The organism is Streptomyces sp. SID13666 (assembly GCF_010548325.1).
Taxonomy (GTDB): domain Bacteria; phylum Actinomycetota; class Actinomycetes; order Streptomycetales; family Streptomycetaceae; genus Actinacidiphila; species Actinacidiphila fildesensis.
The window spans coordinates 57,672-98,246 of record NZ_JAAGLX010000034.1 but is presented as its reverse complement, the minus strand read 5'-3'; the positions used below and the strand labels follow the sequence as shown (position 1 = coordinate 98,246).

Here is a 40,575-nt window from a genome sequence, read left to right as displayed (position 1 = left end):
CCGGTCTCCTGGCGTCCTGCGACCGCTGCGAGCCCGGTCCGGCCGCTCCCGGCGCCCCGGCCTTCCGCGGCCCGCCGGGGCCCGGCAGCCGCCCGCGCTGCGGGCGCCTCGGCTCACTCATGCGCACCGTCCCCCGGAGCGGTGCGCAGGATGCGGGGACTGGTCACGAGGTCACCTGCCGGTGGTCTGGGACGTCTGGGAGCCGTGGGGGGTCGGCGATTGCGCGCCGCCGGACGGCTTCGTGGCGGGGGTGCCGTTCGTGGCGGGGGCGTTCGTGGTGGGGGCCGTGCTGGGCGGCGCCTGGGTGCGGACGGGTGCCGCGGTCGGCGCGGCCTCGGCCTCGGTGGGGTCGCCGCGCACGGTGCCGTCCGGGTTCAGGAAGGCGGGGTTGCCGCCGGGCACCATGCCCAGCTCGCGGGCGCGGCGGTCGAGCGCGTCGGGCGCCTTGTACCGGTCCACGTCCTGCTGGAGCGCCTGCTCCTCGTCGGTGTACGTGGTGGTGTCCTTCTGCAGCCGGTTGAGCTCGAAGGAGTCCTGGTTGACGGCCCCGTTCAGCAGGAGCAGCGAGATGAGGCCGCCGGCCAGCAGCGCCACCACCAGCAGGACGAAGGGCGCGCGGGCCGCCGTGGCCGACCGGGCCGCCCTCACAGCGCCTCCTCGCGGATCCGTTCCGCGCCCCGCAGCCGGGCCGGGGTGGCGCGCTTGTTCTCCGCGATCTCCTCCTCGGTCGGCAGTTCCGCGCCGCGGGTGAGCAGCTTCAGCCGGGGCTGGTACTGCTCGGGCACCACGGGCAGGCCGGGCGGGGCGGTGTTGGCCGCGCCCGCCGCGAACGCCTGCTTGACGATGCGGTCCTCCAGCGACTGGTACGACAGCACGGCGATCCGGCCGCCGACCGCGAGGGCGCCGATCGCCGCGGGGATCGCGCCCTCGACCGCGGCGAGCTCGGCGTTGACCTCGATGCGCAGCGCCTGGAAGGTGCGCTTGGCGGGGTTGCCGCCGGTGCGCTTGGCCGCCTGCGGGAGCACCTCGCGGATGAGGTCGACCAGCCGCGCGCTGTTGGTGAACGGTTCCTTCACACGCTGTTTGACGACCGCGTCGACGATCTTGCGGGCGTACTTCTCCTCGCCGTAGGTGCGCAGGATCCGCACCAGGTCGCCCGGCGGGTAGGTGTTGAGCACCTCGGCGGCGCTGATGCCGGTCGTCTGGTCCATCCGCATGTCGAGCGGGGCGTCCTGCGCGTAGGCGAAGCCGCGGTCCGCCTCGTCCAGCTGCATGGAGGAGACGCCGAGATCGAACAGCACGCCCTGGACCTTGGGGATGCCGAGCCGGGCGAGGACGTCCGCCAGCTCGTCGTAGACCGCGTGCACCAGCGTGGCCCGGTCGCCGAACGGCGCCAGCCGCTCGGCGGAGAGCTTGAGCGCGGCGGGGTCGCGGTCGATGGCGACCAGCCGGGCCGACGGGAACGTGGTCAGCAGCGCCTCGCTGTGGCCGCCGAGCCCCAGCGTCGCGTCCACGACCACGGCGCCCGGTGCGGCCAGCGCGGGAGCCAGCAGGTCCAGGCAGCGGCGCAGCATCACGGGCACATGCTTCGCGGGGGTGGCCTCGGCGGACTCGCCGGACCCGGTGGGCTCGGTGGTGGCGGGGTCCGCGGGGGCGCCATGCGGCTCGGACTGCGGGGCGGGGACGGCGCTCATGGGGCCCTTCTCGGTTCTTCGACTTCTTCGACTGCTTCGACATATGGCCTGGTCCCCGCCCGCTCGGGAGGGAAGTGGCCCTCTGGCGCCGGGGAAGTAGTGCCAGTGGAGCCGGAGAGCGGGAGGAGGCCGAGCCATACGTACACCGTGGTGACGCTGCGAGTAGGGGCCGGGGTCACAGTAATCCGGTCGGAACCTCCTCGGACAGGGCCGAAAAGGTGTCTTCCTGCGCCGCCAGGTAGCGGTCCCAGGCCTGGGCGGACCACACCTCGACCCGGGTGTTGGCGCCGATGACCGCACAGTCGCGGTCCAGCCCGGCGTACTCCCGCAGCGGCTGCGGGACGGTGATCCGGCCCTGCTTGTCGGGCACCTCGTCGGTGGCTCCGGCGAACAGCACCCGCATGTAGTCCCTTGCGGGCTTGGACGTCAGGGGCGCCCGGCGCAGTTCCTCGGTGACGGCCTGGAATCCGCGCAGCGGCCATACGTACAGGCAGCGCTCCTGACCCTTGGTGATCACCAGGCCCTGGGCGAGCTGCTCCCGGAATTTCGCGGGCAGGACGAGGCGGCTCTTGTCGTCGAGTCGCGGCGCGTACGTTCCGAGGAACACCCACACCTCCCGCAGCCGGGCCCGCCGGGGCCCTGTCGGTAACCGGACGGGATCCCCGTCGGGAGACCGGGACCCCTGTCGAGAACGGGAGCTGCCCCTACCTGCGGCGGGGAGACCCCATTTCGCGCCACTTTACTCCACTAAGCCCCACGGTCAACGCAATCAACGGCCCGCGCGCCTCACCCCCAGGGGTGAGGGGCACGACGCCTGTGGGTTACCTCACACAGCGGCCAATTGACCGACTTTTTCCCGCCCCTGCAGCAGGTGGGACGGGTCCGCGCCCTCTAACGTCAGTCACATGTCGATATCCGCAGCGCAGCCATCCGGACCCGGCTCCGAGCCCGCCTCCGAATCCGCCTCCGTCATCGACCGGCTCGTGGGCGCCAACGAGCGCTACGCCGTCGCCTTCCACGACCCCGGCATGGATGCCCGGCCGGTCCTGGGCGTCGCCGTCGTCGCGTGCATGGACGCCCGCCTCGACCTGCACGCCGCACTGGGCCTCGACCTGGGCGACTGCCACACCATCCGCAACGCGGGCGGTGTCGTCACCGACGACACCATCCGCTCGCTGACCATCAGCCAGCGGGCTCTCGGCACCCGTTCGGTGGTCCTCATCCACCACACGGGCTGCGGCCTGCAGAGCATCACCGAGGACTTCAGGACCGAGCTGGAGCACGAGGTCGGCCAGCGTCCGACCTGGTCGGTCGAGGCGTTCACCGACATCGACCAGGACGTACGCCAGTCGATGGCGCGGGTGCGTACGTCCCCGTTCCTGGCGCACACGGACGATGTACGCGGTTTTGTGTTCGACGTCCACACCGGTCTGATGCGGGAAATCACGGCCAAGTAACGGCAGGCGAGTGACGCGGGGCGCTGTTCAAGGGAACAATGCAACGTGCGGCACCCCCTCGCCCGTCAGGGCGCGTGGTGCACCGCATTCGGGGAGGGGCCGGTCCGTGGTTGGCCGCGCCCCAATGAACAGGCCGAGGAGAACCGGGTGACGACCTATGACGCGCGAGCCAGCCTCAGCGATCTGACCACGACGGCGGAGCGGGTGCGCCGGTCCGTGGAGAACGTGATCGAGGGCAAGCCCGAGGTCGTACGGCTTTCGCTGACCGTGATGCTGGCAGAGGGGCACCTCCTGATCGAGGATGTGCCGGGGGTCGGGAAGACGATGCTGGCCAAGGCGCTCGCGCGGTCCATCGACTGCTCGGTGCGGCGTATCCAGTTCACGCCCGACCTGCTGCCCTCCGACATCACCGGAGTGAGCGTCTTCGACCAGCAGCGGCGGGACTTCGAGTTCAAGCCGGGGGCGATCTTCGCGCAGATCGTGGTCGGGGACGAGATCAACCGGGCCTCGCCGAAGACCCAGTCGGCGCTGCTGGAGTCGATGGAGGAGCGGCAGGTCACCGTCGACGGCACCACGTACGAGCTGCCCAACCCGTTCATGGTCATCGCCACCCAGAACCCGGTGGAGATGGAGGGCACCTATCCGCTGCCCGAGGCGCAGCGCGACCGCTTCATGGCCCGGGTGTCGATCGGCTACCCGAGCCCGGAGGCCGAACTGCAGATGCTCGACGTGCACGGCGGTACGCCGCCGCTGGACGATCTGCAGCCGGTGGCGCACGCCCACGAGATCGTGAAGCTGATCGAAGCGGTGCGCACGGTGCATGTGTCGGACCCCGTGCGGCGCTACGCCGTCGCCCTGGTCGGTGCCACCCGGCACCACCCGGACCTGCGGCTCGGCGCCTCGCCGCGCGCGACCCTGCACCTGGTGCGGGCGGCCCGCGCCTCGGCGGCGCTGGACGGCCGGGACTTCGTCCTGCCGGACGACGTGCAGACGCTCGCCCCCGCGGTACTGGCGCACCGGTTGCTGCCGACCGCGCAGGCGCAGCTGAACCGGCGGACGCCCGAGCAGGTCGTCGCGGAGATCCTGCAGCGCACACCGGTCCCCGACCCGTCCGCCTCCCCGGCCACGGCGGCGTCCGCAGCGCAATGGCGGCAGGCGCAGAGCGCCCAGCCGCCCGGCGTCCGGGGCTTGTGATGTCCACCGACCCGCAGGCCGCGGGAGGTTTCCGTACGGCGTTGTCGGGGCTGACCACGCGCGGACGGTCCTTCTTCGCGGCCGGGGTCGCGGCGGCCATCTGCGCCTACGTGCTGGGGCAGCCGGACCTGCTGCGGGTCGGGCTGCTGCTGGCGGTGCTGCCGCTGGTCTGCGTCGCGGTCCTGTACCGCACGCGCTACCGGGTGGCGGGCAGCCGGCGGCTCGCGCCGTCGCGGGTGCCCGCGATGTCCGAGGCGCGGGTGCACCTGCGGGTCGACAACGTCTCGCGCATCCCCACCGGACTGCTGATGCTGCAGGACCGGGTGCCGTACGTGCTCGGGCCGCGGCCGCGCTTCGTGCTGGACCGGGTGGAGCCGGGCGGCCACCGCGAGGTGTCCTACCGGGTCCGCTCCGATCTGCGCGGGCGCTATCCGCTGGGGCCGCTGCAGCTGCGGCTGACGGACCCCTTCGGCATGTGCGAGCTGACCCGGTCGTTCAGCGCCTTCGACACCCTGACCGTGGTGCCCCGGGTGGAGCCGCTGCCCGCGGTCCGGCTCGCGGGCGAGGCGTCCGGCTACGGCGACAGCCGCACCCGCTCGCTGTCGCTGGCCGGCGAGGACGACGCTATCCCGCGCGGCTACCGGCACGGCGACGACCTGCGGCGGGTGCACTGGCGCTCCACCGCGAAGTACGGCGAGCTGATGGTGCGCCGCGAGGAGCAGCCGCACAAGGCCCGCTGCACCGTGCTGGTGGACACCCGGCGGCTCGCCTTCTACGGCGCCGGACCCGACTCCGCCTTCGAATGGGCGGTGTCCGGAGCGGCCTCGGTCTCGACGCACATGCTGGAGCGCGGCTACTCGGTGCGGCTGCTGACCGACACCGGCAGCAGCGTCCCGGGCCCCGAGGGCGGTTTCGGCGGCGACTCCTCCGACACCGCAGGAGTGCTGCTCGACACCCTCGCGGTGGTCGAGCACTCGGACGGCGGCGGATTCTCCCGGGCGCACGACGTGCTGCGGGTCGGCAGCGAGGGGCTGCTGGTGGCCTTCCTGGGGGACCTGGACGAGGAGCAGGCGACGATCGTCGGACGGATGCGCCAGCGGGCCGGCGGCGCGGTGGCGTTCGTCCTGGACAGTTCCGCATGGGCGTCACGCGACGCCGTGGACCCGTACCCCGAAGTACCGGCGGCCGGCGGCGGCCCCGCGGCCTCCGGCTCCCCCGGTGGCTCCGGCGTGAACGGCGGCGACGGTCCGGGCACGGCCGCGGACACCGGTGCCCGGCGGGCCGTGCGGATGCTGCGCGAGGCCGGCTGGACGGTACTGCCGGTGCCACCGGGCGAGGGACTGCCCTCGCTGTGGCAGCTGGCGGACCGGTACCGCTCGCGTGAAGAGGCGGGAGCGAGCTCATGAGCGGACGCGCACGGCTGACGGTCTGCGCCGCGGCGGCGTCGATCATGGCGGCCTGCTCCCTGCTGCCGCTGGCCACCCCGACCGGCTGGATCCTGCAGGCGGCCTTCCTCGTCACGCTCCAGTCCTGCGTCGGCGCGCTGGCCCGGCGAGTACCACTGGCCAGGCCGCTGACCGTGCTGGCGCAGGCCCTGGTCAGCCTGCTGATACTGACCATGATGTTCGTCTCGAAGCAGGCGGTCGGCGGCATCCTGCCCGGCCCCAAGGCGTTCGTGGGGCTCGGCGACCGGCTCGGTGACGGACTGCGGGACGTCAGCCAATTCGCCATCCCCGCCCCGGTGACCCCGGGCATCCGGCTGCTACTGGTCGCCGGTGTGCTGGTGATCGCGCTGGCCGTGGACGCGATGGCGGTGACGTACGGCAGCGCCGCCCCGGCCGGGCTGCCGCTGCTCGCGCTGTACTCCGTCGCCTCCGGTCTGGCCGGCAGCGGCAGCCGCTGGCTGTGGTTCCTGATCGCGGCGGCCGGCTATCTGCTGCTGCTCCTCGCCGAGGGCCGGGACCGGCTGTCGCGCTGGGGCCGGGTCTTCGGCGGCGGTCCGCCGTCCACCGGCTGGGCCGGCGCTTCGGGGACCCGGTCCGAGGGCTCGGTCGTGGCACCGGTCCGCACCGGCCGCCGGATCGGGGCGATGGCGCTGGGCATCGCGCTGATCGCCCCCGCCGTGCTGCCCTCGCTGGGCAGCGGGCTGCTCGACCCGTCGGGCACCGGCACGGGACCCGGCTTCGGCGGTGCCAACTCCTCGTCGGTCAACCCGGTGGTGGCGCTGCAGGACAGCCTCAACCAGCCGACCAACCGCGAGGTCCTGTCGTATCGCACGAACGCGCCCAGCACGACGGACATGTATCTGCGCATCGTCGCGCTCGACAAGTTCGACGGCACGCAGTGGCGTTCCTCCGAGCGCCCGGTGACCGAGATCCCCGAGGTGTTCCCGGTCCCGGCCGGGCTGGGCCCCGAGGTGAAGACGACCGAGGTCGTCACCTCGCTCGCCGCCGACGGGAACTACGCGCAGAGCTGGCTGCCGCTCCCCTACCCCGTCGAAAAGCTGAAGGTCGACGGCCGCTGGCGGTTCGACAAGGAGGGGCGCACGGTCGTCGGTGACCGCAAGCAGACGACCAAGGGCGTGAAGTACAAGGTCACCAGCCTGCTGGTGCAGCCGACGGCGGCGCAGCTCGCCACGGCACCCGATCCGGCGGCCACCTTCAAGCAGGAGTACACCCAGGTCCCGGACACCCTGCCGGAGGTGGTCAGCAGGACCGCGCTGGAGGTGACGCGCGGTGCGGCGAACCCTTACGAGCAGGCCGTGGCCCTGCAGAAGTACTTCCACTCCGGGGACTTCCGGTACAGCACGCAGGTCCGCTCGGGCACCGGGGTCGACGCGATCGCCAACTTCCTCCGGGACAAGCAGGGGTTCTGCGTCCACTTCGCCTTCACCATGGCGGCGATGGCCCGCACCCTGCACATCCCGGCCCGCGTCGCGGTCGGCTTCGCGCCGGGCAACGGGCCCCGGTCCGACGGCAGCGTCTCGGTGGGACTCCAGGACGCGCACGCCTGGCCCGAGCTGTACTTCGAGGGCGTCGGCTGGACCCGCTTCGAGCCCACCCCGTCCCGCGGCACCGCCCCCAGCTACACGGTGGACCAGCCGTCGAACCCCGGCGGCGGCCCAGTCGTCCCGGAGCCCGGCAAATCGGCGGCACCGAGCGTCGGCGCCTCGGCCTCGGCGAGCTGCTCGGTCAAGGACAAGGCGCTGGGCGACTGCACCCCGGTCGGCCAGGACACGGGCAGCGGACCGACCGACACCGGGATCAGCGCCGGCCGGCTGGCGGGCATCGCCCTGCTGGCGCTGGTGGTGGTCGGTGCGCCCCTGCTGCCGCTGCTGTGGCGCCGCCGTGAGCGGTCCCGGCGGCTCGGCGTCGGCCACGGCCAGGCGGACGGTGCCAGGACGCTCGCGGCCTGGCGGGAGCTCGTCGACACCGCGTGGGACTACGGGATCCTGCCCGACGACTCCGAGACACCGCGCCGGGCCACCGCCCGGCTGGTGCGGGAGGGCGAGCTCGACGAGGCGGCGGCGCTGGCCGCCGGACAGGTCGCGGCCGCCGTGGAGCAGGTGCTGTACTCGCCCAGGCCGCGGCCGGTGGCCGGGCTGGCGGCGGATGTGCACCAGGTACGGGCCGGGCTGCACCGGACGGCCGGGCGGCGCGGACGGCTGCGCGCGGTTCTCCTGCCACGTTCGGCCGCACGGGTGATCTGGCGGCTGTCGGAGCAGTGGTCGGTGGCGACGCGGCGCTGGTCGGCGGCCGTCCGGCGGGCCGCGGACGCGGTCCGGCGGCCGTCACGGCAGGCGTCCTAGGCGCGGCAGCGCGGCGTACCGGGCGTCCGGGCCTACCGGGGCCGGACATGACGAGGGGCGCGGAACCGGTTTCCGGTTCCGCGCCCCTCGTCGTCATTCTGAGAACTGTTGAGAACCCTCTGCCTGGGCGGCGGCCGGGTGGGCCTAGCTTTCCTGCCCGTCCCTGCGGCGCTGCCAGCGTTCCTCGATCCGGTCCATGACCTTCCCCCTGCGACGGGGGTGGCCTCGGCCGGTGGTTGCGGCGGGCTGCTGCTCACCGGGTTTGCCGGCCTTCCGCCAGCCCGTGACCGCGAGCACGGCACAAGCCAGCATGACGAGGAAACCGACCACACTGATCCAGGGCTGCTGCTTGATCATTCCAGCCATCAGCAGCGCGATACCCACCAGGAAGCCCGCTACGGCTTGGTAGACGCGCCGCCGGGTATAGGTGCGCAGCCCGCTTCCCTCAAGCGCCGACGCGAACTTGGGATCTTCGGCGTACAGCGCTCGCTCCATCTGCTCGAGCATGCGCTGCTCGTGCTCCGAGAGCGGCACGGAGTCCTCCTACTCGTCGGTCGCGGGGGCGACCGGTCCGACCCTTATTCAAGGATAGGCAGGGATTCGCCCCCGTGAAACCCGCCCCACTACGCCAATCCGACGGGGGCTTCATTCCCCGTCCGCCGTTACGTCATGCCAGCATACGGTCCTGAACGGCTGACCGGGCGGCCTGTGACCGACTACTCCTGGCGCTGTGGCCGGTGGCCGGGTCAGCCGCGGTCCGCGAGGACGTGCAGTTGAGTGGCGATCGAGTGGAACGCGGGCTGCTCCGCGGCGGCCAGTTCCAGCTTGAGCAGCGCTTCCAGGGCGCCCGGCTCGGTGTCCACCAGCACGCCCGGGACCAGGTCGGCGAAGACCCGGACGCCGTGCACCGCGCCGACCCGCAGGCCGGCGTCGGAGACCAGGCGGGTCAGCTGCTCGGCGGTGAAGCGGCGCGGGAGCGAGTCCCCGTCGCCCCATCGGCCGTCCGGATCCCCTATGGCGTGCTGGGCCTCGGTGAAGTGGCCGGCGATGGCCCGGGCCAGCACGGCGCCGCCGCGGCCGGCGGCCAGCAGGCTGAGCGCCCCGGCCGGGCGGAGCGCGCCGACGGCGTTGCGGATGCCCTCGCCCGGGTCGTCGACGTACTCCAGGACACCGTGGCACAGCACGACGTCGTAGCTGCCGGGCTCGACGACGTCGAGCAGGCCGTGGGTGTCGCCCTGGACGCCGCGGACCCGGTCGGTCACCCCGGCTTCGGCGGCCCGGCGCTCCAGCGCGAAGAGCGCGTCCGGGCTCGGGTCGACGACGGTGACCCGGTGGCCGAGGCGCGCCACGGGCACCGCGAAGTTTCCGGTGCCGCCCCCGGTGTCGAGCACGTCCAGCGGCTCTTCGGCGTCGCGGCCGCCGGTCTTGGCCTGCCGCTCCAGTGCGTCGCGCAGGACCTCCCAGACCACGGCGGTACGGAGGGACGCTCGGGGGCGGATCGGATCCACCACTCCTTCACGGGACATGGCGGGCGGCTCCTCGCGGACGACTGGCTGGAACGAGCGACTTCACTCTATCCGTGCGGTACCCCATGGCCGATCAATTGGCCTTCTGCTGCGGCAGGGCGGGCGGCAGGCCGTCGCGCAGTTCAGCGGGCAGGGTGGGCTGGAGCACCAGCATCCGTTCCACCAGGCGCAGGAACATGCCGGCGGCGCGCAGCAGATCGTCCGCGTCCCGCCAGGTGGCGGCGCCCTCGATGCCGGCTTCGGCGCGCGCCCGGCGGCGGGCGCCGTACTCGAACATGGCGCTCCATTCGCTGAGCTCCGGCGCGACTTCGGGCAGCACCTCCCAGGCGCTGCGTATCCGCTGTCGCCGCCTGGGGCCCGGCTCGGGCCGGCCCCGCACGGCCAGCACCGCGGCGGCGGTCCGCAGTGCGGCGAGGTGGGCGGTGGCGTAGCGCTCGTTGGGGGTTTCCAGGACGGCCGCCTCGTCGAGTCCGAGGTGGGCCTGGGTGAGCAGGTCGAGCGCGGCGGGCGGAGCCGCCGCACGGCGCAGCACGGGATGGATGTCGCTTACGTGAGCAGCCATGACGAGCCTCCTGTCTTCGTACGACACATAGTGGGGCACACCACTGACAATCGGCCCTGACCTGCGGAAATGCCCTTAGCACAGGTGTTCGCCCACCCCTGCGGCGGGCCCCTCCCCGCGATGCTGCATACTTGTCTTTTGTACTGACCAGTCAGTTCAAAAGAGGAGAGTGACTCGTGATCACCGCGGAGGGGTACGGGCTGCGCGGCCCGCGTGGGCGGGTGTTCGGGGAGGTGTCGTTCAGCGCGCCCGCCGGCACGCTGATCGCCGTCGAGGGCCCGTCGGGCACCGGTCGCACCTGCCTGATGCTGGCGCTCACCGGCCGCATGAAGGCCACCGAGGGACAGGCGGAGGTCCACGGACACCCCCTCCCCCGGCGCATGCCCGCTGTACGCCGGATCAGTGCTCTCGGTCCCGTCGACGGCATCTCCGCCCTCGAACCGGCCCTCACCGTCGCCGAGCATCTGCGCGAGAGGGTGCTGCTGCAGCGCAGGTTCGCCTCCCGCGCCGCGCGCGACCGCGCCGATGTGGCGGCGGCCCTCAAGGCCGCGGGGCTCGACCTGGACTCGCTGGTGAAGGGCGAGCGGACGGCCGTACGCGATCTGGAACGGCTGGAGGCACTGCGGCTGGGCGTCGCCCTCGCACTGCTGCCACGCCCGCAGGTGCTCGGGATCGACGACGTCGACCACAAGCTCGGCGACACCGACCGCGAGCTGGCCTGGTCGATGCTGCGCTCGGTCGCCGACGCGGGCACCACCGTCCTCGGCGTCTGCACCAGGGCGCCCGGGGACGCGCTCGTGGTCCCCACCCGGGCCACCGGGACCGCACAGGGCACCACCGCCGACCTGACCACCGACCGGACCGCCGACGCGACCGAAGAGACCGAAGAGGAGGCCGTCGATGCGTGCACCGAAGCTCGCCGCGCTTGAGCTGAAGAAGTTCGGCCGGGGCCGGCTGCCGAGGGCGGCCATGGCCGCCCTCCTGCTGCTGCCGCTGCTCTACGGCGCCCTGTACCTGTGGTCCTTCTGGGATCCGTACGGGCGGCTCGACAAGATCCCCGTCGCCCTGGTGAACGCCGACCGCGGCGCGACCGCCGGCGGCAAGAAGATCGCGGCGGGCGACGAACTCGCCGCCAAGCTGCACGACACGGCCACCTTCGACTGGCAGGAGACGGACTCCGCCGACGCCACGAAGGGCCTGGAGAACGGCTCGTACTACCTGACGCTCACCATCCCCGCCGACTTCAGCGAGCGGATCGCGTCCAGCTCGGGCAACCACCCGGAGACCGGCGCCCTGCAGGTGCGCACCAACGACTCCAACAACTACATCGTCGGACAGATCTCCCGCAGTGTGTTCTCGCAGGTCAGGGCGGCCACCTCGGCCGGCGCCTCGCGCGGCTTCTACGACCGGATCTTCGTGTCGTTCGCCGATCTGCACGACAAGACGCAGCAGGCCGCGAAGGGCGCGTCCGACGTGGCCGGCGGCGCGGGCAGCGCCGAGCAGGGCTCGAAGGAGCTCGGCTCCGGCATCCGCAAGGCCGAGCAGGGCGCGGGCCGGCTCGCCGCGGGCCTCAAGGACGCCAGGAAGGGCAGCGGCGACCTGGCCACCGGTCTCACCACGCTCGACTCCGGCGCGGGCCAGGTCGCGTCCGGCACCCAGCGGCTCGTGGACGCGGTGAACGGCGCCTCCGACAAGATCGCGTTCGTGAAGGCCCACACCCGGGAGATCGGCGAGGTCTCCCGGGTCGTCGCCGACGGATCGCAGGCGATCAAGGACCATCTGGACACGATCGCCGCGCTGGCACCGGACGCCGCCAAGGCGTCCAGGACCGCTGCCGACCTCGTACGGCAGCAGTACACGAAGCAGTGCGCCGCAACCCCCGCCACCGGAGACTGCGTCGCGCTGAAGCGCGCCGCGGACAAGGCGGCCGAGGCCGCGACACTGGCCGAGCGGCTCAACGCGCAGGTCAGCGGCCCGGCGTCGTTCGACCAGCTCGCCACCGACCTGGGCAAGCTGCACGACTACGCCCAGGAACTGGCCGCCGCCGCGCCGCACCTGTCCTCGGACATCAACGGCGCCGTGAAGGACATCAACCGGCTCAACACCGGGGCCCACCAGGTCGCCTCGGGCGCCCACACGGCGGCCGGCGGCGCCCGCACCCTCGACAAGGGCATCGGCACCCTCTCCCAGGGCGCCGACACCCTCAGCGGCGGCATGTACCAGCTCGCCACCGGCAGCAACCGCCTCACCACCGGTCTGACGCAGCTCTCCACCGGCAGCGGGCAGCTCGCCACCGGTCTGCACGAGGGCGTCGACAAGATCCCGGACTACGACGCCCAGGAGCGCGACGCGCGCACCGCGGTGATGGCCGACCCCGTACAGCTCGCCTCGCAGTCCCTGCACCAGGCGTCCAACTACGGCGAGGGGCTCGCCCCGTACTTCATCCCGCTCTCCCTGTGGGTCGGCGCGATGGTCGGCTACATGCTCTTCCAGCCGATGAACCGCCGGGCGCTCGCCGCCGGGGCCGCGTCCTGGCGGATAGCGCTGGCCGGCTGGCTGCCGGTGGCCGCGGTCGGGGTGGCGCAGGTGCTGGCGCTGATGTCGGTGCTGCACTGGGTGGTCGGGCTGCAGATGGCCCGCGCCGCCGGCACGATCGGCTTCCTGCTGCTGGCCGCGGGCTGCTTCGCCGCCATCATCCAGTTCCTGGGCGCCCGGTTCGGCCCGGCCGGACGGGTGCTCACCCTGGCGATGCTGATGCTGCAGCTGACCTCGGCGGGCGGCACCTATCCGGTGCAGACCAGCCCCGGCTTCTTCGGTGCCATCCACCCGTTCCTGCCCATGAGCTACGTCGTCGAGGGGCTCCGCCACCTGATCACCGGCGGCGACCTCTGGCCGGTCTGGCGGGCCTGCCTGGTGCTCCTCGCCTTCACCGGCGCCGCACTGGCGCTCACCACCCTGACCGCCCGCGCCAAGCAGGTGTGGACCGTGGACCGGCTGCACCCGGAGCTGACCCTGTGAGCCGGGGCCGTCCCGGGCAGGGACAATCGACGCCATGACCACCGCACGTCGTCAGGCCACGCGGCAGAAGCTCTACGAGGCCGCCGTCACACTCATCGCCGAGCAGGGCTTCTCCGCCACCACGGTGGAGGAGATCGCCGAGCGGGCCGGCGTCGCCAAGGGCACCGTCTACTACAACTTCGCCAGCAAGAACGAATTGTTCGAGCAGCTGCTCCAGCACGGCGTCGGGCTGCTCACCGTCTCGCTGCGGGACGCCGCCGACGAGGTGGCGGCGCGCGGCGGCACCCGGGTCGACGCGCTGGACGCGCAGATCCGGGCCGGGCTGGCGTTCATCGCCCGCTACCCGTCCTTCACCCAGCTGTACGTCGCCGAGCTGTGGCGGACCAACCGCGCCTGGCAGGACACGCTGATGCTGGTCCGCCAGGAGGCGGTCGCGGTGGTGGAGAAGGTGCTGCGCGAGGCGGTGGACAACGGGGAGCTCAGCGACGAGATCGACGTACCGCTCACCGCGTCAGCGCTCTTCGGGATGGTGCTGGTCGCCGCCCTGGACTGGCAGGCGTTCCAGTCGCACCGCAGTATCGACGACGTGCACTCCGCCCTGTCCCGGCTGCTGCAGGGCCGGGTCAGCGGCGACTCACGGCGGACCTGACGGAACGAGATGGCTGAGCGGACATGAGTGAGCGCTGTTCTGGCACGTCCCGATCCCCCTTCGGACCGTGCCAGAACAGCGCTACCCGTGCACCCCCGTTGCGTCCGGGCCGCCCCTGCTCCGCCGCCCCGTGTCGGCGGTACCGGCACCGCGCCCGTCCGTGCCCCTACCTTCTCCCGAACGGGGGCCGCGGCTCATCCGCGCTCCTACTCAAGTCTTCGTCTAGGTACCAGTACTCATAACTGCGTGGTTTCGCCTCCGCGCCCTGTGGACGGTTCGCTACGATCCGGATCATGTCGGTACTTCCGCTCGTGTTCACCAGCGGCTGGGCGAGCGGGATCAACGCCTACGCCGTGGTGTTCCTGCTCGGCCTGATGGGCGCGACCGGGGTCACCGACGAGGTACCCGCGTCCCTGGAGCGGCCCGATGTGCTGATCGTGGCCGGGGTGCTGTTCCTGTGCGAGGCCGTCGCCGACAAGATCCCGTTCGTGGACTCGGCGTGGGACGTGGTGCACACCGTCATCCGCCCGGTCGCCGGAGCGGTGGTCGCGGCGCTGCTCGCCGGGCAGAACGGTTCGCTGCCGGAGCTGGCCGCCGCCGCGATCGGCGGCTCGACGGCGCTCGCCAGCCACCTCGTCAAGGCCGGTACGCGGATAGCGGTCAACACCTCGCCCGAACCGGCCAGCAACATCGTCCTCAGCCTCGCCGAGGACCTCGGTGTCTCCGCGATCATCGTCTTCGCGCTCTTCCATCCGCTCGCCGCCGCGATCATCGCGGGCACGATACTGGTGCTCGGCATCATCACGGTCGTCTTCCTGTTCTCCCGGATCCGCCGCTTCCTGCGCCGCTGGAAGGCCCGGCGCGCGGAGAAGCGGCTGGTCGCGCCGACCTGAGACGACCTGCCGGACGGCGCTGTCGGTGCCGCCCGATACAGTCCCTGACATGGCACGGATCGCGGTAATCGGCGCGGGTATGGGCGCAATGGCGACGGCGGCCCGGCTGGCCGTCGGCGGCCACCGGGTGGCGGTCTACGAGCGCTCGGCGACGTACGGCGGAGCCGTCGGAAGGTTCGCCCGGGACGGCTTCACCTTCGACACCGGTCCCGGTCTGCTCCAACTGCCCGCCGTCTACCGCGATCTGTTCGTCAAGACCGGCAAGGAACCGCTGGAGAGCCGCGTCGGCCTGGCGCAGGTCGATCCGGCGAGCCGGCATCTCTTCCCGGACGGCACGGCCGTGTCGCTGCCGAACGCCACCCGCGCGGGCGTCATCAGCGCGCTGGACGGCGCGTTCGGCGCGGGCGCCGGCGAGCGCTGGAGCGAGGTGACCGGCCGGGCCCGCGAGGTCTGGGAGGCCACCCGCCGCCCGCTCCTGGAGGACGCCCTGGCGGCCGACACCACCCCGCTGGGCCGCGACCCCTACCCCGCCGTGCGGCGCGGGCTGTTCCGCCGCGGCGCCCCGTCCCTCGCCTCCGTCGCCGAACGCGAGCTGGCCGACCCCAGGGCAGCCGCCCTGCTGACGAGTTACGCCCTCGCGTACGGCTTCGACCCGCGCACCGTCCCGGCGAGCGCCACCGTGCTGCCGTACATGGAGCAGACCTTCGGCGCCTGGTACGTGAGCGGCGGTATGCGGGCCCTCGCCGACGCGGTGTACGAGCGGTGCCTGGCGCGCAAGGTCGAGTTCCACTTCGGCGCAGAGGTCCTCGGGGTCAGGACCGCGGAGGACGGCCGGGCCTGCGGTCTCGACCTCGCCGACGGGCGGCGGATCGACGCGGACACGGTGGTCGCGGGAGCCCCGCTGCCCGCTCCCGGGGAGCCCCAGGCCGCAGGAGGCATGCCCGGCAGGTTCGTGGTGTGCCTGGCGCTGCGGGGTCCCCGACCGGCGGGCACCGCACACCGCACCGTGGTGCACGCGGCGGACGGCCGCGCGGAGTGGGAGTCCGTCTTCTCCGGCGCCGGGCCCTGCGACTCCCCGACCGTGACGGTGCTGCGCCCCGACGACCCGTCGACGGTCCCCGACGCGTCGCACGAGGCGGTGACCCTCCAGGTCACCGTGGCGACGACGGCCGGCGGGGCGGACTGGGCGGCGCCCGGCGCCGCCGCGGACTTCGCCGAGCGGGTCGTGAAGGCCGCAGAGGCGGCCGTTCCGGGTCTGCGCGAGCGGGAGTTGTGGCGTGAGGTGCGCACCCCCGCCGACACCGAACGGGAGACCGGCGCCCCGGGCGGCGCGGTGCCCGGCCCCGCCCTGGCGGGCGCGGGCGGTCTGCATCTCCACCCGGCCAACCGCTCCGCCGTCCCCGGGCTGTACTCCGTGGGCGGCTGGTCGCACCCCGGCGGCGGCCTGGCGCACGCCGGCATGTCGGGCGCGATCGTCGCGGACCTGATCGCGGGCGGCCCGGGCGGCAGCCGCTAGGGCCATCCGCCCAGGACCGGTCAGGACCGAGCAGCGGTCCCAGGGCGTGTTGCGAAAGTCCCGCCTGGCCCACGACGCCTGGCACGCGCCCTCGCTGCGTTGTCGGGCTCGTCCACGTACGTCCAGTACGAGGACGACCCTCCGCCTTGCGAGCGCACCCACCGGACGCCGTGGACCACGCCCTCCGGGCGAACGGCGCTCCTTTCGCAACACGCCCTAGTAGCGGTAGGGGTCGTACGGATCCGCGTACTGCGACTGCTCGTACTGCGGTTGCTGGGGCTGCTGCGGGATGTACGCCTGCTGCTGCGGGTCGTTGAACTGCGGCTCGTTGAACTGCGGCTCGGTGGACTGCTGCTGCGGGACCCAGACACCGCCGGGCGGCGTGTCGTAGCCGAACTCGTGGTCGTACTGCGGGGTGTACTGCTGCTGGCCCGGGTCCTGGTACGGAGCCGCGTAGGCGGGGTCGTAGTCCTGCTGACCGCCCCAGGCGTACGCGTCCGCCGCCGCGGGCTGCGGCTGCTGCTCGCCGCCACCGCCCCAGCCCTCGTAGCCCTGGGCGCCGTAGCCCTCGTAGCCACCGCTGGTGTACGGGTCGGGGGTGTAGGACGACTGGCCGTCGTAGATCCCGTACTCGCCGGTGTCGTCGAGCACCGGCATCGCCTGGTAGACCGTCGCCAGTTCGGGTCCCTCGGACACCTCCTCGATGGGGCTGACCTCGAGGACGGGCTCGCCCGCCCCGGCGCCCGCACCGCGGGTGCCCTTGCGGCGGCGGCTGGAGCCGGGGCTGCCGCCGAGCGCCCAGCCGGTGGAGAAGCCCTGCCGGTAGGACATCGTCACGAACGTCTGGCCGGTGCCGAACGCGATGGCGCCGACCGCGATGACGATGGCGTTGCGGAGCGAGACACCCCCGACGACTCCCAGGAATCCCGCGAAGGCGAGCAGCCGCCAGCGCAGCCGCGCCTTGTACTGCAGCAGCACCTCACCGAGCAGCCACAGCGCGACCACGCCGAACGCGATGTAGAGCAGCGTGTAGCCCATGTCCGCACTTCCTCACCTTACGAGCGGTCACGACCTCTGGTGCAGACCGAGATTCTCGTAGATTTCCAGCGACGCCGTGGAGTGGTTAAGAGTAATGAAGTGGAGTCCGGGGATGTCCTCGGCCATCAGGCGCCGGCACATCTCGGTCGTGAACTCGATGCCGATCGCCCGCACCGCCGCCGGATCGTCCTTCACCGCGAGGATACGGTCCGCCAGCTCCGGCGGGAAAGGCGCGTTGCCGAGCTGAGCGAAGCGCTCGATCTGTCGCACGTTGGTGACCGGCATGACCTCGGGAATGATCGGGGTCGTGCAGCCGGCGGCGGCCACCCGGTCACGCAGCCGGAAGTAGTCGTCCGCGTCGAAGAACATCTGGGTGATCGCGAAGTCGGCCCCGGCGCGGCACTTGTCGACGAAGTTCCGGGTGTCGGACTCCCAGTCGCTGGAGCGCGGGTGCATCTCGGTGAATGCCGCGACGCCGACGCAGAAGTCGCCGGACTCCTTGATCAGCCGGACCAGGTCGGCGGCGTACAGCAGGCCCTGGGGGTGCTTGACCCACTCGCCGAGCGGGTCGCCGGGCGGGTCGCCGCGCACCGCGAGGATGTTCCGGATCCCGGCGTCGGCGTACTGCCCGATGATGTTGCGCAGCTCGGCGATCGAGTGGTTGACCGCCGTCAGGTGCGCGACCGGGGTCAGGGTGGTGTCGGAGACGATCCGGTCGGTGGCGCGGACGGTGCCCTCACGGGACGATCCGCCGGCTCCGTAGGTCACGGACACGAAGGTCGGCCCTACCGCCTCGATGCGGCGGATGGCGTTCCAGAGCGTCCGCTCGCCCTTCTCGGTCTTCGGCGCGGCGAACTCGAACGAATACGACCGCTCGCCGGACGCGAGAAGTTCACGAATGGTGACCGCGTGATCGGTCCGGGTGGAAGCTGTCCCAAGGGCCATACCCGAAGGGTATCCGCGCCTCGCGACCGCCCGTAACCAGGACGGGCGATTTATCCGCTTGCGCCCCACCCTCGTCCATCCTTTGGACACGCGCTGGTGACGCGCGGGGTACGGAGTGGACGCCGGTCGGACACCCGGTGGCCGATCACGATCGGTCAGAGCGTGACCGGGCCGTGGCGGGGCGCATCAGGGGGAGCGGTCAGCCGTCGTACGAGGTGACGATCTTCGCCAGTGCGGCCGCCGCGGCGGCCGGGTCGTCGGCCTCGGTGATCGCCCGGACGACGACGATCCGCCGGGCCCCGGCCTCCAGCACCTGCTCGACGTTGGCCAGGTCGATCCCGCCGATCGCGAACCAGGGCCGGTCGGTCTCCAGCGAGGCCGCGTACCGCACCAGGTCCAGGCCCGGCGCGTGCCGGCCGGGCTTGGTCGGGGTGGGCCAGACCGGTCCGGTGCAGAAGTAGTCCGCGCCGGGCTCCGCGGCGGCCGCCGCGGCCTCGGACTCCGCGTGGCAGGACCGTCCGATGACCACGTCCTCGCCCAGGATCGCGCGAGCGGCGGGTACCGGCAGGTCGCCCTGCCCCAGGTGCAGCACGTCCGCGCCCGACGCGTGCGCGACATCCGCCCGGTCGTTCACCGCGAGCAGTTTTCCGTGCCGGCGGCACGCGTCGGCCAGGACCGCGAGCGCGTCCAGCTCGTCGCGGGCCTCGATCCCCTTGGCGCGCAGCTGGATGACGTCGACGTCCGAGCCGAGCACCGCGTCCGCGAACTCGGCCAGGTCGCCCCGGCCGGTCCTGGCGTCGGTGCACAGGTACAGCCGGGCGTCGGCGAACCGCTCACGGACGGTGTTCGGCGTGGTCATGGTGCGCTCCCCCTCGGTGCTGCGGGTCCTGGCTGCGTTACGGGCCTGCGGGCAGGCGGCTGAGGGGATCTAGAAGGCGAGCGCCTGGGCGCGGCGCTTCACCTCGGTCCCGCGGTTCTCCTTCAGTGCCTGGATGGGCGTGCCGGGCAGCGTCGGGTCCGCGGTGAACAGCCACTCCAGCACCTCTTCGTCGCTGAAGCCGTTGTCCTTGAGGACCGTCAGCAGGCCGGGCAGCCCCTTGACGATGCTTCCCTCGCCGATGAAGTCGGCGGGGACCATCAGGACCCGGTTCTCACCGCGGCGGATCGCCAGGAACAGCTTCTCCTTGATCATCGGGCGGACCCGGGTGATGGGCACACCCAGTCGCTCGGCGACCTCCGGGAGGTTCAGCCAGGAAGGTACGAGGGCATCAATCGTTGCGTCGATCTCGGTCACGGGACAAGCGTGCCATCCCTGACGGGCACCCGCGTACCGGTTCGCCGCCGCCGGGCCTGACGGTTTGACCACAATTGACGCGCAGGCCCGGTTTTGGCCTCAGACGCCCGCGGGGCTGTTGCCGGGGGTGGCCTGTACCGCGGTCTTGAGCGGGACCGCGGGGTCGGTGACGAGGCCCGGGTCGAGATGGGCGCCGCGTTCGATGAGCTTGCGGCCCTGGGCCAGGTCGCGCGGGCGGCCGACGGCGAGCAGCGCCGCGAGCACGCCGTCCCGCAGCCAGCAGACGGACCAGGCGGGCCCGGTCAGGTCGCCGCGCAGCAGCATCGTGTCGGTGGCGGAGTGGTGCCCCGCGTACTGCACGAAACGGCCGAACTGCTCGGACCAGAAATACGGGACCGGGTCGTAGACCTCGTCGCCGCCCAGCACATTGGCGGCGGCGGCGCGCGGCCCCTGGACCGCGTTGTCCCAGTGGTGGACGAGCAGCCGCTCACCGAAGCGCGCGGACGGGAAGGACGCGCAGTCCCCCACCGCGAAGACATCGGCGACGGAGGTCCGCAGCCGGTCGTCGGCCAGCACGGAGCGGTCCGGTCCCAGCTCGACGCCGGAGCCCGCCAGCCAGCCGGTGGCCGGCCGGGCGCCGATGCCGACGACGACGGCCCCGGCCCGCAGCCGCCTCCCGTCGGCGAGCAGCACCGCGCCGGGCTCGACGGCCGCTACCGCGGTCCCGGTGATCAGTTCGGCGCCCGCCTCCGCGTACCAGCCGCGCATGTGGTCGGTGACGGAGCCCGGCAGGACTCCGGCCAGCGGCCGGTCGGCCGCCTCGACGACGGTCACCGCGCAGCCCGCCTGGCGGGCCGCCGTGGCGAACTCCGCGCCGATCCAGCCCGCCCCGACCACGACGACGTCGCGCTTCTCGTCGAGCACCGGCCGCAGCTCGGCGGCGTCGTCCAGGGTGCGCAGCATGAAGACGCCCGGGATGCCCTCGCTGCCGGGCAGTGCCACCGGGTGGGCGCCGGTGGCGAGCACCAGCCGGTCGTACCGGACCAGGCCCTCTTCGGTGACCACGTGCCGTTCCGTGGCGCTCAGCGCGCTCACGTGCCGGCCGAGCAGCAACTCGACGCCGAGGCCGTTGAAGTCCACGTCGAAGGGCGAGCCCTCGGCCGTGCCGAGGAGTACGGACTTGGACAGCGGCGGGCGGTCGTACGGTGCGTGCGGTTCGGCGCCGATCAGCGTGATGTCGCCGCGCCACCCCTGTTCCCGCAACGACACAGCGGTCTGCACTCCGGCCATTCCGGCCCCGACGATCACTGCGCGCTCGGCGCTTGGCTGGCTCACACGATCACCGTAACGCCCCATTGATTACCGGCAGGCCACCAGTGCGAAATCCGATCCCCCTGTCTCCGCACTCCCCTCCCGCCCGAACGGTGCTCCCTTACCGCCGTTCGGGCCCGCGTACTAGGGTGGCGGGGCTAACGCACTCGCGGGAGCCCGGACGTACCGGGCTGAGAGGGCGGCTGACCGGCCGCCGACCGTACGAACCTGATCCGGGTCATGCCGGCGAAGGGAGGAGCGGGACACTCATGCATCCATCTCGCCACCGCTACGACGTACTGGTCGTGGGCGGCGGAATCATCGGGCTCGTCACGGCCTGGCGCGCCGCGCAGCGCGGGCTGCGCACCGCGGTCGCCGACCCGGCGCCGGGCGGCGGTGCCGCGCATGTCGCGGCCGGCATGCTGGCCGCCGTCACCGAGCTGCAGTACGGCGAGCAGACGCTGCTCGACCTCAACCTCGCGTCGGCCCGCCGCTATCCGTCCTTCGCCGCCGAGCTGGAGGACGCCACCGGGCTGGGCCTCGGCTACCGGCGGTGCGGCACGCTCGCCGTCGCCCTGGACGCCGACGACCGCGCCGACCTGCGCGAACTGCACGCCTTCCAGACGTCGCTGGGCCTGCGGTCCGAGTGGCTGTCCGGCCGGGAGTGCCGCCGGCTGGAGCCGATGCTGGCGCCCGGTGTGCGAGGCGGACTGCGTGTCGACGGCGACCACCAGGTCGATCCGCGCCGGCTGGCCGCCGCGCTGCTGCGCGCGGCCGAACTCGCGGGCGTGGCACTGCACCGGAGTTCGGTGGCCCGGATCGAGACCGTCCGGGACCACGCCACCGGCGCGGTGCTGGACGACGGCACCGTGCTCGCCGCCGAGCAGACCGTGCTCGCGGCGGGCAGCCGCAGCGGCGGTCTGCCGGGCATCCCCGAGCACGCCCTGCCGCCGGTCCGCCCGGTCAAGGGGCAGATCCTGCGGCTGCGCATCCCACCGGGCTACGCGCCGTTCCTCTCCCGCACGGTGCGGGCCGTGGTGCGCGGCGGCCAGGTGTATCTCGTGCCGCGCGAGAACGGCGAGCTCGTCGTGGGCGCGACCAGCGAGGAACTCGGCTGGGACACCACGGTCACCGCGGGCGGCGTCTACGAACTGCTGCGCGACGCCCACGAGCTGGTGCCGGGGCTCACCGAACTGCCGCTGGTCGAGACCCTCGCGGGCCTGCGCCCCGGCTCCCCCGACAACGCCCCGCTGCTCGGCCGCAGCGCGCTGCCCGGTCTGCTGCTGGCCACCGGCCACCACCGCAACGGTGTGCTGCTGACCCCGGTGACCGGCGACATCATGGCCGAGCTGCTCACCACGGGCTCGGTGCCGGAGTCGGCCCGGCCCTTCTCCCCCGCACGCTTCACGCTTCAGGAGCAGCCCGCATGACCGTCTCCGTCAACGGTGAGGCCCGCGAGATCACCGAGGGCCTGACCCTCGACCGGCTCGTCGCCTCCCTGACCGCCGCCCCCTCGGGCGTCGCCGCCGCTCTCAACGAGACCGTCGTCCCCCGCAGCCGCTGGACCACCACCGCACTCGCCGACGGCGACCGCGTCGAGGTCCTCACCGCCGTCCAGGGAGGCTGATCCCGTGCCGCACCCCCCGCACACGGCCGGTGCCGCCGACGACACCCTGCGCATCGCCGGCGTCCCCTTCACCTCCCGGCTGATCATGGGCACCGGTGGTGCGCCCAGCCTGGAGATCCTCGAACAGGCGCTGCTCGCCTCCGGTACCGAACTCACCACGGTGGCGATGCGCCGCCTCGACCCGGCGACGAAGGGCTCCGTGCTCTCCGTGCTGGGCCGGCACGGCATCCGGGTCCTGCCGAACACAGCCGGCTGCTTCACCGCCGGCGAGGCCGTCCTCACCGCGCGGCTGGCCCGCGAGGCGCTGGGCACCGACTGGGTCAAGCTCGAGGTCATCGCCGACGAGCGCACCCTGCTGCCCGACACCGTCGAGCTGCTGGACGCCGCCGAGACGCTGGTCGACGACGGATTCACCGTCCTGCCCTACACCAACGACGATCCGGTGCTCGCCCGCAAGCTGGAGGACGTCGGCTGCGCGGCGATCATGCCGCTGGGGTCGCCGATCGGCTCCGGGCTCGGGATCCGCAATCCGCACAACTTCCAGCTGATCACCGAGCGGGCGGGCGTCCCGGTCATCCTCGACGCCGGGGCCGGCACCGCGTCAGACGCGGCGTTCGCCATGGAGCTGGGGTGCGCCGCCGTCATGCTGGCGTCGGCCGTGACCCGCGCCCAGCAGCCGGTTCTCATGGCGGAGGCCATGCGGCACGGGGTGGCGGCGGGGCGGCTCGCGTTCCGGGCCGGACGCATCCCCCGCCGGCAGTACGCCGCCGCGTCGTCCCCCGTCGAGGGCGTCGCCGCGTTCGATCCGGAGCGGCCCGCCTTCAGCGGGACCTGATCCACGACCCGCTCCGGGCGGCGGATCCGGGCCCCGGTCCGGGATCCGATCCGCCGCCTGGAGCGCTCCCACCGGGGCGGACGGTCACGGTTGCGTCCCGGATCGCTACGGGCGGGACACAGTACGGCCGCGTTCGGCGAGACGGGTCGGCGGCGGCTCGTAGACTTCCGTGTCGTGGATACGACCCTGCAGGATCCCCTCGTCGGGCAGACGCTCGATGGCCGCTACCGGGTCGAGGCGCGCATCGCCGTCGGCGGTATGGCCACGGTCTACCGGGCTGTGGACACCCGCCTCGACCGGGTGCTCGCGCTGAAGGTGATGCACCCCGGGCTGGCGGCCGACGCCGGTTTCGTCGACCGCTTCATCCGCGAGGCGAAGGCGGTGGCCCGGCTCGCGCACCCGAATGTCGTCGGCGTGTACGACCAGGGCACGGACGGCACGTTCGTGTACCTGGCCATGGAGTACATCGCGGGCTGCACGCTGCGCGACGTGCTGCGCGAGCGCGGCGCCCTGCAGCCACGGGCCGCGCTGGACATCCTGGAGCCGGTGCTGGCCGCGCTCGGCGCCGCGCACCGGGCCGGGCTCATCCACCGGGACGTGAAGCCGGAGAACGTCCTGATCGGCGACGACGGCCGGGTGAAGGTCGTGGACTTCGGCCTGGTCCGGGCGGTCGACACCAACACCAGCGTGACGACCGGCTCGGTGCTGGGCACGGTCTCGTACCTCGCCCCGGAGCAGATCGAGCACGGCACCATAGACCAGCGCACGGACGTGTACGCCTGCGGCGTGCTGCTGTACGAGATGCTGACCGGCGGGAAGCCGCACACCGGCGGTACGCCGATGCAGGTGATCTTCCATGTGCTGAACGAGGACATCGTCGCGCCGTCCGAGGCCGTCCCCGGGCTGGCGCCCGTGCTGGACGCGCTGGTCGGCCGGGCCGCCGCGCGTGACCCGCAGCTGCGCCCCGCCGACGCCGTGGAGCTGCTCGCACAGCTGCACACCACCCGTCAGGCGCTGAGCCAGGAGCAGCTGGACCTGGTGCCACCGCGGGCGGTGCCGGACGCTCAGGAGCCGCAGGACGCCGTTCCGGGCACCGGCTGGCTGAAGGACTCCCAGGGCGCGCCGGGCGACGAGGAGCAGACCAGCGTCATCTCCCGGCCGGTCCTGCCGGCCGAGGAGGAGCTCAACCGCACGAGCGTTCTCCAGCTTCCGCCGCCGCTGCCGCCGGTTCCGGCCGGCCCGCCGGGACCGTCGGGGCCCGCGGGGCACCGTACCGCCCGGCGCGGCCCGCGGCGCGGTGTGCTCGCGGTGATCGTGGCGGCGCTGCTGATCCTCGGGGTCGGCGCCGGCGTCTGGTACATCAGCGACGGCCAGTTCACCAAGGTCCCGGCCGTCCTGGCGCTGTCGCAGGCGGACGCGCAGCAGAAGCTCGACCACGCGGGGCTGCACACCAAGGTCACCACCGGCTTCAGCCTCACCGTTCCCCGCGGCCAGGTGATCTCCACCGATCCCGGACCGGGCCGGCGCGTCCGCAGCAACGCCGAGGTCACGCTGACCGTCTCCAAGGGGCCGCAGGAGGTCCACGTACCCGATGTCACGGGCAAGACGCTGGCCGTGGCGCAGGAGCAGATCAAGGGCGCGGCGCTGACGCCGGGCACGGTGACGCAGGAGTTCACGGAGGACGTACCCAAGGGCGCCGTGATCTCCACGGACCCGCCGGCCGGTACGAAGCGCTCGCCGGACGCCGTCGTGTCGATCGTCGTCAGCAAGGGCGCCCCGGTGGACGTCCCCGACGTGGTCGGGGATTCGGTCGCCGACGCCCAGCAGGCGCTGCAGGACGCCGGGCTGACCGTCGTGCTCGCCCCGGACAAGGTCTTCTCGGACGTGGCCGACAAGGACAAGGTGGCTCTCCAGACCCCGGGCAAGGGCACCCAGGCCGGCGCGGGCGACACCGTCACGATCACGATCTCCAAGGGACAGCAGCTCTTCGACGTGCCGGATGTGAAGGGCAGGAGCGCGGGCGACGCGAAGCAGATCCTCAAGAGCGCCGGCTTCGACATCCGGTTGATGCACGCGTTCTTCGGCGACACCGTGTTCAGCCAGTCGCCGGAGGGGGGCCAGCAGGCGCCCAGGGGCGCCACGATCACCGTGTGGGTCCGGTGAACCGCAATCCCGTCGGCGGCCATGTGCAGGTGGCCGGCGGCCTCGCGACCGTCGGGCTGGCCAACGCCGAGCGGCTGACGGCCGAGGCCGTCCAGGTCTTCGTGGCCAACCCGCGCGGCTGGGCCACCCCGCCCGGCGATCCGCGGCAGGACGAGCTGTTCCGCGCGGGCCGCGCCGCCGGGTCGGTGCCCGCGTACGTCCACGCCCCGTATCTGATCAACTTCGGCTCGGACACCCCGGCGACGGTCGAGAAGTCGGTGGAGTCACTGCGCCACTCGCTGCGCCGGGGCCGGGAGATCGGCGCGCTGGGCGTGGTGGTGCACACCGGGTCCGCGACGGGCGGGCGGCCCCGCTCGACCGCCCTGGCACAGGTGCGGGAGCACATGCTGCCGCTGCTCGACGAGCTCACCCACGACGACGACCCATGGCTGCTGCTGGAGCCGACCGCGGGCCAGGGCGCTTCGCTCTGCTCGCTGATCGAGGACCTGGGCCCGTACGCCGACGCCCTCGACCGGCATCCGAAGCTCGGGGTCTGCCTGGACACCTGCCACGCCTTCGCGGCCGGGCACGACATGGCGGCGCCCGGCGGGATGAAGCTGCTGCTCGACGAGCTGGTGGACACCGTCGGTGAGGGCCGGCTGAAGTTGATCCACGCCAATGACTCCAAGGACGTGAGCGGCGCCCACAAGGACCGGCACGAGAACATCGGGGCCGGCCACATCGGCGCCGAGCCGTTCCGCGAGCTGTTCCGCCACCCGGCCACCGCCGGGGTTCCGCTGATCATCGAGACACCGGGCGGGCCCGAGGGCCATGCCGCGGACGTGGCGCTCCTGAAGGCGCTGAGGGACGGTCCGCAGGGCGCATAACCCCTTACGGGAATACCCCCTGGGGGTATACGGTTGGCTACAGAGCGACCAACCGGCGATTCCTGATGGGGGTGGAACGTCATGCAGCACGACCACACGACGCACCAAGAACACACGCACCACGAGCCACAGACCGGCCACGAAGGGCATGCCGCCCACGGCTCCGCGTCCTGGCGCATGGCGGCGACGGCGACCCTGCACTGCCTCACCGGCTGCGCCATCGGCGAGGTCCTCGGCATGCTGATCGGCACCGCGCTCGGCTGGCACAACGTTCCGACGCTGATCCTGGCCATCGTGCTGGCCTTCGCCTTCGGCTACGCGCTCACCATGCGCGGGGTCCTGCGCGCCGGACTCGACCTGCGCGCCGCGTTCCGGGTCGCGCTCGCCGCCGACACCGTCTCCATCATCTTCATGGAGCTCGCCGACAACGGGACGATCATCGTCTTTCCCGGCGCCATGGACGCGACCCTGTCGGACGCACTCTTCTGGGTGAGCCTGGCGCTGTCGTTCGTCGTCGCGTTCCTCGTGACCACACCGGTCAACAAGTGGCTGATAGGCCGCGGCAAGGGCCACGCGGTCGTCCACCAGTACCACTGATCAGGCGGTCAGAGCTCCGGGCCGTCCCCGGGCTCCTCCTGGTAGGAGTAGCGCTGCTCCGACCAGGGGCTGCCGACGTTGTGATAGCCGCGCTCCTCCCAGAAGCCGCGGCGGTCGGCGGTCATGTACTCCACGCCCCTGACCCATTTGGGCCCCTTCCAGGCGTAGAGGTGCGGGACCACCAGCCGGGCCGGGAAACCGTGCTCCGCGGTCAGCGGTTCGCCGCCCTTGTGGGTGGCGAATATCGACTTGTCGTCGGAGAAGTCCTCGATCCGGAGATTCGAGCTGAAGCCGTACTCCGCCCACACCATCACGTGCGTGACGCCGGGGGCCGGGGGCGCGAGCCGCAGTACCGTCGCGGCGGAGACCCCGCCCCACTCCATGCCGACCATGCTGAACTTCGTCACGCAGTGGAAGTCGGCCTTCACGATCGAGTACGGCAGCGCCGAGAACTCCTCGTGGTTCCAGCAGTGTTTGTCCCCGTCGGCCGTGTTCCCGAAGACCCGGAACTCCCACCGGTCCGGCTTGAAGCGCGGCACGGGACCGTAGTGGGTGACCGGCCAGCCCCGCTGTAGCCGCTGCCCCGGGGGAAGCTCACCCGCACGGCTTTCGGACTGACCCATGACTCCATGGTGACAGACCGGACCCAGTGCTTCTGACCGGGCTGGGCCCGATTCGGGACCGCCGGTCCCCACCGGATGTAAGCGTGCACTTACTGGATCAGCCGTGCCCGCAGTGCAAAGATGCGGCCATCTTGTCGATTCCCTTTGGAAGGACGGCGTTGCCATGCAGGGCGACCCCGAGGTCATCGAGTTCCTCAACGAACAGCTGACCGCAGAGCTGACCGCGATCAACCAGTACTTCCTGCACGCGAAGATGCAGGAGAACTTCGGTTGGACGAAGCTCGCGAAATACACCCGCTCGGAATCCATCGACGAGATGAAGCACGCGGAACTGCTGACCGACCGCATCCTCTTCCTCGACGGCCTGCCGAACTACCAGCGGCTGTTCCATGTACGGGTGGGCCAGACGGTCACCGAGATGTTCCAGGCCGACCGCCAGGTCGAGGTCGAGGCCATCGACCGCCTCAAGCGCGGCGTCGAGGTCATGCGGACCAAGGGCGACATCACCTCGGCGAACATCTTCGAGTCGATCCTCGCCGACGAGGAGCACCACATCGACTACCTCGACACCCAGCTCGAACTGGTGGAGAAGCTGGGCGAGCCGCTCTACATCGCGCAGCTCATCGAACAACCGGAGAGCTGACGCCGGTCCCGCGCAGCGGACAGCTCAGGCCGCTTCGGCCATCGGCTCTTCCGTTACGGCCAGCTGCCCAGCGGCCGGCCGGGCCACCGGCGTCGCCGTACGGCCGAGCAGTGCTTGGATGCGCTTGACGCACGACCCGCAGTCGGTGCCGGCCTTGCAGGCCGAGGCGAGTTTGCGGGGGCTGCAGGCGCCGGAATCCGCGTGCTGCTTGACCTGCTGCTCGGTGATGCCGAAGCAAGAGCACACGTACACGCGGTTCACCCCTCTCGGGCGCCTGGGCTGAGGTTACCCTTACCTTACCCGGCACGTCCGTCGGTGAAAAGCGGCAAGGGGCGCGGATCTGTGTGATCCGCGCCCCTTGTGCCGTCTTCCGGCTGTCCGCCAGGACTACTGGCCCCGGTACATCTCCGCGACCAGGAACGCCAGGTCCAGCGACTGGCTGCGGTTGAGCCGCGGGTCACAGGCCGTCTCGTACCGCTGGTGCAGGTCGTCGACGAAGATCTCGTCGCCGCCGCCCACGCACTCGGTCACATCGTCGCCGGTCAGCTCGACGTGGATGCCGCCCGGGTGGGTGCCGAGGCCCTTGTGGACCTCGAAGAAGCCCTTGACCTCGTCGAGCACGTCGTCGAAGCGCCGCGTCTTGTGGCCGGACGCCGCCTCGTAGGTGTTGCCGTGCATCGGGTCGGTCACCCACGCCACCTGCGCGCCCGAGGCCGTGACCTTCTCGACCAGCGTCGGGAGCTTGTCGCGGACCTTGTCCGCGCCCATGCGGACGATGAACGTCAGCCGGCCCGGCTCACGCTCCGGGTCCAGCCGGTCGATGTACGTCAGCGCCTCTTCCGGCGTTGTCGTCGGGCCGAGCTTGATGCCGATCGGGTTGCGGATCTTCGAGGCGAACTCGATGTGCGCCCCGTCGAGCTGCCGGGTGCGCTCGCCGATCCACACCATGTGGCCCGACGTGTCGTACAGCGAGCCGGTCCGCGAGTCGACGCGGGTCAGCGACGACTCGTAGTCCAGCAGCAGCGCCTCGTGCGACGCGTAGAACTCCACGGTCCGGAACTCGGCGGGGTCGGTCCCGCACGCCGCCATGAAGTTCAGCGCGTTGTCGATCTCGCGGGCCAGCGCCTCGTAGCGCTGTCCGGACGGCGAGGACTTCACGAAGTCCTGGTTCCAGGCGTGCACCTGGCGCAGGTCCGCGTAGCCACCGGTGGTGAAGGCGCGCACCAGGTTGAGCGTCGAGGCGGACGCGTTGTACATCCGCTTGAGCCGCTCGGGGTCCGGGACCCGCTCCTTCTCGGTGAAGGCGAAGCCGTTGACCGAGTCACCGCGGTACGTCGGCAGCGTCATGCCGTCGCGGGTCTCGGTCGGCTTGGAGCGCGGCTTCGAGTACTGGCCGGCGATCCGGCCCACCTTCACGACCGGCACGGAGGCCGCGTACGTCAGCACCGCACCCATCTGCAGGAGCGTCTTGAGCTTGTTGCGGATCTGGTCCGCGGACACGGCGTCGAAGGCCTCGGCGCAGTCGCCGCCCTGCAACAGGAACGCCTCGCCACGGGCGACAGCCCCCAGGCGGGTACGCAGCTGATCGCACTCGCCGGCGAAGACGAGAGGCGGATACGACTCGAGCTCCGCGAGCACATTGCGCAGCGCCTCGGAGTCGGGGTACTCGGGCTGCTGCGCCGCGGGAAGGGATCGCCAGGTGTTTCCACCGGCTGCGGGGTTAGCGTTCACGGTCACACGACCACACTACGGGGTGACGACAGGCGGAATCCGACGCCGCCCATTGGATGAGACGAGCCCCACTGCGCCGTCCCCCGTGCGTTAGGGTTCTGAACATGTTCGCGCAACAGCACACCAACTGGTGGTGGCCCGCTCAACCGGCGGCCCACCTCATCGCGCGTACGTAACGACTCACCGCGAAGGCCGCCCAAGGGGCGGCCTTTTCTGTTTCCCGGCCGCTCCCTCCGTTGTCCCACCATCGGAAGGACCCGCCGTGCATCCCGTCTCCGGCACCGAAGCCACCACGGCCACCGCCCTCGTCGAGCGGCTGCTCTCCCCCGGTTGCCCACCGTTCGCCCTGCTCCGCCGCCGCACCCCGGGCCGCGACACCGACCTCGTCGAAGTGCTCCTCGGGCCCGTCACCGAAGCCGGCCGGCTGCGGGACATCACCCTGCCGGACGGTGCACCGGGTGACGGCCCGGCGCTGGACGCGCTCGCGCTCGTACCGTTCCGGCAGATCCGCGAACGCGGCTTCGACGTGCGCGACGACGGGACGCCGCTGGCCGTGCTGCGGCCCGACGAGACGTACGAGCTGCCGCTGGCGGACGTCCTCGCCGCGCTCCCGGACCAGGAGGTGACGGTCGACGAGGGTGCGTTCGACGTGGACGACGACACCTACGCCGGGATCGTCGAGCGGGTGATCGAGGACGAGATCGGCCGCGGCGAGGGCGCCAACTTCGTGATCCGGCGGACGTTCCGGGGGCAGATCGCGGGCTACGGGCCGCGCTCCGGGCTCGCCCTGTTCCGGAAGCTGCTCAGCGGTGAGCGCGGCGCGTACTGGACGTATGTCGTGCACACCCCGGACCGCACGCTGGTGGGCGCCAGTCCCGAGGTGCATGTGCGGATGGCGGGCGGCACGGTCGTGATGAACCCGATCAGCGGCACCTACCGCTATCCCGTCACCGGGCCGGACCCCGAGGGGCTGCTCGCCTTCCTCCACGACCCCAAGGAGGTGGAGGAGCTGACGATGGTGGTCGACGAGGAACTGAAGATGATGTGCACCGTCGGCGACCTCGGCGGTGTGGTGGTCGGGCCGCGGCTCAAGGAGATGGCCCACCTCGCGCACACCGAGTACGAGCTGCGCGGCCGCACCACCATGGATGTACGGGACGTGCTGCGCGAGACGATGTTCGCCGCGACCGTCACCGGCTCCCCGGTGCAGAACGCCTGCCGCGTCATCGAGCGGTACGAGCCGGGGGGCCGCGGTTACTACGCGGGCGCGCTGGCCCTGATCGGGCGGGACGCGGCCGGGACCAGGACGCTGGACTCGCCGATCCTGATCAGGACCGCGGACATCGACCCCGGCGGGCAGCTGAAGGTGCCGGTCGGCGCGACGCTGGTCCGGCACTCCGACCCGCGCGGCGAGGTCGCCGAGACGCACGCCAAGGCGGCCGGGGTGCTCACCGCGCTCGGAGTGCGGCCGGCCCCCGAGCACGCTCCCGAGCCGGCGTACCGGCTGGCCGACGACATCAGGGTGCGGGCCGCGCTGGACGCCCGGCGGGCGAACCTGGCGCCGTTCTGGCTGCGGATGCAGGTCGAGCCGTCCCCGGCCGACCGGCGCGCGCTGTCGGCGCACGCGCTGGTGATCGACGCGGAGGACACCTTCACCGCGATGCTCGCGCATGTGCTGCGCTCGTCCGGGCTGGGCGTCACCGTACGGCGATACGACGAGCCGGGCCTGCGGGAGGCGGCGCTGTCCCACGAGGGTCCGGTCGTGCTCGGCCCCGGCCCCGGCAATCCGGCGGACGCCACCGACCCGAAGATGCGCTTCCTGCGCACCCTCGCCGCCGACCTGGTCAAGGGCCACCGGCAGGGGCTGCTCGGTGTGTGCCTGGGCCAGGAGCTGCTCGCGGCGGAACTGGGGCTGGACATCGTGCGCAAGGACGTCCCCTTCCAGGGCGCCCAGGAGCGCATCGACTTCTTCGGCCGGCCGGAGACCGTCGGGTTCTACAACACCTTCACGGCGCGCTGCGACGACGCGACCGCCGAGGAGCTCGCCACCCACCGGGTGGAGCTGAGCCGTGACCCGGCCACCGGTGATGTGCACGCGATGCGCGGGCCGGGGTTCGCGGGCGTGCAGTTCCACCCCGAGTCGGTGCTCACCCTGAACGGCACTGCGATCGCGGCGGAGCTGCTGGCGGCCGTGCTCACGCCGTCTCGCTGAACGCCGAGGCGTCCAGCACGGGATCGGCGAGCACCGGTCCGATCAGCATCATCACCTCGGCGATCATGCGGAACTCGTCGGCGGTGCCGTCGACCACCAGGTCGGCGAGGGCCCGGGAGGGGGCGACATGCGCGGCATGCCGCTCCCTCCCGGTCTCCAGGTAGTTCAGCAGCGACAGCCGCGGGTCCTGCCGCTGGACGTCGATCTTGCGGAGGATCTTGCGGGCCAGCCGGATGTCGTCGGGGGTGTCGACGTACACCCGCCAGGTCGCCCGGCCGGCGACCGACGGCAGGGTGAGGGCGAACAGGCCCTCGACGACGACCAGCCGGTGCCGGCCCGAAGTGGCCGCGGCCTCGATCGCCGCGACCACCGCGAGCTCGTCGATCGAGCCGGGATGGTTCCAGTCCAGGACCTCGGACCCGCTCGCGCTGACCGTGCGCACCCCGCGCACGGTGTCGTGCGCGGGCACGTAGAAGTCATCGAGGTGGATCAGACCGATGGTCTCGTGATGGTGCAGCGACAGCGCCTCGGCAAGGGTTGACTTGCCCGATGCGGTGCCGCCTGCGACCGCCAGTACAGGTGTGCGCCACCTGTTCGTCACACCCGTCATACCGGGCGCTCCTCATGTGCTCAAAGGGGGAAAACGAAGCGGCCGGACAAGCCGGGTGGACGGAGAATAAGGCGCACTGATCGTCTGCTGCAAGCAGTGATGTTCCCCTGATGTTCAAGGTTCAGCCAAAGAAGACCCCCGCCTCCGTGTAGAGCTTCGGATCGACGGTCTTGATCCGGGCGGTGGCCTCCGCGATCGGCACCCGGACGATGTCCGTACCGCGCAGCGCGACCATCTTCCCGAAGTCCCCTTCGCGCACCGCGTCGATGGCGTGCAGCCCGAACCGGGTGGCCAGCCAGCGGTCGAACGCACTGGGCGTTCCACCGCGCTGGACGTGCCCGAGCACCGTGGTGCGGGCCTCCTTGCCGGTGCGCTTCTCGATCTCCTTGGCGAGCCATTCGCCCACGCCGGAGAGCCGGACATGGCCGAACGAGTCCAGGGTGCCGTCCTTGAGCACCATGTCGCCGTCCTTGGGCATGGCGCCTTCCGCGACGACCACGATGGGCGCGTAACGGATCTTGAACCGGCTCTCCACCCAGCCGCAGACCTGCTCGACGTCGAAGCGCTGTTCCGGGATGAGGATGACGTTGGCCCCGCCGGCCAGCCCCGAGTGCAGGGCTATCCAGCCGGCGTGCCGGCCCATCACCTCGACGACGAGGACACGCATGTGCGATTCGGCAGTGGTGTGCAGCCGGTCGATCGCCTCGGTGGCGATGTTGACCGCCGTGTCGAAGCCGAAGGTGTAGTCGGTGGCGGACAGGTCGTTGTCGATGGTCTTGGGAACGCCGACGCACGGAATGCCGTGCTCGTCGGAGAGGGTCGCGGCCACCCCCAGGGTGTCCTCGCCACCGATCACGATGAGCGCGTCGACGTCGAAGGCGGCGAGGTTCTCCCTGACCCGGCGGATACCGTCCTCGACCTTGAGCGGATTGGTGCGCGAGGAACCGAGGATGGTGCCGCCGCGCGGCAGGATGCCCCGCACGGCGGGGATGTCGAGCGGCACGGTGTCGCCTTCGAGGGGACCGCGCCAGCCGTCCCTGAAGCCGATGAACTCGTAGTCGTACTCCTGGACACCTTTGCGGACGATCGCCCGGATGACCGCGTTGAGACCGGGGCAGTCACCACCACCGGTCAGTACTCCGACCCGCATGGACTCTTCCCTTCGCCAGCACTGCGTTGCATTGCCTTAACGGGAACCAACTCGGGCAACGCTAGCGTGACTTGGGTCACATGCGGGATGGGGCGAACGGGGTCATTCGCCGTCGAGACCGCGCTCGATCGCGTAACGCACCAGTTCCACCCGGTTGTGCAGCTGCAGCTTGCCGAGGGTGTTCTGCACGTGGTTCTGCACGGTGCGGTGCGAGATGACGAGCCGCTCGGCGATCTGCTTGTAGCTCAGGCCCTTCGCGACCAGCCGCAGCACCTCCGTCTCACGGTCCGTCAGCCGAGGCGCCTCGGGCTCGTCCGAGGACGTGGGAGCCGGGTCGGAGGCCAGCCGCCGGTACTCGCCCAGGACCAGCCCGGCCAGCCCCGGGGTGAAGACCGGATCGCCGATCGCCGTCCTGCGGACCGCCTCCACCAGCTCGTCACGGCCGGCGGACTTCAGCAGATAGCCGGTGGCACCGGACTTCACGGCCTCCAGCACGTCCTCGTGCTCGCCGCTCGCCGACAGCACCAGCACCCGCAGCGCGGGATTGTCCGCGACCACGTCCTTGCACACCTGCACTCCGGACATCCCCGGCAGGTTGAGGTCCAGCACGATCACCTCGGGCATCGCCGCCCTGGCCCGGCGCACGGCCTCCGGCCCGTCGCCCGCCGTCGCCACCACCTGGTAGCCGGCCTCGGACAGGTCCCGGGCGACCGCGTCCCGCCACATCGGGTGGTCGTCGACCACCATCACCTTCACGGTGTGGTCCTGCTCGGGTTGGGTGTCCCCCGCCATGTGACTGCCTCTCGTCCGGCCGAATCTCCGTGCCGGGGCAACTCTACAAACGCGGCGGATACGCGGAGCTCACGGCGTGGGGCGCTTCTTGGGGAGCCGGAGTTCGACCTCGGCGCCCTGGCCGGGGGTGGTGATGAGGGACGCGGTGCCGCCGAGGTCGCGGAGCCGGCCGCGGATGGACTGGGCGACGCCGAGCCGGCCCTCCTGTTCGGCGTCGGCGAGCCGGCCTTCCGGGATGCCGGGGCCGTCGTCGCGGACGCTGACGAGGATCTCGCCGGGCTCGTCCTCCAGCAGGATCCAGGCGTGGGCCTGCTCCCCGGCGTGCGTGCGGACGTTGTCGAGGGCGGCGCCGACGGCCGCCGCGAGCTCGGCGGCGGCGTACGCGTCGACCAGGACCGGGGTCCCGGGTGCCGAGATCGTCACCTGCGAGCTGCCGTAGGGCGTGAGCAGGGCCCGTACGTCGCACGGGCCGAGTGCCGCGTCCGCGGCCTCCTGGTCGGCCTCGGCGGCGCCGGTGCGCGAGCGGAGCGCCGCGAGCAGCCGGCCGCGGCGGACCGCGGCGGCGTTCTCGGGGTGCCGGGGGTTGGGGACGAAGCCGTCGGAGACCAGCGCCCGCAGCGCCGACTCCTGCTCACCGGCCATCCGGCCGAGCGCCGCGGCCTCGCCGCCCGCCTCGCTGCCCCGGCGCTGGACCATGGCGAGCACCTGGAGCACGTTGTCGTGGATGTCCCGGGCGAGCCGTTCCCGCTCACGGGTGGCCGCCTCGATCTGCAGCGCCCGCGCGAGGGTCCGCTCGCTGGCGCGGGCGACCTCGACGACATAGCCGATGGCGATGCTCGCCACCCACACCAGCAGGACGTTGTGCAGGCTGTCGCGGGCGAAGGAGCCGCGCTGGACGACGTTGGCGACGCCGACGAGCGTGGAGGCGACCGCGGCCCAGCGCCAGCCACCCTTGATCGCGAAGGCGAGGACGGATCCCGCCGTCCAGATGGACGGCAGCGTCGGGGCGCCCTCGACGATCCGCAGATGCGTGTCGGCGACGGGGGTGAGCAGTATCCCGGTCAGCGCGATGGTGAGGTCGGCGAAGAGGAAGCGCTTGGTGCACCGTTCGGCGGACCGCACCCGCCCCAGGGTGAGGAACGTCCAGACGGTCAGGACCACCATGTACACGGTGGCGACCAGCGGGTGCCGGTACTCCCCGTAGGCGTCGCCGAACAGGGCCAGCGCATAGCCGAGGGTGAGCACGCGGTACGCGATCAGCGCACGCCACAGCGGCTGCTCGACGGACATCCGGATAGCCTTCGCCGCCACCGCTCCCCCTCCCCCGACGGCCCGCCCGGCCGGGTCCTAGGACCCGGCCGGCCCGCCCTTGGCCTGGGCCGCCTTCTCGGCGGCTTCCCGCTCGGCCTTCTCGGACTTCTCCAGCTCGGCCTGCCGCTTGGCCTCCTCCGCGATCTGGCGCTTCGCGGCGGTGGCGTAGATGTCCACGTACTCCTGGCCGGACAGCTTCATGATCTCGTACATGACCTCGTCGGTCACCGAGCGCAGGATGAAGCGGTCGCCCTCCATGCCGTGGTAGCGACTGAAGTCGAGCGGCTTGCCGATCCGGATGCCGGGACGCACCGAGACCTTGGGCAGCACCTTGCCGGGCGGCTGCACCTTCTCGGTGTCGATCATGGCGACGGGGATCACCGGCGCTCCGGAGGCCAGCGCCACCCGGGCCAGGCCGCCGGGCTTGCCCCGGTAGAGCCGGCCGTCGGGGGAACGGGTGCCCTCGGGGTAGATGCCGAACAGCTCACCGCGCTCCAGCACCTGGATCCCGCTGTTGATCGCGGCCTCGCCGGCGCCGCGCGCGCCGGAGCGGTCCACCGGGAGCTGGCCGACGCCCTTGAAGAAGGCGGCCGTCAGCTTCCCCTTCACGCCCGGGGACGTGAAGTACTCCGCCTTGGCGATGAAGGTGACCGGCCGGTCGAGCATCGCGGGGAGGAAGAAGGAGTCCGAGAAGGAGAGGTGATTGCTGGCAAGGATCGCCGGCCCCTCCTTGGGGATGTTCTCGATGCCTTCCACCCAGGGGCGGAAGGCGAGCTTGAGCGGCGAACCGATCGCGAGCTTCATCGCGCCGTAGAACAACCGAGGACCTCCTGTAGCTGACGCAAAGACCTTAACGCCAGTTCGGCCCCCGGCACTCCCCGCGTCCACGCGACGGGGCTTACCGGGGGGTATCCGGGCCGCGTACGCTGAACTCCTGCCACCCTCCCCGCGGCGAACAGGAGTCCCACGGTGCCGCTCATGCCTGGAGCCGAGCCGTACAGCCACGACGGTGGCGAGACCGGTGTCCTGCTCTGTCACGGATTCACCGGCACACCGCAGTCCATGCGCCCCTGGGGCGAGTATCTGGCGGCCCGCGGCCTGACGGTGTCCGTGCCGCTGCTGCCGGGTCACGGCACCCGCTGGCAGGACATGCAGCAGACCGGCTGGCAGGACTGGTACGCCGAGGTCGACCGCGCGCTGCGCGAGTTGTCGGCCCGCTGCTCGCAGGTCTTCGTCTGCGGCATGTCGATGGGTGGCGCCCTGACACTGCGGCTCGCCGCGCTGCACGGCCACTCGATCAGCGGCATCGTCCTGGTGAATCCTTCGGTCAAGGCCGACAGCCACCAGATCAAGGCGGTTCCGGTGCTGCGCCATCTGGTGCCGTCGGTGCCGGGCATCACCAGCGACATCGCCAAGGAGGGCGGCCTGGAGGTCGGTTACGACCGGACGCCGCTGCACGCCGTGTACTCCCTCAGCCGCTTCTGGAAACTCGTCAGAGCGGGGCTGCCGCAGGTCACGCAGCCGTTGCTGCTGCTGCACAGCCGGGTGGACCATGTGGTCCACCCCTCGAACACCGCGGTCGTCCTCAGCAAGGTCTCCTCCAGCGACGTCACCGAGATCGTGCTGGAGCGGAGCTACCACGTGGCGACGCTGGACCATGACGCGGAACAGATCTTCGAGGAGTCCTACGGATTCATCCGGCGCCTGGCGCCCGCGGTGGACAAGGAGGTAACGGCCAGTGGCTGAGCGCGAGGAGGACCAGGTTCCCGACGAGACCGCTCCCGACGCCCCCGAGCCGGCCGTCGCGGACCCCGCCGACGGGGCGGCCCGTGCGCCGCTGGACGAGGACGCCGCCTGGGCCGAGCTGGTCGCGGGCTTCGACGACGAGCCCGAGCCGGGCACCGCCTCCTGGCCCGACGCCGAGAACCTCTCGCCCGCCCGGCCCGACGACCCTGCCGGCGACAGCGACCCGGACGCCGGGTCCGGCCCGCCGACCCGCAGCATCGTCGTCCACCCGGTGATCCACGGCCCGCGCGACTACGCGGCCCATGAGGACGAGGACGAGGGCCACTACGTACCGCCCGAGCCCCCGCCGCTTCCGCAGGCCGATGTCACGACCAAGTTCGCCTGGCTCGCGGTCCTGGGCGGGCCGCTGCTGCTGATCGTGTTCATCCTGCTCCAGCAGGAGATCACCTGGTGGGTCATGACACTGGGCGTCGGCGGCTTCGTCGGCGGCTTCTGCACCCTCGTCACGCGGCTGCGCACGGGCGAGGACGACGACGAGCTGCCCGGTGGCGGCGCGGTCGTCTGACCAGGCCGTTTCCCGCGCGGTTCAGCCGCCGGGGATGACCGACGGGGCCGCGGCCGGGATACGGAACGCGGCCAGCAGCGGCAGGTGGTCGGTGGCGGCCAGCAGGTCCGCCGGATCGACACCGGGAAGGCCCTGCGGCACCCCGCACCCCAGCACCTCGACGCCCTGCGTCGCGAAGATCGCGTCGATGCGCTGGTAGGGGTTGTCCGGCACCGAGGTGAACTCGCTGCCCCACGGCTTGGTGGCCCAGGCGTCCTGGAGCTCCGCCGACAGCCGGCCGAACGCGCGGCCGTCCGGATGGTCGTTGAGATCGCCGCCCGCCACGGCATACGGCTCGCCCATTTCCGCGAGCCGTTCCAGCAGCAGCGCGGACTGTCCGTCGCGTTCCGCCGCGCTGAGGCTGAGGTGGCAGCTGAGCACGGAGAGCCGGGCGCCGCCGATCCGTACGACGGCGGTGGCGAAACCACGCTGGTGCAGACCGGGGGTACGCGGCAGCAGGATGTCCTCGGTGCGCTCGACATGGGCGCGCAGCGAGGAGAGGATCATCGGTCCCGCGGCGGTGGCGCCACCGGTGACGATGACCATGTTGCACTCATGGGCGAGCCAGGCGGCGGCCTTGCGCCAGCGGAAGAAGCGCGGCGCCTCCTGCAGGAGGACGAGGTCGGGGGCGCAGGCCTGGATGACCCGGGCGAGCGCCCCCCTGTCGTCCCGCATGGAGCGGATGTTGTAACTGAGCACGCGGACCACCGCCGAGTCACCCGGCTCGGTGGTCGAGGGCGGCAGGTCCGCGAGCACGGTCGTCAGCCCTGGCGGGCCAGGTCGGCGGCGCCGACCAGTCCTGCCTTGCCGCCGAGCTGCGCGGCGAGCACCTGGGCATGCGGCCGGTACTGGCCGCCCACCAGCCAGCGGCGGAAGGACTTGCGGATCGGGTCGAGCACCAGCTCGCCCTCGTCCGAGACCCCGCCGCCGACGATGAACGCCGACGGGTCGAAGAGCGAGGCCAGGTCGGCCAGGCCCGCGCCCGCCCAGCGGGCCAGCTCACGGAACGAGTCGATCGCCACCGGGTCACCGCCCCGCGCGGCCTCGCTGATGTGCTTGCCCTCGATGGTGTCGGGGTTGCCGTCGCCGAGGGAGAGCAGCAGCTCCGCGTTCTCCGGCGTGGCCGCGGCACGCTGCTTCGCGTAGCGGACGAGAGCGCGCCCGGAGGCGTACTGCTCCCAGCAGCCCTGGCTGCCGCAGCCGCACAGCAGCCCGTCCGGCACCATCCGTACGTGGCCGAACTCGCCCGCCACACCGAACCGGCCGCGGTGCAGCTTGCCGCCGATGATGATGCCGCCGCCGAGGCCGGTGCCGAGGGTGATGCACACGACGTCGTCGTGACCCTGGCCCGCACCGAACTTGTATTCGCCCCACGCCGCCGCGTTCGCGTCGTTCTCGACGATGACGGAGAGGCCGACGCGCTGCTCGACCTTGTCCTTGAGCGCTTCGTGCCGCCAGTTGATGTTCGGGGCGAAGAGCACGGTGGCACGCTTGTCGTCCACGTAGCCGGCCGCGCCGATGCCGACCGCGTCGACCTCATGGCCGGTGCTGACCGTGCGCACCGCGTCCGCGATGGCGTCCACGACTGCCTCGGGGGTCGCCGGGGTCGGCACCTTGCACGTCTCAAGAATCGAGCCGTCCTCATCGACTACGCCGGCCGCGATCTTTGTGCCGCCGATGTCGACGCCGATGGTGAGTCCCATGTGTCCCTCAGTTTTCGGTCGATCCCCGCTTCAGCCAACCGTACCGGAGGGGAGGTCAGTCGAGGTCGATGTGCTCACTGGTTGAGCCGGTGGATGAGTCGGGCGGTGTCTCGGAAGCGCGGTGTCCGGCGGCCGTGTCCTTGGCGGTCCACCGGGTCTCGTGTCCCGCGACGACCGAGCGGTAGGCGGCGAGCAGCTCGACGCCGGCCGAGGACAGATGCTCGAAGACCTCGGGGTTGCGCTCGCGGATGGGCTCGACAACCGACTTGACCTGCGAGATCACCGTCTGTGCGGCGAGTGTCACCGCCGGGTTGCGGAATTCGGCGAGCTTCTCGGTCACGGCCTCGGCGAGCCGTCGCAGCTCTTCCGTGGCGCTGCCGACGCCCTGTCCTGCCTGCTCACGCCGCCGGGCGTTCTCGGCGGCGGTGTCCTCCGCGCTGGCCTTGGCCCACGCGTC

At 72.0% G+C, this 40,575-nt stretch carries 41 protein-coding genes and 1 riboswitch (1 of these 42 cut by a window edge); of the genes, 19 read left to right on the top strand and 22 right to left on the bottom strand.

Annotated features, from left to right (window positions below):
• Positions 1-171 precede the first annotated feature (171 nt).
• The 3 genes from G3I60_RS32240 to mraZ form a co-directional block, all read right to left on the bottom strand.
• Positions 172-648: a hypothetical protein gene (locus tag G3I60_RS32240; protein ID WP_164296275.1), complete on the bottom strand. Its 477-nt coding sequence runs from the start codon at positions 646-648 to the stop codon at positions 172-174.
• Complete coding sequence (rsmH, locus tag G3I60_RS32235) at positions 645-1,694, bottom strand: 16S rRNA (cytosine(1402)-N(4))-methyltransferase RsmH (RefSeq protein ID WP_164296273.1); 1,050 nt, start codon at positions 1,692-1,694, stop codon at positions 645-647. Before rsmH ends, G3I60_RS32240 begins: the two co-directional genes overlap by 4 nt.
• 175 nt (positions 1,695-1,869) lie before the next feature.
• Positions 1,870-2,301, bottom strand: a complete 432-nt coding sequence (gene mraZ, locus G3I60_RS32230; RefSeq protein ID WP_138356148.1) for a division/cell wall cluster transcriptional repressor MraZ — start codon at positions 2,299-2,301, stop codon at positions 1,870-1,872.
• 298 nt (positions 2,302-2,599) lie between these two features.
• Here mraZ and G3I60_RS32225 point away from each other — a divergent pair, with 298 nt between their 5' ends.
• The 4 genes from G3I60_RS32225 to G3I60_RS32210 all read left to right on the top strand — a co-directional run bounded on the left by G3I60_RS32225 (position 2,600) and on the right by G3I60_RS32210 (position 8,153).
• The gene (locus G3I60_RS32225; RefSeq protein WP_138356149.1) at positions 2,600-3,151 is read left to right on the top strand and encodes a carbonic anhydrase; all 552 of its coding nucleotides are present in this window, start codon (positions 2,600-2,602) and stop codon (positions 3,149-3,151) included.
• A gap of 147 nt (positions 3,152-3,298) precedes the next feature.
• Complete coding sequence (locus G3I60_RS32220) at positions 3,299-4,345, top strand: MoxR family ATPase (RefSeq protein ID WP_244809135.1); 1,047 nt, start codon at positions 3,299-3,301, stop codon at positions 4,343-4,345.
• Positions 4,345-5,751, top strand: coding sequence for a DUF58 domain-containing protein (locus G3I60_RS32215; protein WP_138356150.1), 1,407 nt, complete (start codon positions 4,345-4,347; stop codon positions 5,749-5,751). Before G3I60_RS32220 ends, G3I60_RS32215 begins: the two co-directional genes overlap by 1 nt.
• Positions 5,748-8,153, top strand: coding sequence for a DUF3488 and transglutaminase-like domain-containing protein (locus G3I60_RS32210; protein WP_164608073.1), 2,406 nt, complete (start codon positions 5,748-5,750; stop codon positions 8,151-8,153). The genes G3I60_RS32215 and G3I60_RS32210 overlap by 4 nt, the downstream gene beginning before the upstream one ends.
• A gap of 144 nt (positions 8,154-8,297) precedes the next feature.
• On the opposite strand, the gene G3I60_RS32205 is transcribed toward G3I60_RS32210, so the two are convergent.
• The 3 genes from G3I60_RS32205 to G3I60_RS32195 form a co-directional block, all read right to left on the bottom strand.
• Positions 8,298-8,687 (bottom strand): DUF3040 domain-containing protein, encoded by a 390-nt coding sequence (locus tag G3I60_RS32205; RefSeq protein ID WP_138356152.1) that lies wholly within the window; start codon positions 8,685-8,687, stop codon positions 8,298-8,300.
• Positions 8,688-8,899: 212 nt separating this feature from the next.
• Entirely contained in the window at positions 8,900-9,664 is a 765-nt protein-coding gene (locus G3I60_RS32200; RefSeq protein ID WP_164296285.1) for a methyltransferase, read from the bottom strand.
• A gap of 88 nt (positions 9,665-9,752) precedes the next feature.
• Positions 9,753-10,241 carry an SAV_6107 family HEPN domain-containing protein gene (locus tag G3I60_RS32195; protein WP_164296269.1) on the bottom strand — a complete coding sequence of 163 codons (489 nt, stop codon included), beginning with the start codon at positions 10,239-10,241 and terminating at the stop codon, positions 9,753-9,755.
• 176 nt (positions 10,242-10,417) lie between these two features.
• Between G3I60_RS32195 and G3I60_RS32190 the strand changes: the two genes are divergently transcribed.
• The 5 genes from G3I60_RS32190 (at position 10,418) to G3I60_RS32170 (ending at position 16,317) form a co-directional block, all read left to right on the top strand.
• Positions 10,418-11,170: an ATP-binding cassette domain-containing protein gene (locus tag G3I60_RS32190; protein WP_164296268.1), complete on the top strand. Its 753-nt coding sequence runs from the start codon at positions 10,418-10,420 to the stop codon at positions 11,168-11,170.
• Entirely contained in the window at positions 11,142-13,259 is a 2,118-nt protein-coding gene (locus tag G3I60_RS32185) for a YhgE/Pip domain-containing protein (RefSeq protein WP_164296266.1), read from the top strand. Before G3I60_RS32190 ends, G3I60_RS32185 begins: the two co-directional genes overlap by 29 nt.
• A gap of 25 nt (positions 13,260-13,284) precedes the next feature.
• Positions 13,285-13,908: a TetR/AcrR family transcriptional regulator gene (locus G3I60_RS32180; protein WP_187145284.1), complete on the top strand. Its 624-nt coding sequence runs from the start codon at positions 13,285-13,287 to the stop codon at positions 13,906-13,908.
• 293 nt (positions 13,909-14,201) lie between these two features.
• A complete protein-coding gene (locus tag G3I60_RS32175) occupies positions 14,202-14,801 on the top strand; it encodes a DUF4126 domain-containing protein (protein ID WP_138356156.1) in 600 nt (199 codons plus the stop codon).
• Positions 14,802-14,850: 49 nt separating this feature from the next.
• Complete coding sequence (locus tag G3I60_RS32170; protein WP_164608071.1) at positions 14,851-16,317, top strand: NAD(P)/FAD-dependent oxidoreductase; 1,467 nt, start codon at positions 14,851-14,853, stop codon at positions 16,315-16,317.
• A gap of 216 nt (positions 16,318-16,533) precedes the next feature.
• Here G3I60_RS32170 and G3I60_RS32165 read toward each other — a convergent pair whose 3' ends face one another.
• The 5 genes from G3I60_RS32165 to G3I60_RS32145 form a co-directional block, all read right to left on the bottom strand.
• Complete coding sequence (locus G3I60_RS32165) at positions 16,534-17,355, bottom strand: hypothetical protein (RefSeq protein WP_164296263.1); 822 nt, start codon at positions 17,353-17,355, stop codon at positions 16,534-16,536.
• A gap of 27 nt (positions 17,356-17,382) precedes the next feature.
• The gene (gene metF / locus G3I60_RS32160) at positions 17,383-18,300 is read right to left on the bottom strand and encodes a methylenetetrahydrofolate reductase [NAD(P)H] (RefSeq protein WP_138356159.1); all 918 of its coding nucleotides are present in this window, start codon (positions 18,298-18,300) and stop codon (positions 17,383-17,385) included.
• 199 nt (positions 18,301-18,499) lie between these two features.
• Complete coding sequence (thiE, locus tag G3I60_RS32155; protein ID WP_138356160.1) at positions 18,500-19,159, bottom strand: thiamine phosphate synthase; 660 nt, start codon at positions 19,157-19,159, stop codon at positions 18,500-18,502.
• Between the two features lie 69 nt (positions 19,160-19,228).
• A complete protein-coding gene (locus G3I60_RS32150; RefSeq protein WP_138356161.1) occupies positions 19,229-19,594 on the bottom strand; it encodes an Rv2175c family DNA-binding protein in 366 nt (121 codons plus the stop codon).
• A gap of 99 nt (positions 19,595-19,693) precedes the next feature.
• Positions 19,694-20,950 (bottom strand): NAD(P)/FAD-dependent oxidoreductase, encoded by a 1,257-nt coding sequence (locus G3I60_RS32145; protein ID WP_164296262.1) that lies wholly within the window; start codon positions 20,948-20,950, stop codon positions 19,694-19,696.
• Between the two features lie 114 nt (positions 20,951-21,064).
• Positions 21,065-21,178, top strand: a riboswitch (TPP riboswitch).
• Here G3I60_RS32145 and thiO point away from each other — a divergent pair.
• The 6 genes from thiO (at position 21,175) to G3I60_RS32115 (ending at position 26,993) form a co-directional block, all read left to right on the top strand.
• Positions 21,175-22,335 carry a glycine oxidase ThiO gene (thiO, locus tag G3I60_RS32140; RefSeq protein WP_164608069.1) on the top strand — a complete coding sequence of 387 codons (1,161 nt, stop codon included), beginning with the start codon at positions 21,175-21,177 and terminating at the stop codon, positions 22,333-22,335. It overlaps the preceding riboswitch by 4 nt.
• Complete coding sequence (gene thiS, locus G3I60_RS32135) at positions 22,332-22,532, top strand: sulfur carrier protein ThiS (RefSeq protein ID WP_138356164.1); 201 nt, start codon at positions 22,332-22,334, stop codon at positions 22,530-22,532. Before thiO ends, thiS begins: the two co-directional genes overlap by 4 nt.
• 46 nt (positions 22,533-22,578) lie before the next feature.
• Positions 22,579-23,367, top strand: coding sequence for a thiazole synthase (locus tag G3I60_RS32130; RefSeq protein WP_203674427.1), 789 nt, complete (start codon positions 22,579-22,581; stop codon positions 23,365-23,367).
• A gap of 174 nt (positions 23,368-23,541) precedes the next feature.
• Complete coding sequence (gene pknB, locus G3I60_RS32125; protein WP_164296259.1) at positions 23,542-25,530, top strand: Stk1 family PASTA domain-containing Ser/Thr kinase; 1,989 nt, start codon at positions 23,542-23,544, stop codon at positions 25,528-25,530.
• Positions 25,518-26,396, top strand: a complete 879-nt coding sequence (locus G3I60_RS32120) for a deoxyribonuclease IV (RefSeq protein ID WP_343241518.1) — start codon at positions 25,518-25,520, stop codon at positions 26,394-26,396. The genes pknB and G3I60_RS32120 overlap by 13 nt, the downstream gene beginning before the upstream one ends.
• Positions 26,397-26,477: 81 nt before the next feature.
• A complete protein-coding gene (locus G3I60_RS32115) occupies positions 26,478-26,993 on the top strand; it encodes a DUF4396 domain-containing protein (protein WP_164296257.1) in 516 nt (171 codons plus the stop codon).
• 8 nt (positions 26,994-27,001) lie between these two features.
• Here the strand turns inward: G3I60_RS32115 and G3I60_RS32110 are convergent, their stop codons facing one another.
• Positions 27,002-27,616, bottom strand: coding sequence for a sulfite oxidase-like oxidoreductase (locus G3I60_RS32110; protein WP_164296255.1), 615 nt, complete (start codon positions 27,614-27,616; stop codon positions 27,002-27,004).
• Between the two features lie 163 nt (positions 27,617-27,779).
• Here G3I60_RS32110 and bfr point away from each other — a divergent pair, with 163 nt between their 5' ends.
• Positions 27,780-28,259, top strand: a complete 480-nt coding sequence (gene bfr, locus G3I60_RS32105) for a bacterioferritin (RefSeq protein WP_138356169.1) — start codon at positions 27,780-27,782, stop codon at positions 28,257-28,259.
• Positions 28,260-28,283: 24 nt separating this feature from the next.
• Here bfr and G3I60_RS32100 read toward each other — a convergent pair whose 3' ends face one another.
• Positions 28,284-28,520 (bottom strand): bacterioferritin-associated ferredoxin, encoded by a 237-nt coding sequence (locus tag G3I60_RS32100; RefSeq protein ID WP_164296254.1) that lies wholly within the window; start codon positions 28,518-28,520, stop codon positions 28,284-28,286.
• A gap of 126 nt (positions 28,521-28,646) precedes the next feature.
• Positions 28,647-29,996: a class II 3-deoxy-7-phosphoheptulonate synthase gene (locus tag G3I60_RS32095; protein ID WP_164296253.1), complete on the bottom strand. Its 1,350-nt coding sequence runs from the start codon at positions 29,994-29,996 to the stop codon at positions 28,647-28,649.
• Positions 29,997-30,252: 256 nt separating this feature from the next.
• On the opposite strand from G3I60_RS32095, the gene G3I60_RS32090 reads away from it, so the two are divergent.
• A complete protein-coding gene (locus tag G3I60_RS32090) occupies positions 30,253-32,202 on the top strand; it encodes an anthranilate synthase family protein (RefSeq protein WP_164296251.1) in 1,950 nt (649 codons plus the stop codon).
• Here the strand turns inward: G3I60_RS32090 and G3I60_RS32085 are convergent.
• The 5 genes from G3I60_RS32085 to G3I60_RS32065 form a co-directional block, all read right to left on the bottom strand.
• Positions 32,186-32,812, bottom strand: coding sequence for a uridine kinase (locus tag G3I60_RS32085; RefSeq protein WP_138356173.1), 627 nt, complete (start codon positions 32,810-32,812; stop codon positions 32,186-32,188). The two genes, G3I60_RS32090 and G3I60_RS32085, sit on opposite strands and share 17 nt — an antisense overlap.
• Positions 32,813-32,933: 121 nt before the next feature.
• Complete coding sequence (locus G3I60_RS32080; RefSeq protein ID WP_164296250.1) at positions 32,934-33,962, bottom strand: 6-phosphofructokinase; 1,029 nt, start codon at positions 33,960-33,962, stop codon at positions 32,934-32,936.
• A gap of 102 nt (positions 33,963-34,064) precedes the next feature.
• Positions 34,065-34,754, bottom strand: coding sequence for a response regulator transcription factor (locus G3I60_RS32075; RefSeq protein WP_138356175.1), 690 nt, complete (start codon positions 34,752-34,754; stop codon positions 34,065-34,067).
• A 69-nt stretch (positions 34,755-34,823) separates the two neighbouring features.
• Entirely contained in the window at positions 34,824-36,044 is a 1,221-nt protein-coding gene (macS, locus tag G3I60_RS32070) for a MacS family sensor histidine kinase (protein WP_164296248.1), read from the bottom strand.
• Between the two features lie 57 nt (positions 36,045-36,101).
• The gene (locus G3I60_RS32065; protein WP_164296246.1) at positions 36,102-36,884 is read right to left on the bottom strand and encodes a 1-acyl-sn-glycerol-3-phosphate acyltransferase; all 783 of its coding nucleotides are present in this window, start codon (positions 36,882-36,884) and stop codon (positions 36,102-36,104) included.
• A gap of 150 nt (positions 36,885-37,034) precedes the next feature.
• Between G3I60_RS32065 and G3I60_RS32060 the strand changes: the two genes are divergently transcribed.
• Both G3I60_RS32060 and G3I60_RS32055 read left to right on the top strand, forming a co-directional pair.
• Positions 37,035-37,811: a carboxylesterase gene (locus G3I60_RS32060; RefSeq protein WP_138356178.1), complete on the top strand. Its 777-nt coding sequence runs from the start codon at positions 37,035-37,037 to the stop codon at positions 37,809-37,811.
• 91 nt (positions 37,812-37,902) lie between these two features.
• Entirely contained in the window at positions 37,903-38,376 is a 474-nt protein-coding gene (locus tag G3I60_RS32055) for a hypothetical protein (protein WP_164296281.1), read from the top strand.
• A 21-nt stretch (positions 38,377-38,397) separates the two neighbouring features.
• Here the strand turns inward: G3I60_RS32055 and G3I60_RS32050 are convergent, their stop codons facing one another.
• The 3 genes in view from G3I60_RS32050 to G3I60_RS32040 are tightly spaced (at most 55 nt apart) and all read right to left on the bottom strand, a layout consistent with a single transcriptional unit that may run on beyond the window.
• A complete protein-coding gene (locus G3I60_RS32050; protein WP_164296279.1) occupies positions 38,398-39,180 on the bottom strand; it encodes an endonuclease/exonuclease/phosphatase family protein in 783 nt (260 codons plus the stop codon).
• Positions 39,177-40,118, bottom strand: a complete 942-nt coding sequence (locus G3I60_RS32045) for an ROK family glucokinase (RefSeq protein ID WP_138356180.1) — start codon at positions 40,116-40,118, stop codon at positions 39,177-39,179. Before G3I60_RS32045 ends, G3I60_RS32050 begins: the two co-directional genes overlap by 4 nt.
• A 55-nt stretch (positions 40,119-40,173) precedes the next feature.
• On the bottom strand, positions 40,174-40,575 hold the 3' portion of the coding sequence (locus G3I60_RS32040) for a DUF5304 domain-containing protein (protein ID WP_164296244.1). The gene runs 30 nt beyond the window's last position; 402 of the gene's 432 nt are visible here — the last part of the coding sequence; its start codon lies off the right edge, out of view; its stop codon occupies positions 40,174-40,176.

Bases quoted from the DNA above. Each gene is read 5' to 3' on its own strand.
- thiE (WP_138356160.1), bottom strand. From the start codon at position 19,159: ATGACCACGCCGAACACCGTCCGTGAGCGGTTCGCCGACGCCCGGCTG.
- G3I60_RS32075 (WP_138356175.1), bottom strand. From the start codon at position 34,754: ATGGCGGGGGACACCCAACCCGAGCAGGACCACACCGTGAAGGTGATG.
- G3I60_RS32080 (WP_164296250.1), bottom strand. From the start codon at position 33,962: ATGCGGGTCGGAGTACTGACCGGTGGTGGTGACTGCCCCGGTCTCAAC.
- G3I60_RS32195 (WP_164296269.1), bottom strand. From the start codon at position 10,241: ATGGCTGCTCACGTAAGCGACATCCATCCCGTGCTGCGCCGTGCGGCG.
- G3I60_RS32045 (WP_138356180.1), bottom strand. From the start codon at position 40,118: ATGGGACTCACCATCGGCGTCGACATCGGCGGCACAAAGATCGCGGCC.
- G3I60_RS32225 (WP_138356149.1), top strand. From the start codon at position 2,600: ATGTCGATATCCGCAGCGCAGCCATCCGGACCCGGCTCCGAGCCCGCC.
- G3I60_RS32215 (WP_138356150.1), top strand. From the start codon at position 4,345: ATGTCCACCGACCCGCAGGCCGCGGGAGGTTTCCGTACGGCGTTGTCG.
- metF (WP_138356159.1), bottom strand. From the start codon at position 18,300: ATGGCCCTTGGGACAGCTTCCACCCGGACCGATCACGCGGTCACCATT.
- rsmH (WP_164296273.1), bottom strand. From the start codon at position 1,694: ATGAGCGCCGTCCCCGCCCCGCAGTCCGAGCCGCATGGCGCCCCCGCG.
- G3I60_RS32170 (WP_164608071.1), top strand. From the start codon at position 14,851: ATGGCACGGATCGCGGTAATCGGCGCGGGTATGGGCGCAATGGCGACG.
- bfr (WP_138356169.1), top strand. From the start codon at position 27,780: ATGCAGGGCGACCCCGAGGTCATCGAGTTCCTCAACGAACAGCTGACC.
- G3I60_RS32085 (WP_138356173.1), bottom strand. From the start codon at position 32,812: ATGACGGGTGTGACGAACAGGTGGCGCACACCTGTACTGGCGGTCGCA.
- thiS (WP_138356164.1), top strand. From the start codon at position 22,332: ATGACCGTCTCCGTCAACGGTGAGGCCCGCGAGATCACCGAGGGCCTG.
- G3I60_RS32145 (WP_164296262.1), bottom strand. From the start codon at position 20,950: ATGGGGCGTTACGGTGATCGTGTGAGCCAGCCAAGCGCCGAGCGCGCA.
- G3I60_RS32115 (WP_164296257.1), top strand. From the start codon at position 26,478: ATGCAGCACGACCACACGACGCACCAAGAACACACGCACCACGAGCCA.
- G3I60_RS32165 (WP_164296263.1), bottom strand. From the start codon at position 17,355: ATGGGCTACACGCTGCTCTACATCGCGTTCGGCGTGGTCGCGCTGTGG.
- G3I60_RS32175 (WP_138356156.1), top strand. From the start codon at position 14,202: ATGTCGGTACTTCCGCTCGTGTTCACCAGCGGCTGGGCGAGCGGGATC.
- G3I60_RS32110 (WP_164296255.1), bottom strand. From the start codon at position 27,616: ATGGGTCAGTCCGAAAGCCGTGCGGGTGAGCTTCCCCCGGGGCAGCGG.
- G3I60_RS32210 (WP_164608073.1), top strand. From the start codon at position 5,748: ATGAGCGGACGCGCACGGCTGACGGTCTGCGCCGCGGCGGCGTCGATC.
- thiO (WP_164608069.1), top strand. From the start codon at position 21,175: ATGCATCCATCTCGCCACCGCTACGACGTACTGGTCGTGGGCGGCGGA.
- G3I60_RS32185 (WP_164296266.1), top strand. From the start codon at position 11,142: ATGCGTGCACCGAAGCTCGCCGCGCTTGAGCTGAAGAAGTTCGGCCGG.
- macS (WP_164296248.1), bottom strand. From the start codon at position 36,044: ATGTCCGTCGAGCAGCCGCTGTGGCGTGCGCTGATCGCGTACCGCGTG.